General features: G+C 71.6%; 54 protein-coding genes and 1 pseudogene (1 of these 55 only partly in view). 27 read left to right on the top strand and 28 right to left on the bottom strand.

Annotation, left to right across the window (positions count from 1 at the left end):
- The 6 genes from ABZ919_RS38585 to ABZ919_RS38560 all read left to right on the top strand — a co-directional run.
- On the top strand, positions 1 to 645 hold the 3' portion of the coding sequence (locus ABZ919_RS38585; RefSeq protein ID WP_361258050.1) for an acetoin utilization protein AcuC. It extends 528 nt beyond the left edge of the window; 645 of the gene's 1,173 nt are visible here — the last part of the coding sequence; the start codon falls outside the window, past its left edge; it ends in the stop codon at positions 643 to 645.
- A gap of 132 nt (positions 646 to 777) precedes the next feature.
- Positions 778 to 1,593, top strand: coding sequence for a phosphatase (locus ABZ919_RS38580; RefSeq protein WP_361258048.1), 816 nt, complete (start codon positions 778 to 780; stop codon positions 1,591 to 1,593).
- 129 nt (positions 1,594 to 1,722) lie between these two features.
- Complete coding sequence (locus tag ABZ919_RS38575) at positions 1,723 to 1,935, top strand: helix-turn-helix domain-containing protein (RefSeq protein WP_121791081.1); 213 nt, start codon at positions 1,723 to 1,725, stop codon at positions 1,933 to 1,935.
- A gap of 136 nt (positions 1,936 to 2,071) precedes the next feature.
- Entirely contained in the window at positions 2,072 to 2,170 is a 99-nt protein-coding gene (locus ABZ919_RS38570; protein ID WP_003948845.1) for an AURKAIP1/COX24 domain-containing protein, read from the top strand.
- 227 nt (positions 2,171 to 2,397) lie between these two features.
- Complete coding sequence (locus ABZ919_RS38565; RefSeq protein WP_361258045.1) at positions 2,398 to 3,477, top strand: NAD-dependent epimerase/dehydratase family protein; 1,080 nt, start codon at positions 2,398 to 2,400, stop codon at positions 3,475 to 3,477.
- Positions 3,478 to 3,491: 14 nt separating this feature from the next.
- Positions 3,492 to 4,565 carry a lysophospholipid acyltransferase family protein gene (locus ABZ919_RS38560; protein WP_361258042.1) on the top strand — a complete coding sequence of 358 codons (1,074 nt, stop codon included), beginning with the start codon at positions 3,492 to 3,494 and terminating at the stop codon, positions 4,563 to 4,565.
- Positions 4,566 to 4,635: 70 nt separating this feature from the next.
- On the opposite strand, the gene ABZ919_RS38555 is transcribed toward ABZ919_RS38560, so the two are convergent.
- The 3 genes from ABZ919_RS38555 to ABZ919_RS38545 form a co-directional block, all read right to left on the bottom strand.
- On the bottom strand, positions 4,636 to 5,868 hold the full coding sequence (locus ABZ919_RS38555; RefSeq protein ID WP_361258039.1) for a DUF5667 domain-containing protein: 1,233 nt from the start codon (positions 5,866 to 5,868) through the stop codon (positions 4,636 to 4,638).
- 235 nt (positions 5,869 to 6,103) lie between these two features.
- Positions 6,104 to 6,883, bottom strand: a complete 780-nt coding sequence (locus ABZ919_RS38550) for an ECF subfamily RNA polymerase sigma factor, BldN family (protein WP_361258036.1) — start codon at positions 6,881 to 6,883, stop codon at positions 6,104 to 6,106.
- A 409-nt stretch (positions 6,884 to 7,292) separates the two neighbouring features.
- Positions 7,293 to 8,222 (bottom strand): HAD-IB family hydrolase, encoded by a 930-nt coding sequence (locus ABZ919_RS38545; protein WP_361258033.1) that lies wholly within the window; start codon positions 8,220 to 8,222, stop codon positions 7,293 to 7,295.
- 127 nt (positions 8,223 to 8,349) lie between these two features.
- Between ABZ919_RS38545 and ABZ919_RS38540 the strand changes: the two genes are divergently transcribed.
- From ABZ919_RS38540 to ABZ919_RS38520, 5 genes are all read left to right on the top strand, one after another.
- On the top strand, positions 8,350 to 8,631 hold the full coding sequence (locus ABZ919_RS38540; RefSeq protein WP_361258030.1) for a glutaredoxin family protein: 282 nt from the start codon (positions 8,350 to 8,352) through the stop codon (positions 8,629 to 8,631).
- A gap of 280 nt (positions 8,632 to 8,911) precedes the next feature.
- The gene (locus ABZ919_RS38535) at positions 8,912 to 9,673 is read left to right on the top strand and encodes a redox-sensing transcriptional repressor Rex (RefSeq protein WP_361258027.1); all 762 of its coding nucleotides are present in this window, start codon (positions 8,912 to 8,914) and stop codon (positions 9,671 to 9,673) included.
- Positions 9,670 to 11,352 carry a glutamyl-tRNA reductase gene (locus ABZ919_RS38530; RefSeq protein ID WP_361258024.1) on the top strand — a complete coding sequence of 561 codons (1,683 nt, stop codon included), beginning with the start codon at positions 9,670 to 9,672 and terminating at the stop codon, positions 11,350 to 11,352. Before ABZ919_RS38535 ends, ABZ919_RS38530 begins: the two co-directional genes overlap by 4 nt.
- Complete coding sequence (gene hemC, locus ABZ919_RS38525) at positions 11,349 to 12,344, top strand: hydroxymethylbilane synthase (RefSeq protein ID WP_361258021.1); 996 nt, start codon at positions 11,349 to 11,351, stop codon at positions 12,342 to 12,344. Before ABZ919_RS38530 ends, hemC begins: the two co-directional genes overlap by 4 nt.
- The gene (locus ABZ919_RS38520; RefSeq protein ID WP_361258018.1) at positions 12,341 to 14,053 is read left to right on the top strand and encodes a bifunctional uroporphyrinogen-III C-methyltransferase/uroporphyrinogen-III synthase; all 1,713 of its coding nucleotides are present in this window, start codon (positions 12,341 to 12,343) and stop codon (positions 14,051 to 14,053) included. Before hemC ends, ABZ919_RS38520 begins: the two co-directional genes overlap by 4 nt.
- Positions 14,054 to 14,261: 208 nt before the next feature.
- Here the strand turns inward: ABZ919_RS38520 and ABZ919_RS38515 are convergent, their stop codons facing one another.
- Positions 14,262 to 15,254 carry a phospholipase D-like domain-containing protein gene (locus ABZ919_RS38515; RefSeq protein ID WP_361258015.1) on the bottom strand — a complete coding sequence of 331 codons (993 nt, stop codon included), beginning with the start codon at positions 15,252 to 15,254 and terminating at the stop codon, positions 14,262 to 14,264.
- Positions 15,255 to 15,516: 262 nt separating this feature from the next.
- On the opposite strand from ABZ919_RS38515, the gene hemB reads away from it, so the two are divergent.
- Complete coding sequence (hemB, locus tag ABZ919_RS38510) at positions 15,517 to 16,518, top strand: porphobilinogen synthase (protein ID WP_361258012.1); 1,002 nt, start codon at positions 15,517 to 15,519, stop codon at positions 16,516 to 16,518.
- A 22-nt stretch (positions 16,519 to 16,540) separates the two neighbouring features.
- Here the strand turns inward: hemB and ABZ919_RS38505 are convergent, their stop codons facing one another.
- Positions 16,541 to 17,239, bottom strand: coding sequence for a DUF4232 domain-containing protein (locus tag ABZ919_RS38505; RefSeq protein ID WP_361258009.1), 699 nt, complete (start codon positions 17,237 to 17,239; stop codon positions 16,541 to 16,543).
- 195 nt (positions 17,240 to 17,434) lie between these two features.
- Between ABZ919_RS38505 and ABZ919_RS38500 the strand changes: the two genes are divergently transcribed.
- Complete coding sequence (locus tag ABZ919_RS38500) at positions 17,435 to 18,850, top strand: helix-turn-helix domain-containing protein (protein ID WP_361258070.1); 1,416 nt, start codon at positions 17,435 to 17,437, stop codon at positions 18,848 to 18,850.
- 22 nt (positions 18,851 to 18,872) lie between these two features.
- Here the strand turns inward: ABZ919_RS38500 and ABZ919_RS38495 are convergent, their stop codons facing one another.
- The gene (locus ABZ919_RS38495; RefSeq protein ID WP_361258006.1) at positions 18,873 to 19,691 is read right to left on the bottom strand and encodes a DUF4253 domain-containing protein; all 819 of its coding nucleotides are present in this window, start codon (positions 19,689 to 19,691) and stop codon (positions 18,873 to 18,875) included.
- A gap of 141 nt (positions 19,692 to 19,832) precedes the next feature.
- Here ABZ919_RS38495 and ABZ919_RS38490 point away from each other — a divergent pair, with 141 nt between their 5' ends.
- On the top strand, positions 19,833 to 20,987 hold the full coding sequence (locus ABZ919_RS38490) for a hypothetical protein (protein WP_361258003.1): 1,155 nt from the start codon (positions 19,833 to 19,835) through the stop codon (positions 20,985 to 20,987).
- Between the two features lie 24 nt (positions 20,988 to 21,011).
- Here ABZ919_RS38490 and ABZ919_RS38485 read toward each other — a convergent pair whose 3' ends face one another.
- Entirely contained in the window at positions 21,012 to 21,671 is a 660-nt protein-coding gene (locus ABZ919_RS38485) for a zinc ribbon domain-containing protein (RefSeq protein ID WP_361258000.1), read from the bottom strand.
- Between the two features lie 97 nt (positions 21,672 to 21,768).
- On the bottom strand, positions 21,769 to 22,167 hold the full coding sequence (locus tag ABZ919_RS38480; RefSeq protein WP_361257997.1) for a VOC family protein: 399 nt from the start codon (positions 22,165 to 22,167) through the stop codon (positions 21,769 to 21,771).
- A gap of 72 nt (positions 22,168 to 22,239) precedes the next feature.
- Between ABZ919_RS38480 and ABZ919_RS38475 the strand changes: the two genes are divergently transcribed.
- On the top strand, positions 22,240 to 23,214 hold the full coding sequence (locus ABZ919_RS38475) for a YafY family protein (RefSeq protein ID WP_361257994.1): 975 nt from the start codon (positions 22,240 to 22,242) through the stop codon (positions 23,212 to 23,214).
- Between the two features lie 57 nt (positions 23,215 to 23,271).
- On the opposite strand, the gene argS is transcribed toward ABZ919_RS38475, so the two are convergent.
- Entirely contained in the window at positions 23,272 to 25,038 is a 1,767-nt protein-coding gene (gene argS / locus ABZ919_RS38470; protein ID WP_361257991.1) for an arginine--tRNA ligase, read from the bottom strand.
- Positions 25,039 to 25,187: 149 nt separating this feature from the next.
- Between argS and lysS the strand changes: the two genes are divergently transcribed.
- Positions 25,188 to 26,927: a lysine--tRNA ligase gene (lysS, locus tag ABZ919_RS38465; protein ID WP_361257988.1), complete on the top strand. Its 1,740-nt coding sequence runs from the start codon at positions 25,188 to 25,190 to the stop codon at positions 26,925 to 26,927.
- A 51-nt stretch (positions 26,928 to 26,978) separates the two neighbouring features.
- Here lysS and ABZ919_RS38460 read toward each other — a convergent pair whose 3' ends face one another.
- The 3 genes from ABZ919_RS38460 to ABZ919_RS38450 all read right to left on the bottom strand — a co-directional run bounded on the left by ABZ919_RS38460 (position 26,979) and on the right by ABZ919_RS38450 (position 30,249).
- Entirely contained in the window at positions 26,979 to 28,247 is a 1,269-nt protein-coding gene (locus ABZ919_RS38460) for a DUF2637 domain-containing protein (protein WP_361257986.1), read from the bottom strand.
- 92 nt (positions 28,248 to 28,339) lie between these two features.
- On the bottom strand, positions 28,340 to 29,212 hold the full coding sequence (locus ABZ919_RS38455) for a DUF3558 domain-containing protein (RefSeq protein WP_361258067.1): 873 nt from the start codon (positions 29,210 to 29,212) through the stop codon (positions 28,340 to 28,342).
- A gap of 164 nt (positions 29,213 to 29,376) precedes the next feature.
- Positions 29,377 to 30,249 (bottom strand): DUF3558 domain-containing protein, encoded by an 873-nt coding sequence (locus tag ABZ919_RS38450; RefSeq protein ID WP_361257984.1) that lies wholly within the window; start codon positions 30,247 to 30,249, stop codon positions 29,377 to 29,379.
- 223 nt (positions 30,250 to 30,472) lie between these two features.
- Between ABZ919_RS38450 and ABZ919_RS38445 the strand changes: the two genes are divergently transcribed.
- The gene (locus tag ABZ919_RS38445) at positions 30,473 to 31,666 is read left to right on the top strand and encodes an RtcB family protein (RefSeq protein WP_361257981.1); all 1,194 of its coding nucleotides are present in this window, start codon (positions 30,473 to 30,475) and stop codon (positions 31,664 to 31,666) included.
- A 7-nt stretch (positions 31,667 to 31,673) separates the two neighbouring features.
- Here the strand turns inward: ABZ919_RS38445 and ABZ919_RS38440 are convergent, their stop codons facing one another.
- The 4 genes from ABZ919_RS38440 to ABZ919_RS38425 all read right to left on the bottom strand — a co-directional run bounded on the left by ABZ919_RS38440 (position 31,674) and on the right by ABZ919_RS38425 (position 33,495).
- Positions 31,674 to 31,856: a hypothetical protein gene (locus ABZ919_RS38440; protein WP_361257978.1), complete on the bottom strand. Its 183-nt coding sequence runs from the start codon at positions 31,854 to 31,856 to the stop codon at positions 31,674 to 31,676.
- On the bottom strand, positions 31,856 to 32,617 hold the full coding sequence (locus tag ABZ919_RS38435) for an SDR family NAD(P)-dependent oxidoreductase (RefSeq protein ID WP_361257975.1): 762 nt from the start codon (positions 32,615 to 32,617) through the stop codon (positions 31,856 to 31,858). The genes ABZ919_RS38440 and ABZ919_RS38435 overlap by 1 nt, the downstream gene beginning before the upstream one ends.
- A 53-nt stretch (positions 32,618 to 32,670) precedes the next feature.
- Entirely contained in the window at positions 32,671 to 33,009 is a 339-nt protein-coding gene (locus ABZ919_RS38430) for a YnfA family protein (protein ID WP_361257973.1), read from the bottom strand.
- A gap of 81 nt (positions 33,010 to 33,090) precedes the next feature.
- On the bottom strand, positions 33,091 to 33,495 hold the full coding sequence (locus tag ABZ919_RS38425) for a helix-turn-helix domain-containing protein (protein WP_361257970.1): 405 nt from the start codon (positions 33,493 to 33,495) through the stop codon (positions 33,091 to 33,093).
- A gap of 136 nt (positions 33,496 to 33,631) precedes the next feature.
- Here ABZ919_RS38425 and ABZ919_RS38420 point away from each other — a divergent pair, with 136 nt between their 5' ends.
- From ABZ919_RS38420 to ABZ919_RS38400, 5 genes are all read left to right on the top strand, one after another.
- Positions 33,632 to 34,522, top strand: coding sequence for a zinc-binding dehydrogenase (locus ABZ919_RS38420; protein ID WP_361257968.1), 891 nt, complete (start codon positions 33,632 to 33,634; stop codon positions 34,520 to 34,522).
- A gap of 89 nt (positions 34,523 to 34,611) precedes the next feature.
- Positions 34,612 to 35,736, top strand: a complete 1,125-nt coding sequence (locus tag ABZ919_RS38415) for an LLM class flavin-dependent oxidoreductase (RefSeq protein WP_361257965.1) — start codon at positions 34,612 to 34,614, stop codon at positions 35,734 to 35,736.
- A complete protein-coding gene (locus ABZ919_RS38410; protein WP_361257962.1) occupies positions 35,733 to 36,329 on the top strand; it encodes an FMN reductase in 597 nt (198 codons plus the stop codon). Before ABZ919_RS38415 ends, ABZ919_RS38410 begins: the two co-directional genes overlap by 4 nt.
- Positions 36,330 to 36,446: 117 nt before the next feature.
- The gene (locus ABZ919_RS38405) at positions 36,447 to 37,175 is read left to right on the top strand and encodes a response regulator transcription factor (RefSeq protein ID WP_361257959.1); all 729 of its coding nucleotides are present in this window, start codon (positions 36,447 to 36,449) and stop codon (positions 37,173 to 37,175) included.
- The gene (locus ABZ919_RS38400) at positions 37,176 to 38,585 is read left to right on the top strand and encodes a HAMP domain-containing sensor histidine kinase (protein WP_361257956.1); all 1,410 of its coding nucleotides are present in this window, start codon (positions 37,176 to 37,178) and stop codon (positions 38,583 to 38,585) included.
- A gap of 100 nt (positions 38,586 to 38,685) precedes the next feature.
- On the opposite strand, the gene ABZ919_RS38395 is transcribed toward ABZ919_RS38400, so the two are convergent.
- The 3 genes from ABZ919_RS38395 to ABZ919_RS38385 form a co-directional block, all read right to left on the bottom strand.
- A complete protein-coding gene (locus ABZ919_RS38395) occupies positions 38,686 to 40,515 on the bottom strand; it encodes a phosphatidylglycerol lysyltransferase domain-containing protein (protein ID WP_361257953.1) in 1,830 nt (609 codons plus the stop codon).
- A 149-nt stretch (positions 40,516 to 40,664) separates the two neighbouring features.
- Complete coding sequence (locus ABZ919_RS38390) at positions 40,665 to 40,940, bottom strand: hypothetical protein (RefSeq protein ID WP_361257950.1); 276 nt, start codon at positions 40,938 to 40,940, stop codon at positions 40,665 to 40,667.
- A 251-nt stretch (positions 40,941 to 41,191) separates the two neighbouring features.
- On the bottom strand, positions 41,192 to 41,806 hold the full coding sequence (locus ABZ919_RS38385; protein WP_361257947.1) for an ABATE domain-containing protein: 615 nt from the start codon (positions 41,804 to 41,806) through the stop codon (positions 41,192 to 41,194).
- Positions 41,807 to 41,897: 91 nt separating this feature from the next.
- Between ABZ919_RS38385 and ABZ919_RS38380 the strand changes: the two genes are divergently transcribed.
- Positions 41,898 to 42,671 carry an MBL fold metallo-hydrolase gene (locus tag ABZ919_RS38380; RefSeq protein ID WP_361257944.1) on the top strand — a complete coding sequence of 258 codons (774 nt, stop codon included), beginning with the start codon at positions 41,898 to 41,900 and terminating at the stop codon, positions 42,669 to 42,671.
- Positions 42,672 to 42,987: 316 nt separating this feature from the next.
- Here ABZ919_RS38380 and ABZ919_RS38375 read toward each other — a convergent pair whose 3' ends face one another.
- Positions 42,988 to 43,602, bottom strand: coding sequence for a TetR/AcrR family transcriptional regulator (locus ABZ919_RS38375; protein ID WP_361257941.1), 615 nt, complete (start codon positions 43,600 to 43,602; stop codon positions 42,988 to 42,990).
- An 81-nt stretch (positions 43,603 to 43,683) separates the two neighbouring features.
- On the opposite strand from ABZ919_RS38375, the gene ABZ919_RS38370 reads away from it, so the two are divergent.
- Positions 43,684 to 44,286 (top strand): peroxiredoxin-like family protein, encoded by a 603-nt coding sequence (locus tag ABZ919_RS38370; RefSeq protein ID WP_361257939.1) that lies wholly within the window; start codon positions 43,684 to 43,686, stop codon positions 44,284 to 44,286.
- A 725-nt stretch (positions 44,287 to 45,011) separates the two neighbouring features.
- Here the strand turns inward: ABZ919_RS38370 and ABZ919_RS38365 are convergent.
- From ABZ919_RS38365 to ABZ919_RS38355, 3 genes are all read right to left on the bottom strand, one after another.
- A complete protein-coding gene (locus ABZ919_RS38365; RefSeq protein ID WP_361257936.1) occupies positions 45,012 to 46,205 on the bottom strand; it encodes an SPFH domain-containing protein in 1,194 nt (397 codons plus the stop codon).
- 11 nt (positions 46,206 to 46,216) lie between these two features.
- Positions 46,217 to 46,468 (bottom strand): hypothetical protein, encoded by a 252-nt coding sequence (locus tag ABZ919_RS38360; RefSeq protein ID WP_361257933.1) that lies wholly within the window; start codon positions 46,466 to 46,468, stop codon positions 46,217 to 46,219.
- A 134-nt stretch (positions 46,469 to 46,602) separates the two neighbouring features.
- Complete coding sequence (locus tag ABZ919_RS38355) at positions 46,603 to 46,857, bottom strand: hypothetical protein (protein WP_361257930.1); 255 nt, start codon at positions 46,855 to 46,857, stop codon at positions 46,603 to 46,605.
- A 124-nt stretch (positions 46,858 to 46,981) separates the two neighbouring features.
- On the opposite strand from ABZ919_RS38355, the gene ABZ919_RS38350 reads away from it, so the two are divergent.
- Positions 46,982 to 47,299, top strand: coding sequence for a PadR family transcriptional regulator (locus ABZ919_RS38350; protein WP_361257927.1), 318 nt, complete (start codon positions 46,982 to 46,984; stop codon positions 47,297 to 47,299).
- Positions 47,300 to 47,409: 110 nt separating this feature from the next.
- Here the strand turns inward: ABZ919_RS38350 and ABZ919_RS38345 are convergent, their stop codons facing one another.
- The 4 genes from ABZ919_RS38345 to ABZ919_RS38330 form a co-directional block, all read right to left on the bottom strand.
- The gene (locus tag ABZ919_RS38345) at positions 47,410 to 48,687 is read right to left on the bottom strand and encodes an APC family permease (RefSeq protein ID WP_361257925.1); all 1,278 of its coding nucleotides are present in this window, start codon (positions 48,685 to 48,687) and stop codon (positions 47,410 to 47,412) included.
- Between the two features lie 110 nt (positions 48,688 to 48,797).
- Positions 48,798 to 50,081 carry an FAD-dependent oxidoreductase gene (locus ABZ919_RS38340; RefSeq protein WP_361257922.1) on the bottom strand — a complete coding sequence of 428 codons (1,284 nt, stop codon included), beginning with the start codon at positions 50,079 to 50,081 and terminating at the stop codon, positions 48,798 to 48,800.
- Between the two features lie 253 nt (positions 50,082 to 50,334).
- Positions 50,335 to 50,829 carry a PaaI family thioesterase gene (locus ABZ919_RS38335; protein WP_361258064.1) on the bottom strand — a complete coding sequence of 165 codons (495 nt, stop codon included), beginning with the start codon at positions 50,827 to 50,829 and terminating at the stop codon, positions 50,335 to 50,337.
- 305 nt (positions 50,830 to 51,134) lie between these two features.
- Complete coding sequence (locus tag ABZ919_RS38330) at positions 51,135 to 51,626, bottom strand: helix-turn-helix domain-containing protein (protein ID WP_361257920.1); 492 nt, start codon at positions 51,624 to 51,626, stop codon at positions 51,135 to 51,137.
- 105 nt (positions 51,627 to 51,731) lie between these two features.
- Here ABZ919_RS38330 and ABZ919_RS38325 point away from each other — a divergent pair.
- Together ABZ919_RS38325 and ABZ919_RS38320 are read left to right on the top strand one after the other, a co-directional pair.
- Positions 51,732 to 51,941, top strand: a pseudogene (locus ABZ919_RS38325) (SDR family NAD(P)-dependent oxidoreductase); the annotation flags it as partial.
- Positions 51,942 to 51,980: 39 nt separating this feature from the next.
- Positions 51,981 to 53,564 carry an MFS transporter gene (locus ABZ919_RS38320; protein WP_361257917.1) on the top strand — a complete coding sequence of 528 codons (1,584 nt, stop codon included), beginning with the start codon at positions 51,981 to 51,983 and terminating at the stop codon, positions 53,562 to 53,564.
- 74 nt (positions 53,565 to 53,638) lie between these two features.
- On the opposite strand, the gene ABZ919_RS38315 is transcribed toward ABZ919_RS38320, so the two are convergent.
- A complete protein-coding gene (locus tag ABZ919_RS38315) occupies positions 53,639 to 54,532 on the bottom strand; it encodes a phosphorothioated DNA-binding restriction endonuclease (RefSeq protein WP_361258061.1) in 894 nt (297 codons plus the stop codon).
- Positions 54,533 to 55,008: the final 476 nt, after the last annotated feature.

Raw genomic sequence — 55,008 nt, 5'->3', positions numbered from 1 at the left:
GCGGCGTTCTGGGAGGATCCGCGGGTTCTGACGATCTCGCTGCACGAGCATCCCCGTACCTTGTTCCCGCAGACCGGGTGGCCGCAGGAGACCGGGGCCGGTGCGGGGGAGGGCGCGGCGGTGAACGTGGCGCTGCCGGCGGGGACCGGGGACGCGGGGTGGCTGCGGGCGTTTCACGCGGTGGTGCCGGAGTTGCTCGCGGAGTTCCGGCCGCAGGTGCTGGTGACGCAGCACGGGGCCGACACGCACTTCGAGGATCCGCTCGCGCATCTCGCGGTGTCGCTGGACGCGCAGCGGGCCGTGCAGGTGGCGTGTCACGAGATGGCGCACGAGTACGCCGGGGGGAAGTGGGTCGCGCTCGGTGGGGGCGGCTATGCGGTGGTGGAGGTGGTGCCGCGGTCATGGACGCATCTGGTGGGGATCGCGGCGGGCCGGCCGGTGGCGCCGGAGACGATGATCCCCGAGGGCTGGCGGCAGGAGGTGTTCGCCCGGACCCGGCAGTCGGCGCCGCGGCGGATGACGGACGGGCGGTGGCCGGTGAGCTGGGCGTCGTGGGAGTCGGGGTACGACCCCGCGGACCGGCTTGATCAGGCGGTACTGGCCACGCGGCGCGCGGCGTTTCCGCTGCGGGGGCTTCTGCCCTGAGCCGACCAGGGGGCTCCGCGCCGCCCCCCCGTTTCCGCCCCTGTCGACCGGACCGGGTGCCGTTACGCCAACCGTGCGCACTTCCCCCTGTTCCCGTCCCGCCCCCGCCCACGATGAGCCACCATCGCACCCATGACGACCAGCAGGGCCCTGCGTGACCATCTGCTGGCTGCCGGGCTTGCCGGGAAGGTGGGGACCTCCCGGGAGGACAGTCTGCGGAGCTATCGGCTGTTCGCTGCCCGGGATCCGCGCGTACTGATCGGAATTGACCCCGAAGGGCCGTGGGGGCAGCGGGATCTACTGCTCCTGATGGCGGAGAAGTGCGGGGTTTCGGCCGATCCTCGGCACACTTCGGGGCCGGATGTGATCGATCCGGAGCGGACACTGTCCGCGCTGGACGCCTTCGCGGAGCGGATCCACGACGTCGCGCGACGCGGCGGGCCCGTGTTGTTCGGGACCGGGCATCCGCAGCGGCTGCTCGGGTTCTACGCAGGCTTGGCGGACGCGCTCTCGGCGGCGGGGTGTGACGTGCTCACTCCGGCGCAGGGTCGCTGTGTCGACATATTGACCCGGTTCGGCCTACGTACGTGCGCACTGGACTACGCACGAGGTGTCGGGTTGGTGCGGGAAACCGACGGTGGGCGCCCCGGTTGTGAGCCGGGCCTGCACTGTCATTCGCCGCTGCCGGTTCGGGTCGTGCTCGAGGCCGCCGCGGAGTGCGGCGGGCCGCTGCCCGAGCTGGTCGTCGGGGACCACGGCTGGGTCTGCGGCGCTGGTCAGCTGGGGTTGGAGGCCATCGGTCTGGCCGACACCGACGATCCGGCGCTGTTCGTGGGGGAGGCGGAGGGGCGCGTGTCCGTCGTCGTTCCGGTTGATGACGCGGTGCGGTCCGAGTACTACCGTCCGCTCACCCGCTACGTACTCAAACGAGCGTGTCTGTCACAGTAGGCCTGCGATGGGTGCACCTCTTCCCCACTTGCATCACCCGCCCCTACATTGGGGAGTGAGCACGCAACGACGAAGAGTCACCGGAAGGGGAAGCCGGTGGCCGTCGAGTGCGGAAGGTTCAGGTGTGTCATGGCTGCAGCTGGCGAGAGGCCTCTGAACGAGGTTCAGTTCCTTACCGTGGCGGAGGTCGCCTCGGTGATGCGAGTGTCGAAGATGACCGTGTACCGCCTGGTGCACAGCGGTCATCTGCCCGCGATCCGGGTGGGGCGGTCCTTCCGCGTCCCGGAGCAAGCGGTACACGAGTACCTCCGGGACAGCTATGTGGGGGTGGAGACGGCCTGACGGCAACCCCCCGGTGACCCCGGGGTACCCCCTCGATTACGACCTGGGCGCTCGGTTGGGTAGGCTAGCCCCTCGTAGGTCGTGTGGGCCCATGGCGCCCAAACAACCGAGTGATGAGAAGTGAGCGAGGGTAGTCGTGGGCTCTGTTATCAAGAAGCGGCGCAAGCGGATGGCCAAGAAGAAGCACCGCAAGCTGCTCAAGCGCACGCGCGTTCAGCGCCGCAACAAGAAGTAAGCGGCGCGGCTGGAGCGTGTCCCTGTGGCCCCCCATCAGCTACTGGTGGGGGGCCACAGGCATGTCCGGGGTACCCGCACGGTGGTACCCGGCGTATTCCGAACAGTGAATTTCCGTCACTTCGTGCATCGGGTGGTCATCACAGCGCAACATCAACCCGCTAAGTTGGCCGCACGGGGCGACGCGGGACACGGGTAACGCGAGACGCGAGAAGGAAGGCGCTGGTCTTGGGGAAGGTCGTGCTCGTCACCGGAGTGGCCCGGCAACTGGGCGGCCGGTTCGTACGGCGGATCCAGCGGGATCCGGAGGTCGACCGGGTGATCGCCGTGGACGCGCTGGCGCCGGCGCACCATCTGGGCGGGGCAGACTTCATCCAGGCCGACATCCGGCTGCCGACGATCGCCCGGGTGCTCGCCGAGACCGGCGCCGACACGGTCGTCCACATGGATGTGACGGGCACCGCGCTGGGCAGCGGGAACCGGGCCACGGTCAAGGAGACCAACGTCATCGGCACCATGCAGCTGCTCGGCGCCTGCCAGAAGTCGCCGACCGTGAAGCGGCTGGTGGTGAAGTCCAGCACCAACGTGTACGGCTCGGCGCCGCGCGATCCGGCCGTGTTCACCGAGACGACCCCGCCGAAGTCGCTGCCGAGCGGCGGGTTCGCCAAGGACGCCGTCGAGGTCGAGGGGTATGTGCGCGGGTTCGCCCGGCGCCGGCCGGACGTCGCCGTGTGCGTGCTGCGGTTCGCCAACATCCTCGGGCCGGGCGCGGAGACCCCGCTCGCCTCCTACTTCGCGCTGCCCGTGCTGCCCACCGTGTTCGGCTACGACCCGCGGCTGCAGTTCGTGCACGAGGACGACGTCGTCGAGGTGCTCAGGATCGCCTCGCACGAGCCGCGCCGGGGCACCCTCAACAGCGGCACGTTCAACATCGCCGGGGAGGGTGCGCTGCTGCTCTCGCAGTGCTCGCGGCGGCTCGGGCGGCCGACCGTACCCCTGCTGCTGCCCGCGGTCACGTGGGCGGGCTCGTTGGTGCGTACGCTCGGTATGACGGACTTCTCGCCGGAGCAGATCCGGCTGCTCACGCACGGACGGGTGGTGGACACCGTGCAGATGAGGGAGACGCTGGGCTTCACGCCCAGGTACACGACGGCGGAGACGTTCGCGGACTTCGCGCGCGGCCAGGGCCCCGGGCTCGTGCCGCCGGAGGCCCTCGCGGGGGCCGTGGACCGGATCGCCGCGCTGGCCGCGAGGAGCGGCGGCAGGCCCACGACCCACAGCGCCGACAGTGCCGACGGCGCCAACTGAGGAGCGCAGCAACGATGGCGGACGCCAAGGTCATTCCGTTCGACGACGACCGGTCCCGCGGGAGCTCCGCACAGCGCCCGGCGCGCCGCCGGGGCGCGGGCAGCCGGCGTGGCACCCTCGGCGAGGCCGGGGAGATGGGTGAGGTCCAGCCCCTGCCGGGGCGGGACCGGGCGCGGGAAGATGGGCCTGTGAGCCGCGAGGAGAAGCCGGAGGAGTCCCTGGAGCAGTCGGACGCCGGCGGGCAGGGCGGTGGCCTGGAGCGGCGTGTGGCGGCCGGGCTGGCCTTTCTGCGGCGCCGGCTGACCGGGGACTACGACGTCGACGACTTCGGCTTCGACGAGGAGCTGACCGACCAGGTCCTGATGTCGCTGCTGCGGCCGGTGTACGAGAAGTACTTCCGGGTCGAGGTGAAGGGCATCGAGAACATCCCGGCCGAGGGTGGGGCGCTGATCGTCGCCAACCACTCGGGGACGCTGCCGCTGGACGGGCTGATGATGCAGGTCGCCGTGCACGATAACCATCCGGCCGACCGTCATCTGAGGCTGCTGGCCGCGGACTTGGTCTTCGTGCTGCCGGTGGTCAACGAGCTGGCCCGCAAGCTGGGGCACACCCTGGCCTGTGCGGAGGACGCCGAGCGGCTGCTGGCCCAGGGCGAGCTGGTCGGTGTGATGCCGGAGGGCTTCAAGGGCATCGGGAAACCTTTCAGCGAGCGGTACAAGCTGCAGCGGTTCGGGCGGGGCGGCTTCGTGTCGACCGCGCTGCGCCAGGGCGCGCCGATCATTCCGTGCTCGATCGTCGGGGCGGAGGAGATCTACCCGATGATCGGCAACGCGAAGACGCTGGCCCGGGTGCTGGGATTTCCGTACTTCCCGCTGACGCCGACGTTTCCGTGGCTGGGGCCGCTGGGCGCGATTCCGCTGCCGACGAAGTGGACGATCCAGTTCGGGGAGCCGATTCCCACGGAGGGGTATCCGGCGGAGGCGGCCGAGGATCCGATGCTGATGTTCAATCTGACCGATCAGGTGCGGGAGCAGATCCAGCACACGCTGTACAAGCTGCTGGTGCAGCGGCGGTCGGTGTTCTTCTGATTCCCGGCCGTATGGCACCGGGGGCGTCCCGCTCGGGTGGGGCGCCCCCGGTGCCGCAGCAGTACCGGCGCTAGTGCGTGTCCTCGCCTTCGATGCCCAGGCCCGGGAGGAGGCCGGGCAGGAGCGGGGGCAGGGTGACGTCCGGGGCGGCCGTCGGGGGTTTGCTGCTGGACGGGGTGCTGCTGTTCGTGCCGGTCTTCGGCGGCTCCAGCAGGCCGCCCGTGTCGCCGCCGAGCAGACCCTCGCCGCTGCTGCCGGTGGCCGAGCTGCTCGGGCCGCCGGTGCTGGTGTGCCGGCCGGACGACGGGGTGTGGCCGGACGAGCTGGGCGCCGCCGACCGGTGGCCGCCGGTGGATCCGGTGGTTGCCGAGCCGGAGCCCTGCTGCTTGCCGTCGCCGCCCTGGGCGGGCGACTGCGGCAGCAGCGACTGCAGCGGCGCGACCTCCTGGTCTATGGCGTCGAAGACCGACGACACCTGCTCTTTGACGTCCCCGAGCTGGACCGGCAGTTTGTCGCTCAGCGCGGTCCAGGCCTCCCGGTGGGAGCGGGAGAAGGCGGACAGTGCCTGGATGGGGCCGAGGGAGCCGGGATCGGCCTCGTAGGCCTCGTGGAGCAGGCGGTGGCCCTCGGTGACGTCGCGCTGCATGCCGGAGAGCGTGCGGCGGATCTCGCCGATGGACTCGTGGTCGAGGTGGCCGCCGCGGCCGCGCTCCATCAGCCGGCGGGCCTCGTTGAGCCGGGTGGAGGCCTGGTCGAGATAGGTCTGGCCGCGCTGGTCGTCGCCGTCGGCCAGGTAGTTGAGCTTGAAGTCCTCGATGCTGCGTTTGAGGCCGTACAGCGAGTCGCCGGGCAGCGCGTCGGAGCTCGCGGCGGCGACTCCGCCGAAGGCCCCGGCGGCCACGCCGACGCTGAGCCCGCCCGCGGCGAGCCCCTTGGTCAGCCGGGACCGCGGGCGGAGCTTGCCCAGCGGACTCGCCCGGTGGGCGCCTTTGGCCCGGTGGGAGCGTTGTTCCGGTACGGGCGTGTCCGCCGCCCCGGTTCCCTCCTGGAGCATGGCCTCCATCGCGGCCACCAGCTGGGCGCGCTGGACGACCTTGACATCGGGGTCGAGCTGCGGCTTGGGCAGTGCGCCGAGGCCCGCGACGAGGACCAGCAGTTCGCCCTGCTCGCTCTGGTCCTCGACGGTCGGCGGGAAGCCCGCCGGGGGTACGGACTGCTCGGCCGCCGTGTCCCGGTCGGACTGCTCCTCCAGGGCCTGGGCGAAGGCGTTCGCCCGCCGGTGCGCCGATACGTTCGCGATCACTGGCGGCACCTCCTCTCGTCATGACGGTCGACTCCCCAGGGGGTCCTGAGGGTTGCACGCCCGCGACCGGTTCACACGATCGAGCGATCAAGGTCGGCCAGGACGTGACCACAGGGAGCCTGTATCCCGCACAACGACTGGCGCGGCACTTGGGTTACGGACGACCGATGACCGGATCGGAAAGGCAACCGGCTTTCACGGAACGTGAGTTGGGTGTTGCCGAGAGTTGCCGGTCTCAGCGGGCGTCGTCCGGCAGGAGGCGGGCGAGCGTGCGTACGGCGCGGTACTGGAGGGTCTTGATGGCGCCCTCGTTCTTGCCCATGACACGGGCGGTCTCGGCGACCGAGAGGCCCTGGAGGAAGCGCAGCGTCACGCACTCCTGCTGCTGCGGGTTGAGCCGGCGTACCGCCTCGAGGAGCGCGGCGTTGGAGAGCGACTCGAGGACGGAGTCCTCCGGGGAGCGCTCGACCTCGTTGGCGTCGAGCATCTCGCCGGTGGTGACCTCCAGGCGGAAGCGGCTGGACTTGAAGTGGTCGGCGACGAGGTTTCGGGCGATCGTCACCAGCCAGGCGCCGAAGTCGCGGCCCTGCCAGGTGAAGGTGCCGATCCGGCGCAGGGCCCGCAGGAAGGTCTCGCTCGTCAGGTCCTCGGCGGTCGCTCGGCCGCCGACGCGGTAGTAGATGTAGCGGTACACGGTGTCGCTGTACTGGTCGTACAGCCGGCCGAAGGCCTCGGCCTCGCCCGCCTGGGCCCGCTCGACCAGGTCCATCATCCGGGCGCTGTCGCTGTCGGCGGCCGGGCGGCGTGCGGTGGCGCCGCCGGTGGAGCGCCCTCGTCTGCCGACGGCGGCGCTGCCCTCGGCCAGGGCGTAGCACGGGCCGACGGGCGCGCCGGTGGCGAAGGCGGGGACGGCGTACGCGGTGGGGACGAGGCCGCGCAGCGTCTCTTTGACCGTTGCGACCGTTGCGCGCAGCGTAGCCAGGCCCGAGGCGTCAACCCCGACGTGTGGGTACACGGGACTCCCAGAGGCAGAGCTTCCATCACGTGCAGTGCGGGACCGTTCACCCGTCGTGGCGACGGAGGGGTACCGGTTTGCGTCTGAGGAGAATAACGCTTCGTGCAGGCACTGCTACACCGAGTTGCTCAAATCATCGGTTGCGTCGCTTCTGTTACCGATTGACGCCCTATCAAGTGCCGTAAGCTGATCGCTTGTTGACCGAAATCTGGCCGATTTCGGCGAGGTACGGCGCGTGTTGGCGTGGCCGCGGCATAATCCGGGCGCGGCGGGACGGCGCCCGGACAGGACACGGGCGGTATCGATGTGCGGCTCCGCCGCGTGGGCGCGAGCGACCGGGGCGGGATCGGCGCCGGGTGACGGTCCACGCCCCCGGCGATCAGCCCCTGGGTGCGTGGGCGGGCGGGTGCTATCGGCGACGCCGGCTCAGTGCGATCGCGGCCGCGGTGCCACCGGCGACCGCGCCGACGCCGGCCGCAGCCGGGATGCCGACCTTCGCCGCCTTGCGGCCCGTGCGGTAGTCCCGCAGCCGCCAGTCCTTCTCGCGGGCGTGTCTGCGGAGCTTGGCGTCGGGATTGATGGCGTAGGGGTGGCCGACGAGGGACAGCATCGGGATGTCGTTGTGGCTGTCGCTGTAGGCCGCGCAGCGGGACAGGTCCAGCCCCTCCGCGGAGGCCAGGGCGCGTACCGCTTCCGCCTTCGCCGGGCCGTGCAGCGGCTCGCCGACCAGCTTGCCGGTGTAGATGCCGTCCACCGACTCGGCCACCGTGCCGAGGGCGCCGGTGAGGCCGAGGCGGCGGGCGATCACCGTCGCGATCTCCACCGGGGCCGCCGTGACCAGCCACACCTTCTGGCCGGCGTCCAGGTGGGCCTGGGCCAGCGCGCGGGTGCCGGGCCAGATGCGGTCCGCCATGTACTCGTCGTAGATCTCCTCGCCGATCGATGCGAGTTCGGCGACGCGGTGGCCCTTCACGATCGACAGTGCCGAGTCGCGGGCGTCCTGCATGTGCTCCGGGTCCTCGACGCCGGCCAGCCGGAACCACGCCTGCTGCCAGGCGAACTTGGCGAGGTCGCGTGTCTCGAAGAACTTCCGCTTGTACAGGCCCCGGCCGAAGTGGAACAGCGCGGCGCCCTGCATGACGGTGTTGTCGAGGTCGAAGAAGGCAGCCGCCTTGTCGTCGCCGATCACCGGGAACTCCGGTTCCGCTTCGGTGACCTGCGGGGTTTCCTGCGCTTGTTGCGAGGACTTGCGGGCAGCCTCCGCCGAGGCCTCGCCTGCCAACACGCTGCGCGCCGTGGCGGAGCGCCTACGGGGAGTGAGCCATCCGAGAGCGGCCATGTCGTGAGCATAGCCAGTTTGTTCGGTGGTTCCGTCAGTCGCGAGGTTGGATGCGTGTGAACTCTCCACGACCGGGTCGTAAAGGAGCCGATCCGAAGCGGGCGCGCCGCGAGCGAGAATGGCCGGTATGAGTCCCCTTTTCCGGCGCAAGGCCGAGTCCGCCGCCTCTCGTGAGCGCCTCGTCACGCTGATCCGCAAGCCCGGCTGCCACCTGTGCGACGACGCGCAGACGGTGATCGAGAAGGTCTGCGCAGAACTCGGTGTGACCTGGGAGCCCAAGGACATCACCGAGGACCGGGCCCTCCACGACCAGTACTGGGAGCAGATCCCGGTCGTACTGATCGACGGTGAACAGCACACCTTCTGGCGCGTGGACGAGGAGCGGCTGCGCCGGGCACTGACCGACTAGTCCAAAGAGGTCGGAAAGTCGCTTAGGATCGTCGGCGGTCTGATCTCGGGGGCGGGATTCGTGAGGAGAGTGTGCGGTTTTGCCCCCAGTAACGAAGGAGCACCGGTGCGTATGCGCCGGTTCCCGTCGAGGGCGTGAAAGGTGCGTGACCCCGGTCACTTCTGCCGGGCAAATCGGACACCATCTTTGTGCACGCGTTCACAAAGACATAGCCTGCTGTCGACGGGGCGGTCTGGGGACGTATGACCGCCCACAGCCCCGCTCTACCCGCAGGAGCACCGTGGCAACTGGCCGAACACACCGACCGGCGACCCGTAGCCGAGGGATTCCCGAGGCCACCGTCGCCAGGCTTCCGCTGTACCTCCGAGCCCTGACCGCACTGTCGGAGCGCTCGGTGCCCACGGTCTCCTCCGAGGAGCTGGCGGCCGCGGCGGGGGTCAACTCCGCCAAGCTGCGCAAGGACTTCTCGTACCTGGGCTCCTACGGAACGCGCGGTGTCGGCTACGACGTGGAGTATCTCGTCTACCAGATCTCCCGTGAACTCGGCCTGACCCAGGACTGGCCGGTTGTGATCGTCGGTATCGGTAACCTCGGCGCCGCCCTGGCCAATTACGGCGGCTTCGCCTCCCGCGGCTTCCGGGTCGCGGCCCTCATCGACGCCGATCCGGCGATGGCCGGAAAGCCCGTCGCAGGGATTCCGGTGCAGCACACCGACGACCTGGAAAAGATCATCAAGGACAACGGGGTGTCCATCGGCGTCATCGCCACCCCGGCCGGTGCCGCCCAGCAGGTCTGCGACCGGCTCGTGGCCGCCGGAGTCACCTCCATCCTGAACTTCGCGCCGACCGTGCTGTCCGTCCCGGACGGCGTCGACGTGCGCAAGGTCGACCTCTCGATCGAACTCCAGATCCTCGCCTTCCACGAGCAGCGCAAGGCCGGCGAGGAGACCGCCGCGGGCGACGGCGCACTGCCCGCCACCACCCGCGACGCATCCGCCGACCAGGGGCCCGACGGGGACGTACCCGCCGTGATGCCGGCATGAGTCTCCTCGTCGTCGGGCTGAGCCACCGCAGCGCGCCGGTCAGCGTGCTGGAGCGGGCCGCGCTGAGCGCGGACGCCCAGACCAAGCTGCTGCAGGACACGGTCGCGGCCGAACCGGCCACCGAGGCCGCGGTGCTCGCCACCTGCAACCGCATCGAGCTGTACGCCGACGTGGACAAGTTCCACGCCGGTGTCGCCGAGCTGTCCACGCTGCTCGCCCAGCACAGCGGCGTCGGCCTGGAGGAACTGACCCCCTACCTGTACGTGCACTACGAGGACCGGGCCGTGCACCACCTGTTCTCGGTGGCCTGCGGCCTGGACTCGATGGTCGTCGGCGAGGGCCAGATCCTCGGGCAGATAAAGGACTCGCTGGCCAGGGCGCAGGATCTGCACACCGCCGGAAAACTGACGAACGACCTGTTCCAGCAGGGGCTGCGGGTCGGCAAGCGCGCCCACTCCGAGACCGGCATCGACCGCGCCGGCCAGTCCCTGGTCACCTTCGGCCTGGAGCAGCTGGCCGCCGGCGGTGACGTACAGGAATGGGCCTCCGGCCGGAAGGCGCTGGTCATCGGTGCCGGGTCGATGTCCTCGCTGGCCGCCGCGACGCTGGCGCGGGCCGGTGTCGGCGAGGTCGTCGTCGCCAACCGCACCTTCGAGCGCGCCGAGCGGCTCGCCCAGCTCCTCACCGAGGCCGACGACAACGCGGTGACCGCCCGCGCGGTACGGATGGACGCCGTGCCGGGCGAGCTGACACGTGCCGACGTCGTCGTCTCCTGTACCGGGGCGACGGGCCTGGTGCTCACGGCGGAGGCGGTCGCCCAGGCGGTCGAGGGCCGCACCGGGCAGCCGGCCGTCGCCGATGCCGCCGTTCCCGTGGCGAACCGCAAGGCACCGTCGCCGACCGCCGGCGTCGGTGCCGAGGAGAACTGCCCGCTGGACCTGGCCGCCGCACAGCCCGGCTTCTCCGTCATGGGCGAGGCCGCCGTCGCCGGCATGGACGCGGCCACCCTGGAGCAGCACGCGGCATGGGCCGCGGGCGGCACCATCGACCGCGCGGGCCGCCGTACCCCCGAGGCCGACGCCGAGCTGATCACCGCGCTCGCCGCGACGCTCGCCACCGTCGGCCGGATCCCCGAGCGGCGCAAGCCGGAGCCGGTGGCCGAGCGTCCGGCGCCCGTCTTCTTCCTCCTCGACCTCGCCATGCCCCGCGACATCGACGCGGCCGTGCACCGGCTGGCCGGGGTGCGGCTGGTCGACATCGAGTCGCTGGCGGAAGCTTCCGCCGACGCGCCGATGGCGGCCGATGTGGACCAGGTCCGGCGTATCGTCTCCGAAGAGGTCGCGGCCTTCGGCGCGGCACAGCGGGCGGCGCACATCACGCCCACCGTGGTCGCACTGCGCGCCATGGCCGCCGACGTCGTCGCCGGTGAGATCGCACGGCTCGACGGCCGCCTGCCCGACCTGGACGAACGCCAGCGCGGCGAGATCCGCCAGGCCGTGCACCGGGTCGTCGACAAGCTGCTGCACGCGCCGACCGTACGGGTCAAGCAGCTCGCGGCCGAGCCCGGCGGCGCCGGGTACGCGGACGCGCTGCGCACCCTGTTCGACCTCGACCCCGAGACGGTCGCCTCCGTCTCCCGGGCCGGGGACAGCACAGACAAGAAGGACCGACCGGCATGACTGAGAAAGCACTGAGGCTGGGGACCAGGCGCAGCAAGCTCGCCATGGCCCAGTCCGGGCAGGTGGCGGAGGCCGTCCACCGGGTGACCGGGCGGCCCGTCGAGCTGGTCGAGATCACCACGTACGGCGACACCTCCCGCGAGCACCTCGCGCAGATCGGCGGCACCGGTGTGTTCGTCACGGCGCTGCGCGACGCGCTGCTGCGGGGCGAGGTCGACTTCGCGGTTCATTCGCTCAAGGACCTGCCGACCACGCAGCCCGAGGAGCTGGTCCTGGCCGCCGTACCGGTGCGCGAGGACCCGCGTGACGTGATCATCGCGCGCGACTCCCTGAAGTTCACGGACCTGCCGCGGGGCGCCCGCATAGGCACCGGTTCGCCGCGCCGCATGGCGCAGCTGAACGCGTACGCCCGCGCGCACGCCCTGGACATAGCGACGGTCCCGATCCGGGGCAACGTCGACACCCGCATCGGGTACGTCCGTGACGGTGAGCTGGACGCGGTCGTGCTGGCCGCCGCCGGACTGAACCGGATCGGCCGGATCGACGAGGTGACCGACTTCCTGTCGGTCGACACGGTTTTGCCCGCCCCCGGCCAGGGGGCCCTGGCGATCGAGTGCGCCGCGGTGAACGCGGACCTGATCGCGGCACTCGGCGAACTCGACGACCCGTTCACACGGGCCGCCGTGACCGCCGAACGGTCACTGCTCGCCGCCCTGGAGGCCGGCTGCAGCGCCCCTGTGGGCGCGCTCGCCGACCTTCCCCCACTCTCGGCTCCGCTCGAGCGGGGGGACCCCCATGCCGACGAACAGATTGTCAAGGAAATGCGCCTGCGCGGCGTCGTCGGCACGACCGACGGCACCCGCATGGTGCAGCTGTCCACCACCGGTTCCGTGCCCCAGACGGAGAACCAAGCGTTGGCACTCGGTCGCGACCTCGCCACCGAGATGCTTGCCCAGGGCGCGGCCGGTCTGATGGGGGAGCGAGCACATTGAGCCCCACCGCCCTTCCTGCCGCCGGTCCGGAACACGGGCACGTCACCTTTCTCGGTGCCGGACCCGGAGATCCGGGACTGCTGACTCTGCGCGCCGTGGAGGCGCTGTCGAACGCGGACGTCCTGGTCGCCGAGCACGAGGTGCTCGACGTGATCCGGACGCACGCCCGACAGGGCGTCTGCGTCGTGCAGACGGACGCCGATCCCTCCTCGGTCTCGCCGCCGGGCACGGGCACGCCCCAGCTGACGGTCGTTGACGGCACGTCAACCACCGCCGCTGTCCCGGCTGTCGCCCGGGATGCCGCTCATCTTGTCATGGAGGCTGCGCGGGGCGGCAGGCGGGTCGTCCGTGCGGTGTCCGGGGACCCGGGACTCGATACGTACGCGGCCGAGGAAATGCTCGCCTGCGCCTCCGCCGGCGTGCCCTTCGAGGTGGTGCCGGGTGTCGCCGCGGCGGTCGGTGTGCCCGCGTACGCCGGTGTGCCGCTGCGCGACGCCGAGGGTGCGGACGTCCGGTTCGTGGACGCCCGTACGGCCTCGGACCGCTGCTGGACGGAGGTGGGCGCCTCCGACGGCACGGTGGTCGTCTCGACGACGCTGGACTCGGTGGCGGCCGCGGCGGGCGAGCTGGTCTCCGCGGGACGCAAGCCCGACACCCCCCTGACGGTGACGATCGCGGGTACGACGACCCGCCAGCGCACCTGGACGGCGACGCTCGGCACGATCGCCCAGACGCTGAAGCAGGCGAAGGTGCTGCCGTCCCCGGACGGCGGCCGACCGGTGATAGCCGTGGTCGGTGAGCGTTCCTCCGCCGCCCGGCGCGACCAGTTGTCGTGGTTCGAGTCCAAGCCGCTGTTCGGCTGGAAGGTGCTCGTGCCGCGCACGAAGGAGCAGGCGGCGTCGCTATCCGACCAGCTGCGGTCCTACGGCGCGGTGCCGCACGAGGTCCCGACGATCGCGGTTGAGCCGCCGCGCACGCCCCAGCAGATGGAACGTGCCGTCAAGGGCCTGGTCACCGGCCGCTACGAGTGGATCGCTTTCACGTCGGTCAACGCGGTGAAGGCCGTCCGGGAGAAGTTCGAGGAGTACGGCCTCGACGCGCGTGCCTTCGCGGGCATCAAGGTGGCCGCGGTGGGCGAGCAGACCGCGAAGGCGCTGGTCGCCTTCGGCGTGAAGCCGGACCTGGTGCCGAGCGGGGAGCAGTCGGCCGCCGGTCTGCTGGAGGACTGGCCGCCGTACGACCCGGTCTTCGACCCGATCGACCGCGTCTTCCTGCCGCGGGCCGACATCGCCACGGAGACCCTGGTCGCCGGTCTGATCGAGCTGGGCTGGGAGGTGGACGACGTGACCGCCTACCGGACGGTCCGCGCTTCGCCGCCCCCGGCCGAGACCCGCGAGGCGATCAAGGGCGGCGGCTTCGACGCGGTCCTGTTCACGTCCTCGTCGACGGTCCGGAACCTGGTCGGCATCGCGGGCAAGCCGCACAACGTGACGGTGATCGCGTGCATCGGCCCGGCCACGGCCAAGACGGCCGAGGAGCACGGTCTCCGGGTGGACGTCATGGCTCCGGAGCCGTCCGTCCACAAGCTGGCGGAGGCGCTGGCCGACTTCGGGATGAAGCGGCGCGCTGCCGCGCTGGAGGCGGGGGATCCGGTGACTCGGCCCAGTGAGCGGCGGCCGGGGGCGCGGAGGCGCCGCACGACAACCTGAGGTACCAGGGGGCTCCGCCCCCTGGACCCCGCCGGCCTGCCCACCCCCCACCGGAAACCGCCGGTTGGAGGGTGGGCTTCGGGCATCGCCCGGTCATCGCGGCGGTCTCGTCGTGGACGAGGTGCCACCGGTCCAGCGGGTGATCGTGGCGATGGCCTCCGCTCGGACGGAGTTCGGCGGAGGATGATCCGCCTGCCGCGCGTGCCGGTCAGGCCCCCGTACCGCCCGCATAGTCGCCGTTGAACGTCGTCTCGACCGTCTGGGCGACCGGCTGGGCCACGCCCGTGCCGGTCAGGATGATGCCCAGCTCGCGGTTGTTGCTGAGCGAGTTGCTGCTGATGTTCATGGAGCCGGCCTCGACCTCCTGGGTGGACAGGCCGTAGTCGGCGACCATCGCCTTGGCGTGGATGTAGAAGCCGTTGGGGTCGGAGTAGCCGACGACGGTGCCGCCGGCGGCCTTGACGGCGGAGACCTCGCTGGAGTAGCTGGAGGGGTTCTCCAGGACGACGCGGACCTTCACGCCGGCCTTGGCGCGGGCGACGATCGCGTTGACCACCGTGCTGTCGCTGAACTCCAGTTCCTCCACGTCCAACGTCTTGGTCGCGGAGTTGATGAAGGACACCAGGCGGTTGCGGGAGTCGGTGGGGGACCACAGCAGGTGGTCACCGTCGGTGGGGGTGACGGACGTCGCCGTGTAGTCGGCGTTGAAGACCTTCTCGATGGCGGCGACGTCGCGGGTGTCGTCGGTGAAGACGCCGTAGTCCCGGCTGGTCGTGTAGTACTGGGACGTCAGATTTCCCGTCATGACCAGGGACTTGACGCCGTCCACCGTGATCGTCTTCTGGTGGGTGTAGACGAAGGCCGAGGACGACCAGACCACGCCTATGCCCGCGTTCTTCAGGGACGTGTACGCCGGGTTGTTGGCGCTCTGGTGCTGGCGGTCGAGGATGACCCGGACCGTGACGCCCTTGTTCTTCAGGGCTATGAGGTCGTTGACGGCCGTGGTGTCCTCCAGCTCGTACATGGTCATGTCGAGCGTGCTGGTGGCCGAGTTGACGAAGTCGTAGATCGTGGGCTGGCTGCCGGTCTGGGAGAAGGCGAACGCCGAGTAGCTCGCGGCGTTCGCGGGTACGGCGGTGACGGCGACGGCGGTGCCGGCGGCGACGACGACGGCCGCACGGGTGAGGGCCTTCCGCAGCATGCGTGACTCCTGGGGTGAGCACCGGGAGGGGGTGGCGCGTGCATGACACCACGCGCGTAGAACGCTGGGGAGGACGGAGGATCCAGGGATGCCCAGGGGAGCGCAAAGACTTCGTATCCGCGCGCCGTTATGCCCGCGAATGGCGTGAATGGGCTGTCTGTGGGCCCCCTATGGGCCCGTCGCCGGGCTGACTGTGACTCCCGTCACCGGGCCGACAGGGCGTCGGCAAAGGAGGGGGCGCGGCGGGCGTAGCGTAGAACGCATGACGAAGTACGGATCCTTTCCCGGTACACGTCCCCGGCGGCTGCGCACCTCGCCCGTCATGCGCCGCATGGTCGCCGAGACGCGCCTGCACCCGGCCGACTTCATCCTCCCGGCGTTCGTCCGGGAGGGCGTGAGCGAGCCCGTGCCGATCGCCGCCATGCCCGGTGTCGTCCAGCACACCCGCGACAGCCTGAAGAAGGCCGCGCTGGAGGCCGTGGAGGCCGGAATTTCCGGGATCATGCTGTTCGGCGTGCCGGAGGAGGGCAAGAAGGACGCCCAGGGGACCGCCGGCACCGACCCGGACGGGATCCTGCAGGTCGCGCTCCGCGATGTGCGCGCCGAGGTCGGCGACGACCTGCTCGTCATGTCCGACCTGTGCCTGGACGAGTTCACCGACCACGGGCACTGCGGGGTGCTGGACGCCGAGGGGCGCGTGGACAACGACGCGACCCTGGAGCGGTACGCGGAGATGGCCCAGGTGCAGGCCGACGCCGGAGCGCACGTCGTCGGGCCCAGCGGGATGATGGACGGCCAGATCGGCGTCATCCGTGACGCGCTCGACCAGATCGGGCGCGAGGACGTGGCGATCCTCGCCTACACCGCCAAGTACTCCTCCGCTTTCTACGGCCCCTTCCGCGAGGCCGTCGGCTCCTCGCTGCAGGGCGACCGCAAGACCTACCAGCAGGACCCGGCCAACTGGCGCGAGTCCCTGCGGGAGCTGGAGCTGGACCTCGCCGAGGGTGCGGACATGGTCATGGTCAAGCCGGCCGGGCCCTACCTCGACATCCTCGCCCGCGTCGCGGACAGCGTGGACGTGCCCGTCGCCGCCTACCAGATCTCCGGCGAGTACTCGATGATCGAGGCCGCCGCGGAGAGGGGCTGGATCGACCGCGACCGGGCCATCTTCGAGACCCTGACCGGCATCAAGCGGGCCGGTGCACGCAACATCCTCACCTACTGGGCGACCGAGGTGGCCCAGAAGATGAGGCGGTCCGGCTGAATCCGGGACGCGTTCCCCGGGGTTACCAGGCGAGCGCGTCCGACTGCTCCCGCTGCCAGTAGGTCATCGCCAGTGTGGAGTCGTAGTACACGCCCTTCGCGGGCAGCGACGGGTGCGCGGAGGGGCCGCTGTCGCTGTTCGGCGTGCGGCCCTGGAAGAACACCTCCACCTTGTGGGCCGTGGTGCCGTGTTCCCCGCTGCCGTCCGCGGCCGACAGCCGCACGCCCGCGTACCCGGACTCACCCGGCCCCAGGGTCACCACGGCCTGCGGCCGGCTGTCCTCGATCACCTGCGGCGCCCACTGCGCGTCGTCGAAGCGCGGGGTCGGCCAGTACATCAGGTCGCACGCCTTGCCGCTGACGTTCTTCGCGGTGAGCAGCAGGTGGTTGAGCGGGCGGGACACCGGCGTGGCGGTCACCTTGGTGTTCGAGCCGTTGCAGGGGTGGATCGCGGCGGCGGGAGTGCGCGCGCCCGGCTTCGCGGCGGAGCCGCGCGCGGACACGGTGGTGGCGTTCGCCGCGGTGCCGGTGCCGGTGCCGGCGTGGGGCGCGGCGGCAGGGGGCGTGACGGTCCGGTCAGCCGTCGCCGTGGACGCCGGCGTGGGCCTGGGCTGGGCGGCGCCCTCGTCCTTCGTGCCCGTGCCGCCGCCGCACGCCGTGAGGGCGAGAGCGGTCAGAGCGGTACCGGTCGCTGCGTACAGACGGATGTGGCGCAAACGCATGGCAAGTCCTCTTCCGGGCTGGGCCCGTTGGCGTGCTTGGATGACCAACAGCCTGTGCGGCACTGCGTCCCGGCCGCCACCAGTCGCGGGAAATCCGGGACGCTGGAATGCCGGCATGGGTGGTGACCTGCGAAAACAATCCCTCCCTGGAACGCCGGGGTGGGACACGGGGCGGACGAACGGGGGCGGGAAACGGTGGCGGACGGCACCACGGAGAGCGGTTTCGCGGAACTGCTGCGGGAGCTGAAGAACCGCTCCGGGCACAGCTACGGCACGCTCGCCAAGCGGCTCCACATGAGTACGTCGACGCTCCACCGGTACTGCAACGGGGACGCCGTACCGACCGACTACGCCCCCGTGGAACGCCTGGCGCGGCTGTGCAAGGCCGGTCCCGAGGAACTCGTGGAGCTGCACCGCAGGTGGGTGCTGGCGGATGCGGGGCGCAGGCGGAAGGAGCCGACGGCGGCCGCCCCGGTGCCGGCCGGTCCCCCTTCGGCCCTTCCCGCACCGGAGGACCGACCGCCGGAGGACCGAGCGCCGCAGGACGGACCGCCGGAGGACGGATCGCCGGAGGACCGACAGCCGCAGGACGGACCGCCGGAGGCGGGGCGGCCGGGTGAGGGGCAGGGGGAGTCACAGGCGCCCGGTCCGGCGCAGGCGGCCGGCCCCCTCCAGGACGCGGTGCCGTACGCCCGTGCCCGCCGCCGTACCCGCACCGTCCTCCTCGCCGCCCTCACCGTCACCGCCCTTCTCGGCGGCGTGGCGCTCGCCCTGAACCTGCCCTCGGACCACCGGAGCGGCATCCCCACGGCCGCCGGTGGGCAGACACAACAGCAGGCGCCGACGGCAGGTGTGCCCCACCGGACACGCCCCACCCACTCGGCCGGACCCTCCCGCTCCTCGTCCCCGGCCACCAGCGCGCCGCCCGGAAACACGCCGAGCGCGCCGCGCACGGGGCGTACACCCGGCCGCGGCGACACCGGCACTTCGACCGCTCCGCCCCTCGCGATCACCACCCACCCCTACGCCTGGCCCAACCCCTGCCATCAGCACTACTTGATCGACCGTCCCCCGGGCGACGTCCACCCGCCCCCGCCGGAGCAGGACGCGCCCGCCTATGTGGCCGCGCACGAGGCGGTGTCGGCGGGGGGCCAGCTCGTCACGTTCACCGTGCAGGGGACCGGCTCGGACACCGTCGTGCTGGAACAGCTGTCCGTGCGCGTGGCGGGCCGGCGGACGCCGCTCGCCTGGAACGACTACGCCATGGGCTACCCGGGCGTGGGCTGCGGCGGAGGCGTACCGACCCGGAGTTTCTCCGTCGCCCTGGACGCCCTGCGGCCCGGGGCCGTGCCGCACGCCGGGCAGCCCGGCTTCCCGTTCAAGGTGAGCCGGTCGGACCCCGAGGAATTCCACGTCACGGCCGACGCCTCCGCGTACGACGTCAGCTGGTACCTGGAACTGGTGTGGTCCAGCGGAACGCGCCACGGCACACTGCGGATCGATGACAACGGCCGCCCGTTCCGCACCAGCGGCAACAACGGACGGCCCGCCTACGTCTTCCCGCTGGGCGGCCAGAAGTGGCAGCCGGCGTCGGCGGCGGACGCCGGCTGACCGTCCGGGGACGTGAAGGGGCTCAGTCCCACCAGAAGGTCCAGCTGGGGCTGCCGAGGAGATCCTTCGCGTACGCACGAAGGGGGTCGGGCCCCTCCTCCATGACGGTGTCCGGGCAGAACGCGAAGTGCTCCGCCGCCACCGCCTCGGCCGCCTCCTGCGTGGTCGGCGGAGCCGCGACGGACACGACGAGGGTCTCCGGGCCGAGGGCCACCACCCGTACGCCGAAGCGGTCCTCCCAGGAGCGCAGCACCGCGCACATCCGGGCCACGTCGCCCTCGTAGTTCACCGGACCGGTCCAGCCGATCGCCGCCGGGATGTCGGCGGAGCGGCGGGCCGGGACCAGGGCGAGGTGCGCCTCCTCGATCTCCGACTCCGGGTCCCGGACCAGCGCGTCGGCGACCTGGGCGGCGCGGGTGTCCGGGTCGGCGGAGAGCGGCGCGGCGGGCGCGAGACCGGGCCACTCGGCCCCGAACGGCTCGATCTCCTCCGCGATCTCGCCGTCCTCCGTCTCCTCCTCCCAGTACTCCGCCAGGACGTCCTCGGCGTCGTGATCGCCCGGATACGACGTCTCGCCGGGCAGCAGCACCCAGTCCTCGAGGCCGTCGCAGGAGCCGCCGGCATCCACGAGCACCGGCAGCAGACCGGCGCGGGCCGCCGGCGCCCCCAGCGCCTTCCATGTGCCCGGCGCGGCCGGCTTCTCCGCGTGCCACAGCAGAGGTTCGTGCCAGGGCCCGTCGTCCGTCAGGTCCACGAGCTTGCCAGGAGGGAGCTGCAGCCCCAGGGAACGGCCGCTCGGGTCGGTGGCCAGTCTGGGCAGCGGGTTGGGAAGAGTCGCCATGCCTGTGACTCTAAGCGCCGCCGCTGACAACGACGTTGGCCCGCCCCGCCGAGGAACCCGCGGCCCCCGCTTCCGCTCTTACCGGGGGGTGTTGTGATGGCCGGGGACACGGTGACCCGCGTAAGGGAAGGGCGGAGGAACGTGCGGATCGGGCGTTACCCGGTGCGATGGCACATCGTGCTGCTCACCCTGTGGACGGCCGCGTGGTTCATCGTGGCCGAACGCCACGCCGCGATCTCCTGGCACTACCTGAGAACCGGCGAGCAACTGCTCTTCAACCAGACCTCCGGCGGCGGACTCGCCCTCTACGCCAATCACCCCGAGCTGCAGATCGGTCCCGTCAGCTTCCTGGTCGCCGGACTCTTCGCGCCGTTCCGGCCCGACATCGGCGAGAAACTGGCCGACGCGTTCATGTCCGGCCTCGGCCTGTACATGCTCGTCCTGGTCGGCCGCGCCGCCGCCGACCACTACCTGGGCACCGGCCTCAACCACAGACGCCTCCAACAGCGCGTCCTGGTCGCCGGTGCGGCCTTCATCCCCATGTGGGTCGAGGTCTCGGTCCGCTTCGCCCACCTCGACGACGTCCTGGCCCTGTTCTTCACCACGCTCGCCGTCCGCGCGCTGGTCCGGGGGAAGGCCACGGCGGTGGGCGTCTTCCTGGCCCTGGCGATCGACTCCAAGCCCTGGGCGGTGGGTTTCCTGCCCCTGCTGCTGGCCCTGCCCCGCCCGGCCCGCCTGCGCGCGGCCGCCGGCACCTGCGGTCTGGTGGCGGTGGCCTGGCTCCCCTTCTACCTGACCCACCTGGAAACCCTGCACGCGGCCCGCTTCGCGATCCCCAACCAACGGGCGTCCTCGCTGCGCTGGTTCGGCGTGAACGACCCCGCGACACCCTGGTGGGACCGGCCCGCCCAGATGGCCCTCGGCATGGTCCTCGGCGCACTGGCGGTACGACGGGGCCGCTGGCCGGCGGTCGTGTTCCTCGCCGCCGACGCGCGCATCCTGCTGGACCCGAGCGTGTACACCTACTACAACGCCTCCGTTCTCCTGGGCACGCTGATATGGGACTCGATAGGCCAACGCCGCCTGGTCCCCTGGGTCAGCTGGATCGCGCTCATAGCCCTCTACGGCGGCGCACTGCTGATCCCGTCCGACTCCACACGGGGTCTGATACGCCTGGCGTTCTGCGTGGGCTCGGCGGCGTACGTGCTGTTCTGGCCGCAGCGGGCGCCGCGGGGCGGTGCCCGGGGCCGGGGCCGGCGTTCCGTGCCGGCCCAGCCGTCACTCGAATCTCTGTGAAAACCCTCTGCCGTGGTCCCGGCGTCAGCACCTCGCGCCGCAGGACGGGCAGAAGGCCGCGCCGGAGGGGAGTTCGCTCCGGCAGGACGAGCAGCTCGTGGTCTGCGCGAGCCGGTGCCCGCAGCCGTGACAGAAGGCGCCGCCCCGGGTCTCGGTACGGCAGTTCGGGCAGACCAGCTGGCGCGGCGCGTTGACGTCGTAACCGGCGCCCTGCTGCTGGCCGGCGTCGTAGGCGCGCTGGGCGACCATGTCGTTCAGGCCTCGCTGCTGGGCCGCCTGCGCCTCCGCCGCGGTGTCCGGGGAGCAGTTCAGGCACAGGCCCTGCCCCGGGTTCCAGCAACGGGCGCAGACATAGCTGGTGCAGCGCGGGCAGCGGTTGAAGTGGCCCTGCGCGTTCTCGATGGCACGGGAGAAGGCCGCGTCCCGCTGGCTGCCGAAACTCGCCCCCGCCAGACCGTCCGCCGCGTTGCTCACGCCCTGCCCGGCGCCGCCGACGACCGACCAGGCGGCGTTCACGCCCCGGGACAGCCAGCCGGCCATCTGCCCGGCCCGGAAGGGCTCGAACGGTGAACGCCAGGTGTCCCAGCAGCGCGAGCAGGAGAACTCGAACTGGAAACCGGCTCCCGTGCCGTGCTGGACGCACAGGTCGCGGTAGTTGTTGCTGAAGTAGATCTCGGCGCTCATGGCGACCGCTCCCCCCAGAGAAGTTGACCCCCGGGGGGAGTGTATAGCCGTGGCCGAAAGCGATCGAGGTCCGACTGCGCGGGGTGCGGCAGACGCCTCAGACGAGGGTCGTGATGCAGAACGGGTGCCCGGCCGGATCCAGCAGGACCCGCCAGCGGTCCTCGCCCGACTGGAACCCGGGCTTGGTGGCGCCCAGTTCGAGGAGCCGCTTCTCGGCGGCGTCCAGGTCGTCCACGCCCAGCTCGATGTGCGCCTGCTTCTCCTGTTCCGGGTCCGGCCAGGTGGGCCGGCGGTAGTCGGCGAGGCGGTTGAAGCCGAGGCCGGTCGAGCCCTCCTTGCCGAGGAAGACGAAGTCGTCGTCGGAGAAGAGGACGGACATGCCGAGCAACTCGCCGTAGAAGTCGGCCATTTCCTTGGGGTCGGCGCAGTCGAAGGTGATGGCGGCGAAACGGAAGGCGGGTGCGGACGAGGATGAGGAGGAGGTCTGAGTGGTCATGCGGAGGAGGCTAGAACGCGACCAGGACAGTTCCGGTCCTGGTTACCCGCGCGCTGTGCCACACTTCCCGCCGTGCTCAGCTCCTCCGCCCGTCTGCTCCGCCTGCTCTCCCTGCTGTCCTCGCGCCCCTCCTGGACCTGCGCCGAACTGGCCGAGCGCATGGAGGTCACGGACCGTACGGTCCGCAGGGACGTCGCCCGGCTGCGGGACCTCGGCTACTGCGTCGACTCCGAGGCCGGCCCCTGGGGCGGTTACCGCCTGCGGGCCGGCTCCCGGGTGCCGCCGCTGATCCTCGACGACGAGGAGGCGCTCGCCGTGGCCGTCGGGCTGCGGGAGGCCGCGCTGAGCGACGCGCTGGGCGGCGACCAGGCGGCCCTGTCGGCACTGCTGAAGCTGCGGCAGGTCCTGCCCCGGCACACCGCCGAGCGGTTGGTCGACCTGGACGACGCGTTCGTCAGCCTTCCCGGCTCCGAAAGACCGCAGGTCAGGCCCGGCCTGCTGCTGGAACTGGCGATCGCTTGCCGCGAAGGCCGGCGGGCCCGGCTGTCGTACACCGACGGGGAGGGCAGGACCACGGTCCGGGACATCGACCCGTACCGTCTGGTCCATGCCGCCCGGCGCTGGTACGTCGTGGCCCGCGACGTGGACCGCGACCAGTGGCGCACCTTCCGCGCCGACCGGATCGACCGCTTCCAGCCCACCGGTCACCCCGCCGACCTCACCGATCCACCGGACCCGGCCCAGCTGGTCTCCCACAACATCGCGAACGGCCCCTATCCCCTGTCCGCGACCGTCCGCCTCCCCCTCCCCCTGAGCGAGGCACTGAGGCTGATCCCGCCCACGATCGGCACCCACCGCCCCGACGGCGAGCACGCGACGGTGGTCGACATCGGCGGCCCCGACCCGGACGGCCTCGCCCGCTACCTCCTCGGCCTGGGCACACCGCTGCGCGTCCTCGCACCGGATCCGGTACGCGAGGCTCTGTCACGCCGGGCCCGGGAACTGGCCGAGGCGAACGCGTGCGCCACGGAGGCGTCCGCCGGTTAGCCGCCGTCGGACGGTGTGAGGGCCCACGGGGATCCGCAGACCCCCGTGGGCCGTCCGTCAGAGCTTCTCCGGCGTCCTGATCCCCAGCAGGGCCATCCCCTGGTGCAGGGTGCGGGCCGTCACGTCGCACAGGAAGAGGCGGTTCTCCACCTGGGCCGGCGTCTCGGCCTTCAGGACCGGGCACTTGTCGTAGAAGGAGGTGTACAGGGACGCCAACTGGTAGAGGTACGCCGCCAGCTTGTGCGGGGCGTACTCGCCGGCCGCCTCCGCGACCGCCGCCGCGAACGCGTCGACGTGCAGGCCCAGGGCGCGCTCCGCCTCGGCCAGCTCGAGCTCCGGGTGCGCGGCCGGGCGGGTCTCGCCGGCCTTGCGGAGGATGGACCGGATACGGGCGTACGCGTACTGGAGGTACACGCTCGTGTCGCCGTTCAGCGAGACCATCTGGTCCAGGTCGAACTTGTAGTCCCGGTTCGCCGACGTCGACAGGTCCGCGTACTTCACCGCACCGATGCCCACCTGGGCGCCCCGCTCGGCGATCTCCTCCTCGGAGAGGTCCTGTGCCTTCTCCCGCACGACCGTCGAGGCCCGGTCGATCGCCTCGTCGAGCAGGTCGACCAGGCGGACCGTCTCGCCCTCACGCGTCTTGAAGGGCTTGCCGTCCTTGCCGAGGACCGTGCCGAAGGCCAGCTGCGTCGCCGTGACGTCCTCGTTCAGCCAGCCGGCCCGGCGAGCGGTCTCGAACACCATCCTGAAGTGCAGGGCCTGACGGGCGTCCACCACGTACAGGAGGGTGCTGGCCTTCAGGTTGAAGACACGGTCACGGATCGCGGAGAGGTCGGTGGCCGCGTAGCCGTAGCCGCCGTCCGACTTCTGCACGATCAGCGGGACCGGGTTGCCGTCCGGGCCCTTGACGTCGTCGAAGAAGACGCAGAGGGCGCCCTCGCTGCGGACCGCCACGCCCGACTCCTCCAGCAGGCGGCAGGTCTCGGCCAGCATGTCGTTGTAACCGGACTCGCCGACGATGTCGGGGTCGCGGATCTCCATGTCCAGCTTCTCGAAGACGGAGAAGAAGTAGATCTTCGACTCGTCCACGAACTTCTGCCACGCGGCGAGGGTGTGCGGGTCGCCCGCCTGGAGGTCCACCACCCGGCGGCGGGCACGCGTCTTGAACTCCTCGTCCGAGTCGAACTTCCTGCGCGCGGCCTTGTAGAGGCGGTCGAGGTTCGACATCGCCTCCTCACCCGTCACCTGGGCGTCCTTGTGGTCCAACTCGTGCGGGTGCTCGTCCAGGTACTGGATGAGCATGCCGAACTGGGTGCCCCAGTCGCCGATGTGGTGCCGGCGGACCACCTTCTCACCGGTGAACTCCAGGAGCTGGACCAGCGAGTCGCCGATCACGGCCGAGCGGAGGTGGCCGACGTGCATCTCCTTCGCCACGTTCGGCTGCGCGTAGTCGATCACCGTCGTGCCCGGCTGCGCGGCGGTCGGCACGCCGAGGCGGCCCGTGTCGTCCGCGTACCGCGCGGCCAGGTTCGCGGTGATCGCCCGGTCCGCGACCGTGATGTTCAGGAAGCCGGGGCCCGAGACCTCGACGTCCTTGATCAGCTCCTCGCCGGTCACCACGTGGGAGACGACCTGGGCCGCCAGCTCCCGCGGGTTCGCCTTCGACTTCTTGGCCAGCGCCAGGATCCCGTTGGCCTGGAAGTCGGCCCGGTCGCTTCGTCGCAGCAGCGGGTCCGCGCCGGCGGCCTCCGGCAGAGTGGCCGAGAGGGCGGACGCGAGGTGCTGCTCGACGGAATCGCTGAGGGACGTGACCGAGGCCATAGGAATGGGTGCCGTTCTCCTCGTGGGGATGGATAGTCCCAGCCAGTATCCCATGGCAGGTAAAGCCGTTTTCGCGGGCGCGAGCCGGTCTGTGAGAATGGGGTGTCACCCCGATCAGACGGAGTGCCGCCCCGTTCAGAAAGAAGGACGTGCCGATCGTGGCTCAGAGCACCGAGACCACCGACTGGGTCTCCCGTTTCGCGGATGAGGTCATCGAGGAATCGGAGCGCCGGGCCCCGGGCAAACCGGTCGTCGTCGCGTCCGGGCTCTCCCCCTCCGGCCCCATTCACCTGGGCAACCTCCGCGAGGTCATGACCCCGCACCTGGTCGCGGACGAGATCCGCCGCCGCGGCCACCAGGTCCGGCACCTGATCTCCTGGGACGACTACGACCGCTACCGCAAGGTGCCGGCGGGCATCGAGGGGATCGACGAGTCCTGGGCCGAGCACATCGGCAAGCCGCTGACCTCGGTCCCGGCGCCGCGCGGATCGGCGTACCCGAACTGGGCCGAGCACTTCAAGGCCGCGATGATCGCCTCGCTGGCCGAGCTGGGCGTCGAGTTCGACGGGATCAGCCAGACCGCGCAGTACACCTCCGGCGTCTACCGCGAGCAGATCCTGCACGCCATGAAGCACCGCGGTGACATCGACGCGATCCTCGCCCAGTACCGCACGAAGAAGGCTCCGAAGAAGCAGCAGCAGAAGGCCGTCGACGAGGCCGAGCTGGAGGCCGAGGAGGGCTCCGGCGCCGCGTCCGAGGACGACGGCAGCTCCGGCTCCGCCGGGTACTTCCCGTACAAGCCGTACTGCGGCAACTGCGAGAAGGACCTGACGACCGTCACCTCCTACGACGACGACACCACCGAGCTGGCGTACACCTGCAACGACTGCGGCTTCACGGAGACCGTCCGGCTCGGCGAGTTCAACCGCGGCAAGCTGGTCTGGAAGGTCGACTGGCCCATGCGCTGGGCCTTCGAGGGCGTGATCTTCGAGCCGAGCGGCGTGGACCACTCCTCGCCGGGATCGTCGTTCCAGGTCGGCGGGCAGATCGTCGGCATCTTCGGCGGCAAGCAGCCCATCGGGCCCATGTACGCCTTCGTGGGCATCTCGGGCATGGCGAAGATGTCCTCGTCCCGCGGTGGCGTACCCACCCCGGCCGACGCGCTGAAGATCATGGAGCCGCAGATCCTGCGCTGGCTCTACGCCCGCCGCAAGCCCAACCAGTCCTTCAAGATCGCCTTCGACCAGGAGATCCAGCGGCTCTACGACGAGTGGGACAAGCTGGCCGGGAAGGTCGCCGACGGGTCCGCGCTGCCGGGCGACGTCGCCGCCTACACCCGGGCGGTCGGCACCGCCGCCGGCGAGCTGCCGAAGACGCCCCGCCCGCTGCCGTACCGCACCCTCGCGTCCGTCGCCGACATCACCGCCGGACACGAGGACCAGGCCCTGCGGATCCTCTCCGAACTGGATCCCGACCAGCCGCTCGCCTCCCTGGACGAGGTCCGGCCGCGGTACGACAAGGCCGAGGCGTGGATCAACACCCACGTGCCCGCCGACCAGCGCACCATCGTGCGCGACGAACCCGACGCCGACCTGCTGAAGTCCCTCGACGAGGCCTCCCAGCAGTCCGTACGGCTCCTGCTCGACGGGCTCGCCGAGCACTGGTCGCTCGACGGACTGACCCACCTCGTCTACGGCGTGCCGAAGGTGCAGGCCGGATTCTCCGCCGACGCCACCCCGAAGGAACTGCCGCCGGAGATCAAGACGGCCCAGCGGTCGTTCTTCGCGCTGCTGTACCACCTGCTCGTCGGCCGGGACACCGGGCCGCGGCTGCCCACCCTGCTGCTCGCCGTGGGGCAGGAGCGGGTGCGGGCGCTGCTCGGGGAGTAAGCGACAACCGAAAAGGGGGCCCTCTTCGGAGGGCCCCCTTTTTTCATGCCGTCATGCGATGTGCTCTTCCTGGAGTTCCCGGGAGTGGCGCTCGGTGAAGACCTTGACCATGCGGTCGGCTTCCCGCGGGGACAGCGCCACGCCGAAGGTCGCCTCCACGTCGTCCCTCAGCTGGGCGGCTGTGGGGTAACTGCCGTCGATCGACTTGCGGAAGACCTGGTAGTAGTCGTACTCCGTCGGGTCGGGCTCCGCGGTGCCACCGCCCTCGCCCAGCTCGCGAGTGCGGTTCGGGCCCACCGGGATGGGGAAGCTGCCGGTGTCCTCCGGGGAAGGCGGCTGGAAGTCCTGCGGCTCCTGCTCCTCGTACCATCCCTCGTACTGCTCCTCGGGAGCGTACTGGGGTTCCTGCATCATCGGGTCGTAGGCGGGGTCGTAGCCGCCGTGGTACTCCACCTCGCGCGGGGTCTGGAACCAGGGGCTCTGCTCGTCGACCGGGGGTCGCCCGAAACCCTGCTCGCCGGGAGGTGCCGGCTGCTGCGGGACGGGCACCGCCCCGGCGGCACGACCGCCCGCAGCAACCGCGGCGTTCGCCGTGAGCTGCGGCTGCTGCCGCGCCGGAAGCAGAACCGGCTCGATGCCCGCCGCCGCGAGCCCCTCCGGAGCCGTCTCCGCCAGCGGGACCCCGTAACGGGCCAGACGCAGAGGCATCAGGGACTCCACCGGGGCCTTCCTGCGCCACGCGCGCCCGAAGCGGCTGCGGAGCCTGGCCTGGTAGACGAGACGTTCCTGCTCCAGCTTGATGACCTGGTCGTAGGAGCGCAGCTCCCACAGCTTCATCCGACGCCAGAGCAGAAACGTGGGGACCGGGGAGAGGAGCCAGCGGGTGAGCCGGACCCCCTCCATGTGCTTGTCCGCCGTGATGTCGGCGATGCGGCCGATCGCGTGCCGGGCCGCCTCCACCGCGACCACGAACAGCACCGGGATCACCGCGTGCATGCCCACACCCAGCGGGTCCGGCCAGGCGGCGGCACCGTTGAACGCGATCGTCGCCGCCGTCAGCAGCCATGCCGTCTGGCGCAGCAGCGGGAAGGGGATGCGGATCCAGGTCAGCAGCAGATCCAGGGCCAGCAGGACACAGATGCCCGCGTCGATGCCGACCGGAAACACATAGGAGAAGTTCCCGAAGCCCTTCTTGATGGCCAGTTCACGGACGGCCGCGTACGAGCCGGCGAAACCGATGCCGGCGATGATCAAGGCGCCGGTCACGACCACGCCGACGAGTACGCGGTGCATCCGAGTCAGCTGCAGTGGCGCGGCCACTCGTACTCCCCTCCCCTTGCCTGTTGTTGCGCGCAACAGGGTGGCACACGCGAACGACGAACGCGCTACCGGTCGGGGGTTCCGGTCTCAGCTCAGCCCTTCCCGGCGGCCGACTTGGACGGAGAAGCGCTGGAAGAGGCCGACTTGGACGGAGACTTCGACGGGGACGCGGAGGACGACGACTTCGGCGCCGACTGCGACGGCGAAGCCGGAGCCTTCGCCCCCGAACCCGCCGAAGAACCACCATTGGCGGACGACACCGCCGCCACCGCCTCCTTGATCGCCTTCTCCGCCGACTTCGTCAGGTCGTCGGCGTCCGGCGTCTTCTCACCGGCCAGACCCGCGCCGTTGAAGTCGAGCGTCACCACCACGTTCTCGACCCGCGCGACCACCGTCTGCTGCTTGAAGAGACCCTCCTTCTTCTTCAGGTCGTACCGCACGGCCGTCGCCTCCGCGCCCGTACCCGACAGCGGGATCTCCTTGGTGTTCTTCGCGCCGTCCACCGACCCGGCGTCCTTGACCTGCCGGCCGAAGAAGGTGTGCGCCTGCGCGTCACCGGAGCCGCGCGTGGTGTCCGAGTCGAACCGCAGCAGAGACACGTTCAGCCAGCGGAACTGCGAGCCCTTCACCCCGTTGTTGTCCAGGCTGCTCCAGGAGCACGAGGCACGCGACGCCGGATCGTCCGAACTGCCCTTCTTGCCCGACGTGCCCTTCGGTACCAGATCCGACAGGGTGCCCTTCGACAGCACCGCACAGGCATCGGGAAGCTTCGTGTACGCGGCCGCCTGCACCGTCGCAGACGCACTCCCCGAGGGCTGTGTGCTCCCCGCCGCGGACTGCTGCGCGCTGCTGTCGGCGCCCTTGCCCTTGGAATCGCCAGAGCCCGACGAACAGCCGGCCGTGATCAACACTGCCGGCACGGCTGCCGCGCAGACAAGAACACGGCTCAGGCGCTTGCCACGCATCTCTCGACGGGCACGGTCGTCTCGCTGGGCTGCTCGCTGCATGGTTCCTTCACTCGTGACGCTCGGTGGTCGGGTTCCTGCGGGGCCACGGTACGCGGTGAAGGAGCTGTGCGGTTTCCGTTCGAGAGCTTTGCGCGCGGCGGCGCCGGTGCCTCCGGACGCCGTCAACCGCCCAGTGTGTCGTCCAGTTGAGAGGCCAGATCACGGGCCCTGTCCTGCATTTCCTTGCTGTCGGGGACCGTTCCCATGGCCGTCGGCTGCTCCTCGTACTCGATGGTGACGACGACGTTGGACGTGCGGAACACCACAGTCACCGTCCGCTGCTCGGCCGTCGAACCCGACGAACCGAGCTGGTCGTCCAGATACGCCTCGTCACCGAGACCGGACAGCACTCGCGGCTGCAGATCCGCCGCGGTGGAGTCGGAGGACGGGGAAGCCGAGCCCGAGAGTGACCCCGCGCCACTGCTCGAGGCGGCAGGCGCGCCACTGCTCGCGGACGCGGACGCGGACGCGGACGAGGGCGACGACGAGGGCGACGACGTGGGCGTCGGCACCGTCGTCCCGCTCGACACCGGGGAACTGCTCGGCTGCGGAAGGTCGGCGGCCGCCTCCTTGCCCTGGAACAGCTTCTCCGCCTGGTCGTCGTCGCTGACCGTGTTGTCGTACGACACCACCCGCTCGAAGTCCACCGAGAGACGGTCGGTGGCATCCGTGGACTCCACCTTCCAGTGGCAGCCGACCTTGCGATCGGTGTCGTAAGTGAGCGCCGCCTGGCCCTGATAGGCCTTGTCCCGCTGGCCGGGGTCGGTGATCTGCTTGATGCCGGGCAGCATCGAGTCGAGGGTGTCGTGCCCGAGCGCGCGACAGGGTTCGGGAAGTGTGCGGTACTTGCCCGGCTGAGCGACGGCGGTGGCCGTGCCGGCGGCCCCGGGATTGGCGTCGTCCGTCGAACTGTCGCTCCCCGAGCCGCTCGTGCAGCCGGCCAGCAGCGCCGCGAGAAGGGCTGCGGTGCCGGTTACGTACGCCTTCCGCTGCACGGTCGGGCTCCTTCCGGGTGTGCGCTCGCTTGGTTGCTCCAGTGTCCCCGCTGGTTATTCGCTTGCCGCAGCGGGGCGCCCCCTGGACACAATGTGTATCGCACGCGCTGCTGTGGCCGCCGGTCCCTTGTCCGTTTGTATCAACCCTGGCGCCTCTTTTCCGTGTTGCCGTTTATAAGCCTCTTGTATGCCTTCTTGTTGTTTTCGGGGGATTGGGGAAATCATGTCGTACGTGGAGATGCCGGGCGCGAAGGTCCCGATCCGGATGTGGACCGACCCCGCGGCGGTCGAGGACGTGGCTTTGCGTCAGCTCCAGAACGTGGCGACCCTGCCGTGGATCAAGGGCCTGGCCGTGATGCCGGACGTGCACTACGGCAAGGGCGCGACGGTCGGCTCGGTGATCGCCATGCGGGGCGCGGTGTGCCCGGCGGCGGTCGGGGTGGACATCGGGTGCGGCATGTCGGCGGTGCGGACCTCGCTGACGGCGAACGACCTGCCGGGAGATCTGTCGCGGCTGCGGTCGCGGATCGAGCAGGCGATTCCGGTGGGGCGGGGGATGCATGATCATCCCGTGGGGCCCGGGGACTTCCACGGGCTGGCGACCGCCGGGTGGGACGACTTCTGGGGGCGGTTCGACGGAGTGGCCGAATCGGTCAAATTCCGCCAGGAGCGCGCCTCGAAGCAGATGGGAACACTCGGAAGCGGTAATCACTTTGTCGAGGTCTGCACGGATACGACCGGTTCCGTGTGGCTCATGCTGCACTCCGGTTCCCGCAACATCGGCAAGGAACTCGCCGAGCACCACATCGGCGTGGCCCAGAAGCTCCCGCACAACCAGGGCCTGGTCGACCGTGATCTCGCGGTGTTCGTCGCGGACACCCCGCAGATGGCCGCCTACCGCAACGACCTGTTCTGGGCGCAGGAGTACGCCAAGCACAACCGCACGCTCATGATGGCGCTCCTGAAGGACGTGATCCGCAAGGAGTTCAAGAAGGCCAAGCCGACCTTCGAGCCGGAGATCTCCTGTCACCACAACTATGTCGCCGAGGAGCGGTACGAGGGCATGGACCTGCTCGTCACCCGGAAGGGAGCGATCCGGGCCGGCTCCGGCGAGTACGGGATCATCCCGGGTTCCATGGGTACGGGGTCGTACATCGTGAAGGGTCTCGGGAACGAGAAGGCCTTCAACTCGGCCTCGCACGGCGCGGGTCGGCGGATGAGCCGGAACGCGGCCAAGCGCCGGTTCTCCACCAAGGACCTGGAGGAACAGACCCGGGGCGTGGAGTGCCGCAAGGACTCCGGCGTCGTGGACGAGATCCCGGGCGCCTACAAGTCCATCGACCAGGTCATCGACCAGCAGCGGGATCTGGTCGAGGTCGTGGCGAAGCTGAAGCAGGTCGTCTGTGTGAAGGGCTGACCCACGGTCAGTGGCCGTGTCGCACGGCGTAGATCATCACGAACGCCACGATGTGGATGCCGAAGAGGAAGTAGCCCAGGAAGTACCAGACCTTGCGTTCGTCCTTGGCTTCCTGGGCCAGGCGGCGTTGTTCCAGGGATTTTTCGAGGGAGTCGAGGGAATCGGCGCTCTCGGGGGACGGCTCCGGCATCACGGCTCCCGGTGGACCTTGGTGTTGGAGGCCTGGGCGCGGGGGCGGAGGACCAGGAGGTCCACGTTGACGTGGCTGGGGCGGGTGACCGCCCAGGTGATCGTCTCGGCCACGTCGTCCGCGGTGAGGGGTTCGGCCACGCCCTCGTAGACCTTCGCCGCCCTGGCCTCGTCGCCGGCGAAGCGGGTCAGGGCGAACTCCTCCGTCTTCACCATGCCGGGGGCGATCTCGATGACGCGGACCGGCCGGCCGACGATCTCCAGGCGGAGTGTCTCGGCGAGGACGTGCGCGCCGTGCTTGGCGGCGGCATAACCCGCGCCGCCTTCGTACGTGCCGTGGCCCGCGGTGGAGGAGACGACGACCACCACGCCGTCGCCGCTCGCGACCAGCTGGGGCAGCAGGGCCTGCGTGAGGTTGAGGGTGCCGATGACGTTCGTCTCGTACATCGTGCGCCAGTCCGCCGGGTCGCCGGTGGCCACCGGGTCCGCGCCGAGGGCGCCGCCCGCGTTGTTGACCAGGACACCGATGGTCTGGAAGGCCGTGGCGAACTCGTCGACCGCCGCGCGGTCGGTCACGTCCAGCTGGTAGGCCACCGCCGAGTGGCCCGCCCGGGTCAGCTCCTGCGCGAGTGCCTCGATGCGGTCCTTGCGGCGGGCGGTGAGGACGACGCGGTAGCCGGCCTCCGCGAGCTGCCGTGCCGTGGCGGCGCCGATGCCGCTGCTCGCACCGGTGACGACGGCGATCCGGGAGGCGGGGGCCATGGGTTGCTCCTCACGGGCTGGTGGTGACGGTCCGCGTCCAGCCTAAGTGAGGCTCATGCGCCGTTCCTCGGCGCCCACATGATCACGGCCATTCCGGCGAGGCAGATCAGCGCCCCGGTGATGTCCCAGCGGTCGGGGCGGTAGCCGTCGGCGATCGCACCCCACAGCAGGGAGCCGGCCACGAAGATCCCGCCGTAGGCGGCGAGGATGCGGCCGAAGTGGGCGTCCGGCTGGAAGGTGGCGACGAAGCCGTACGCGCCGAGCGCCAGGACTCCGCCGGCGATCCACAGCCAGCCGCGGTGCTCGCGCACGCCCTGCCAGATCAGCCAGGCGCCGCCGATCTCGAAGACGGCGGCGACGACGAACAGGGCTGCGGAGCGGAGGATCGTCATGGGCAGCAGCTTGTCACCTGTCGGGGGGCGCCCCGGTCCGAGGCCGTCCCGGCCTTCGAGCCGGCGCCGAGTGGCGGACGGTCAGTCCGGGTTCTTCGAGTCGTAGCGCTCGCGGGCCGCGCGTACCTCTTCGAAGTGGGTCTCGGCCCAGTCCTTCACGGCGGTCAGCAGGCCGGCGAGGCTGGTGCCGAGCGGGGTGAGCGCGTAGTCGACGCGGACCGGGACGGAGGGGGTGACGGTGCGGCTGACGATGCCGTCGCGTTCGAGGGTGCGCAGCGTCTGGGTGAGCATCTTGGGGCTGACACCTGCGACCTTGCGGCCGAGGTCGCTGTAGCGCTTGGGGCCGGCCGCCAGGGCGGCGACGACGAGGCTGACCCATTTGTCGCTGAGCCTGCCGAGGAGCTGGTTGGTGGGGCACGCGCGCAGGAAGGCGTCGTAGTCGGCGCGGGCCTGTTCGCGGCGCTGGGCGGCGGTCGTGGTCGCCATGGGCCCTCTCCTCGGGGTCAGCTACGCACTCTCAGGTAACTACTTACCATTGGATAGTAGCTCTCCTACGGTTGGTGGTGCGGCCGGACAGGTGCCGCGAAAGCCATCAAATGCCGTGCTTTTCAGGGGAGTTGTCATGCGTGCTGTGGTCGTGAAGTCGTTCGGCGGTCCGGAGGTCGTGGAGATCGCCGAGGTTCCGGTGCCGGAGCCCGGGGCGCGACAGGTGCGGATCAAGGTGGCCGCGGGTGCGCTGAACCCGGTGGACGTGGGCGTGCGCGTCGGTGTCTTCGGCGGGGCCGGCAGGACTCTGGGGCTCGGCTGGGACGTGGCGGGGACCGTGGACGCGGTGGGCGCGCCCGCCGCCTGGCGGGTCGGGGATCCGGTGGTGGCGCTGGTGCCGGGTGTGGCGGATCCGTTGGGCGCGCACGCCGAGTACGTCGTGGTGGACGCGGATGCGGTGGCGGCGGCGCCCGTCTCGGTGGACGCCGTGCACGCCGGGACCCTGCCGCTGAACGGGCTGACCGCGCTGCAGGCCCTGGACCTGCTGGACCTCGCGCCCGGCGGCAGGCTGCTGGTGACCGGGGCCGCGGGTGCGGTCGGCGGGTTCGCGGTGCAGCTGGCGGCGCACCGGGGGATCGAGGTGACCGGGCACGCCCGGGCGGGTGACGAGGAGCTGGTGCGCTCCCTGGGCGCCGCGCACTTCACGGCCGAGGGGGTCGGGGCGGGGAGCGTGGACGCGGTGCTGGATGCCGCGGTGCTCGGGGCGCCGGCGCTGGGCTGGGTGCGGGACGGGGGAGTGTTCGCCGCGGTCCGCGACGGGGTGCTGCCGCAGGGGGACCGGGGGGTGCGCATGGAGAACGTGTGGGTGCGGGCCGACGGCGGGCAGCTGGCGGAGCTGGTCCGGCTGGTGGACGAGGGGGTGCTGACGCTGCGGGTGGCGGAGGCGTACGCGCTGGAGGAGGCGGTCGAGGCCCATGCGCGGTTCGCGGAGGGCGGGGTGCGCGGGCGGCTGGTGCTGGTGCCCTGAGGGGCAGCCGCGTGCTCCGGAATATCCAGGGGCGGGGAACCGTTCGACGGCTATAGTTGAATGATAAACAACCTGGAGGGTGAGTGACCATGCAGTTCGGGATCTTCACGGTCGGCGACGTCACGCCGGACCCCACCACGGGGCGTACGCCGGCCGAGCGCGAGCGGATCAAGGCCATGGTCGCCATCGCGCTCAAGGCCGAGGAGGTCGGCCTCGACGTCTTCGCCACCGGCGAGCACCACAACCCGCCGTTCGTGCCGTCGTCCCCGACGACCATGCTCGGCTATGTGGCGGCCAGGACGGAGAAGCTGATCCTCTCCACCTCCACCACGCTGATCACCACCAACGACCCGGTGAAGATCGCGGAGGACTTCGCGATGCTGCAGCACCTGGCCGACGGGCGCGTCGACCTGATGATGGGCCGCGGCAACACCGGACCGGTCTACCCCTGGTTCGGCCAGGACATCCGGCAGGGCATCAACCTCGCCATCGAGAACTACGCCCTGCTGCGCCGGCTGTGGCGCGAGGACGTCGTCGACTGGGAGGGCAGGTTCCGCACCGCGCTGCAGGGCTTCACCTCCACCCCGCGCCCGCTGGACGGCGTCCCGCCGTTCGTCTGGCACGGCTCCATCCGCTCGCCCGAGATCGCCGAGCAGGCGGCCTACTACGGCGACGGCTTCTTCCACAACAACATCTTCTGGCCGGCCGACCACACCAAGCGGATGGTCGAGCTGTACCGGAGCCGGTATGCCCACTACGGGCACGGCACGCCCGAGCAGGCGATCGTCGGCCTGGGCGGCCAGGTGTTCATGCGGAAGAACTCGCAGGACGCGGTGCGCGAGTTCCGGCCGTACTTCGACAACGCGCCGGTCTACGGCCACGGACCCTCCCTGGAGGACTTCACCGACCAGACGCCGCTGACCGTGGGCACTCCGGAGCAGGTCATCGAGAAGACGCTGACCTTCCGCGAGTACGCCGGCGACTACCAGCGGCAGCTGTTCCTGGTGGACCACGCCGGGCTGCCGCTGAAGACCGTGCTGGAGCAGATCGACATGCTCGGCGAGGAAGTCGTACCCGTGCTGCGCAAGGAGTTCGCGAACGGGCGTCCCGCCGACGTGCCGGAGGCGCCGACCCACCGGTCCCTGCTCGCCGCAGCGCGGAAGGCCACTCAGCAGGACGTACAGCAGGACGTGGAGAAGGAGACCGCGGCATGAAGCTCGTCGTCGTCTCGGCGGGACTGAGCGTCCCGTCGTCCACCCGGCTGCTGGCCGACCGGCTGGCCGCGGCGGTGGACCGGCGGACACCCGTCGACCTCCAGGTGGTCGAGCTGCGGGAGCTCGCCGTGGAGATCGCGCACAACTTCACCAACGGGTTCCCCGGCAAGGGCCTCGCCGCCGCCCAGGACGCGGTGGCGGGGGCCGAGGGGCTGATCGTCGTGACACCCGTGTTCAGCGCGTCGTACAGCGGGCTGTTCAAGTCGTTCTTCGACGTGCTCGACAAGGACGCGCTGGTGGGCAAGCCGGTGCTGATCGCGGCCACCGGCGGTACGGCCCGGCACTCGCTGGTGCTGGAGCACGCCCTGCGGCCGCTCTTCGTCCATCTGCGGGCCGTGGTCGTGCCGACGGGCGTGTACGCCGCGTCGGAGGACTGGGGCGAGGAAGGGCTGCCCGGGCGGATCGAGCGGGCGGCGGGGGAGCTGGCCGGGCTGATGACGGGGCTGCGCGCGGTAAGCCCTGGTCAGGGGGCCACGCTGTCGGTCGTACCGTTCGAGGAACAGCTCGCCGGGCTCGGCACCGAGGCAAGGTGAAAAGACGGTAGGGCCCGGCCTCCGGTTGCCCGTGTGACGGTGAGAGGGCGGTAAAAAGGGTGATCGTAGGTCCGATCGCCCAGGCCGAACCGCCCGAGGCCTTGGCAAACTGGGTTCGTGCCCCAGACTGTGCTGCTCGCTGAAGACGATCGCGCCATCCGTCATGCCCTGGAGCGTGCCCTGACGCTGGAAGGGTACGACGTGACGGCGGTGGCCGACGGCGTCGAGGCGCTGGCACAGGCCCACAAGACGCCGCCGGACGTCCTCCTGCTCGACGTGATGATGCCGGGGATCGACGGGCTCCAGGTCTGCCGGGTGCTGCGCGCCGAAGGCGACCGCACGCCGATCCTCATGCTCACCGCCCTCGTGGAGACCGCGGACCGCATCGCCGGGCTGGACGCCGGCGCCGACGACTACGTGGTCAAGCCGTTCGACGTCGAGGAGGTCTTCGCCCGGCTGCGCGCCCTGCTCCGCCGCACCAGCCCGGTGCCCGCCGGCGCCGGCGCGGGCGGCGACAACGGCGGCCGGGACATCCAGCTCTCCGACCGGCAGGTCGAGGCCGCCGGTATCCGCATGGACCTGCAGGCCCGCCGGGCCTGGCGCGGCAAGCGCGAGCTGGAGCTGACCCGCACCGAGTTCGAGCTGCTGGAACTGCTCGTGCGCAACGCGGGCATCGTGCTGGACCACTCGACGATCTACGACCGGATCTGGGGCTACGACTTCGGGCCCGGATCGAAGAACCTCGCCGTGTACGTCGGCTACCTGCGCCGCAAGCTCGACGAGCCCGGCGCCCCCCAACTGATCCACACCGTGCGTGGCGTGGGTTACGTGCTCAGGGAGGACTAGGTGGGCCGCCTGCGGCGGCTGCTGGCCCCGGGCCGGCCCAAGCTGGTCTCCCTCCGCACCACCTTCGCGGTCTCCTTCGCGGCGGTCACGGCCGCCGTCACCATCCTCGTCGGCATCGTGTCGTACGGCAGCGCGGCGCGGCTGGTCCGCGTCGACCAGCAGTCGGTGTTCACGCAGGTCGTACAGGATGTCCAGGGCGAGGTACGGCAGCACGAGATGGTCCCCGAGGACTTCTCCTCCTCCCGCCCCGGGCACGACCTGGTCCGGCCGGCCCGCACCGATGTGCAGGTGCTGGGCGCCCAGGGCCAGATCGTGGACCACGGCAACCCGAGCCTGCCCGTCACCTCCCGTGACAAGGCCATGGCGCTCGCGGTGACGGCCGGGAGGGTCGTCGAGCACAAGGACGTACTGGTGGACACGGACCTGTTCCGCATCGCCACCGTCTCGCTCGGCGACGGGCGGGGCGCGGTCCAGGTCGCGCAGGAGTTCAGCGACACCGAGGACCTGCTGCGGACGCTGCAGCAGCGCACGCTGATCCTGATGGCGGCCGTCGTGGTGGCGGCCGGGCTGTTCGGATGGTGGCTGGCCCGCCGGATCACCCGGCGCCTGGTCGTCCTGACCTCCGCCGCGGAGGACGTGGCCCGCACCCGCCGGCTGGGCATCGAGGTGCCGGTGGCCGGGCTGGACGAGGTGGGGCGCCTCGGCCGTGCCTTCGACCGGATGCTGGGCCGGCTCGCGCAGTCCGAGGAGGACCAGCGGCGGCTGGTGCAGGACGCCGGGCACGAACTGCGTACGCCGCTGACCTCGCTGCGCACGAACATCTCGCTGCTGCGGCGGATCGACGAACTGCCCCCCGCCACGCGGGACGAGCTGGTCGCCGACCTCACCCAGGAGGCGCGGGAGCTCACCGACCTCGTCAACGAGCTGGTCGACCTCGCCGCGGGGCAGTCCGACACCGAGCCGCCGCAGCGGGTCGACCTCGCCGACATCGCCGAGGAGGTCGTGGGGCTCGCCAAGCGCCGCAGCGGACGCGAGATCGTCTTGCGCTGCAGCGGTGACACGACGACCGACGGGCGGCCCGGGATGCTGCAGCGGGCCATGTCCAACCTGGTGGAGAACGCGGTCAAGTTCGACCGGGGCGGGAAGGCGCCGATCGAGGTCGGCATCACCGGACCCGCACGGACGGGACCCGTGCGGGTGGAGGTGCTGGACCGGGGGCCCGGTATCGCCGAGGGCGACCTCATCCGCATCTTCGACCGCTTCTACCGGGCGGCGGACGCGCGGTCCCTGCCGGGATCGGGCCTCGGGCTGTCCATCGTCCGGGAGGTCGCCATGGCACACGGCGGAGCGCCGTTCGCCTCCCGGCGCGAGGGCGGCGGAGCGGTGATCGGTTTCACCGTGGGCGGCTGAGCGCCGCGGGCGAGTGAGAGCCGTACCGGGGCCGCCTCCGCCGCGGGCGGGTGGGCAGCCGTACCGGGGCCGCCTCCGCCGTGGGCCGTGGGCGACGTTCCTACGACTGCCGGTCGCCCATGCCCGGCAGCGTGAGGAAGCCCTCCGCCCGGGCGCTGGCCAGCCCGATCCTCGGGATGTCGCTGCTCTTGGCGAAGAGCAGGAAACGCGGTTCCCAGACGGGGCGGTACTTGGCGTTGGCCCGGTAGAGGGACTCGATCTGCCACCAACGTGAGAAGAAGGTGAGGGTGGAGCGCCAGAGGCGCAGGACGGGGCCCGCGCCCAGGCGGGCGCCGCGCTCGAAGACCGAGCGGAACATCGCGAAGTTCAGCGACACCCGCCGGATGTCCAGCTCCTTCCCGCGCAGGAGGAGTTCCACGACCATGTACTCCATCAGGCCGTTCTCGCAGTCGCGGTCGCGGCGCATCAGGTCCAGGGAGAGCCCGTGCTCGCCCCAGGGGACGAAGCTGAGCAGGGCGCGCGGCTCGTCGTTCGCGTCGCGGCATTCCAGCATCACGCAGCGGCCGTCCGCCGGGTCGCCGAGGCGGCCGAGGGCCATCGAGAAGCCGCGTTCGGTGGCGCCGTCGCGCCAGTGGTCGGCGCGCTCCATCAGGAGCGCCATCTCGTCGGCGGGGATGTCCTCGTGGCGGCGGATGCGGACGGTGTAACCGGCCCGCTTGACCCGGTTGTGGGCCTGGCGGACCACGCGCATGGCGCGGCCCTCGAGGGTGAAGTCGGCGATGTCGACGATCGCCTCGTCGCCGAGTTCCAGGGCGTCCAGGCCGTGCCGGGCGTAGATCGTGCCGGCCTCCTCGCTCGCGCCCATGACGGCCGGGGTCCAGGCGTGCCGGCGGGCCTCGGTGAGCCAGGCGTCGATGGCGCCGGGCCAGGCCTCGGGGTCGCCGATCGGGTCGCCGGAGGCGAGGGAGACGGCGCCGACGACGCGGTAGGTGACGGCCGCCTTGCCGGTGGGGGAGAAGATGGCGGCCTTGTCGCGGCGCAGCGCGAAGTAGCCGAGGGAGTCCCGGGCGCCGTGCTTGGCGAGCAGCGCGCGCAGCTGCTCCTCGTCCTCGGTGGTCAGCAGCCGGCGGCCGCGCGGGGAGCGGAAGCAGGCGTACAGGACCAGGCAGAACGCGGCGGCGAGCAGCACGTTGATGATGATGTCGACCCAGCGGGGGGCGTGCACGGAGTCGACCCGGTCGGCGAGCGGGCCGACGCTGATGCCGCGCAGCAGGGTGTAGGCGAGCTCTTCGGCCAGCGGCGCGTGGGTCAGCTTGTTGGTGGCGTGCACCAGCAGCGTGCCGAGGCCGCCGGTCACCAGGACGCCGCCGACGCCGACGGCCAGCGCCAGCTTCGGGTTGGAGGGGTCGCCGATGGCGTTGAACTCCCGGCGGCCGACCAGCAGCGCGACCACGAAGAGGCCGGTGAGGGCGGTGGAGACCCAGTTGAAGGCGTGGTCGCGGAACGGGTGCTGGGTCAGGGCGAGGACGTAGAGCGCGAACAGGGGGCCGGCGAGGAGCATGTTCACCACCCACGCGGCCCGCTTCCCGCGCCGCATCACCAGCGCCAGGAAGATCGCCGCCGCGGCCGAGACCAGGCCCGCGGTGGCCAGGTACGGGGTGAAGAACTGGCCGGCGTGGTGCGTGTGCGCGTGCACGTGGCGGGCGGTGAACAGCTTGCCGTCGTTGTGTTCCTGCACCTCTTTGCGGAACGGCAGCGACATGACCGCGATGATGTTGAAGACGGCGATCAGCCGCAGGTACCACACGGTGGCCGATGCCGCCCGCGCGCGTAGGCGGGGGCCGGGCTGGAGCAGGCGCGACGCGCGGCGCGGGCCGCGCTGTGCGGGGACCGCGGCGGAGGTCAGGGTCTGCTGCTGCTGAGCGGGCATGGTGACTGGTCACCTTGGGAGAGGGGGACGGTATTGCCCCGGTCGGAGCAACCCTGACCCTACAGGCTGTAGGGTGCGCGGCCGGGTGCGCTTCGGGAGAGGAGAGTACCGCTATCGGCTCTTACCCGGTCCTTCCCGTGCCCGGCCTCTTACCCGGCCCTTCCTCTGTCACGCCGGGCCGTCACCAGATGCCACGCCAGGTTACCCACGGCCGCGCCGGCCGCGACCACGGCGACGATCACGCCGCCGGTGGCCAGGCCGTCGCTGAACAGGTGCGGGCGCCGGTCGAGGCTGTGCAGCCCGAACCCGCACAGCTCGTACACGCCGACGGCGGCGATGAACAGACTGACGAACAGCAGGGTCAGCGTGGGCGCCAGACTGCGCACACAGATCTCCCCGCCGGCCTCCGCTTCCGTTTCGTGCATGGGTCCCCCGATGAGCAGACGAATGAACAGCCGTACGGCCGCTGGCGGTTGGGAACCTACAGTACGTAGGGTCGGCCGGGGGGCGGCGTGCGCGCTCCATGATGGCCGAGGACCTGAACGCAGCCGTGCGCGGCGCGCGGGCGGCCGGCCGGTGCGTAGAGGGTCCGACGGGAGAGTGTGACACCCCGCGCCGAGCGGCGACGCACACGCAGGCCGCGGTGTCCTGGCCGGGGCCGGCCGGAGTGCCGTGCTCAGGCCTGCTCGCCCCGCCCCGTGCGGCGGGCGTAGGCGCGGGCCGCGCGGGCCCGGTCGCCGCAGCGGGTGGAGCACCAGTGACGGCGGCCGTGCCGGAGCAGATAGCGGTTGCAGGGGGCCGAGCCGCAGGCGGTGAGGCGGTCGGCGTCGGGGCCGGTGAGCAGGTCGGCGGCGTCGGCGGCGAGGGCGGCCAGGGCGTGCTCGACGATCTGGGTGGTGGGGTGCGCCGTCGAGCGGTACAGGCCCCGCTCGGGCGACCAGTGCAGCAGGGACGCCGCCGGGGCGAGGGTGAGGGCCTCGTTGACGGCGGCCAGCGCGTCGGCGGGGGCGGGGGCGCCCTGGACGCGGGATGCGAAGAGGGGGCGGATCCGCTCGCGCAGCGACCGCAGCCGGCTCGCGCACGTCTCCCGCAGGTCGGCGCCGGCCGGAGCGAGCCCGCGTTCCACCAGCCAGCGCTGGGCGGCGGCGGGCGTGCCGAGCAGGTCCTCCCGCTGTCCGCCGGGCAGGACGATCGCGCTGTTGGCGAGGTCGAGGGCGAGGTGCTGCGCGGTGCCGGGCGCGGGCGGCAGGGCCGGCTCGGCGTTCTGCTCGACGGGGCTCACCGGGTTCACGGTTCTCATGGTACGGCTTGCCGGCATCCGTGAGGGCGGGCTACGTTTCTCACGGATGACCGTTCTCCTGTCCGTGAGGTGAGGTAGCGCCATGGCCGACCGTTCCGCCGATTCCGGTGAGCTGATCCCCGTCCGCGTCCTCGGCGGCCCCACCGTCCTCGTCGAGTACGGCGGACTCCGCTTTCTCACCGACCCCACCTTCGACGGCCCCGGTGACTACCCGTCGCCCAGCGGACGCACGCTCACCAAGACGGCCCCACCCCGCACGAGCGCCGCCGAACTGGGACCCGTGGATGTCGTCCTGCTCTCGCACGACCAGCACGCCGACAACCTCGACCACTCCGGCCGGGCCCTGCTCGCCGCCACCCCCCGCACCCTCACCACGCCGGCAGCGGCCGCCCGGCTCGGCGGCACCACCGAGCCCCTCACCCCCTGGCAGTCGGTCGATCTGTCGCGCCCCGACGGCGGCACCGTCACCGTGACCGCTGCGCCGGCCCTGCACGGCCCCGAGGGCTCCGAGCCGCTCGTCGGCGAGGTCACGGGCTTCCTGCTGACCTCCGCCGACCTGCCCTGCGTCTACATCAGCGGCGACAACGCCTCGCTGGACCTGGTCCAGGAGATCGCCGACCGGTACGCCCCCGTCGACACCGCCGTCCTCTTCGCGGGCGCGCCCCGGATGCCCGTCCTCGACGACGCCCTCCTCGTCCTCGACGGCGAGGGGGCGGCCACCGCCGCCCGGCTCCTCGCCGCCCGCCGGGTGGTCCCGGCCCACTGCGACAGTTGGGCCCACTTCACCGAGACCCGCGACGACGTGGTGAAGGCGTTCGAGGCGGCCGGCCTGGCGGACCGGCTCCAACGGGACTGACCGCCCCCGCACGGACCGCCCGGCCGCCGTCCCCCCCCTTGCCCGAGCCGCGGCGTCGCGACCCAGCCCGCCGTGACGCCGGCGGGCTGGGTGCAGTGGCGCCGCCGGGCCGGCCCGCCGTGGCACCTCGGGGCTGCGTGTCGTGGTGTGCCCCCCGAGTGTCGTGACGCCGCAGGAGTGGTCGTCGTGAAGCTGGTGACCCCTCCGTCGTGGCGCCGCGGGGCTGGTCGCCGTGACCTCGCGGGACGGCTGCCGTGGCGGTGCTCCGGTGACTGGCGTCGACGCCGGTGGGCCGGGTGCGTGGTCTTGGCGGGCGTCAGGTGTCCAGGCCGTGCAGCAGTGCCGTGAGGCCGTCGAAGAACTCCCGGTCCACCTCTACGCCTTGGGCGTGCCGTGCGGTCTCCGCCATGAGTGGGAACTCCTCGGGGGCCAGCGCGGAGATGGCCTGCGTGCCCGTGCCCGAGAGGGAGCCGAGGTGCTCCAGTTGCAGGGCGCCGTTGACGTACGCGACCAGTGCGCGCAGGGCCACGACGCGGCGCTCGCCCTCGAACCCCGCGCCCGTGAGGACGCCGAGCACCGTCTCCGACCAGCGCAGCACGGCGCGCGAGTGGTGCCGGTGGGCGACCGACAGCGGGATCACGGACGGATGCGCACCCAGGGTGTCCCGCAGCCGCCGCACCATGATCTCGACGCGCTCGCGCCACGGCAGGTCCGCCGGCGGGGTCCCCGTGTCGATCGTTCCGAGCGCGAATTCCACGATCAGCAGCTCGAGTTCCTCGCGGTCGGCCACGTACCGGTAGAGCGCCATCGTGCTCATGCCGAGTTCCTTGGCGACCGTACGCATGGACAGCCCGGCGAGACCGTCGCGGTCGAGGACGGCGAGCGCGGCCGAGGCGAGCCGGTCCGAGGTGAGGGAGCGGGGTCGGGGCATGGCGCTTGACAGCGTACGGCATACGCTTACCCTCGTAGGTGTACGACGTACGCCTACGTCCTTCGCCCACGAGGAAGGCAGATGTCGATGTCCCCGCACACACCCCGGCGACCCCTCGCCCCCGGCTCACAGGTCGGCCCCCGCGAACTCACCCCCGTCCTCGGCCCGCCGGTCCCCGTGCCCGACCCGGGCCGGCTGGTCCATCTGCAGTTCCGCCGCTTCGCGGGCTGCCCGGTCTGCAACCTGCATCTGCGGTCGGTCGTACTGCGGCACACGGAGATCGAGGCGGCCGGCATCCGCGAGGTCGTCGTCTTCCACTCGCCCGCCGAGGAGCTGCGCCGGCACGTGACGGACCTGCCCTTCGCCGTCGTGGCCGATCCGGACAAGCGGCTGTACGCCGAGTTCGGCGTGGAGGCCGCACCCCGGGCGCTGCTGGACCCCCGCGTGTGGGGGCCGATCGTCCGGGCGGTGCTGCGCAGCAGCTGGGCGATGCTGTGCGGGCGGGAACACGGACCCGCCACCCGGCCGCACGGCGGACGCACCGGCCTGCCCGCCGATTTCCTGATCGCCGCGGACGGCAGCGTGCTCGCCGCGAAGTACGGCGAGCACGCGTACGACCAGTGGCCGGTCGAGGAGTTGCTGCAGCTGGCGAACGCCGCACGGCGGACGACCCCCCTGCGCTGACGCCCGCTCCGCCCACCCTGCGCCGCGGGAACGTCCGGGTGGTGCGCGAGGCGAGCACGCGCAAAGACCGCGTGCCGGCGCTGTCCCGCAGCCTCGCGAGTGAGGATCCCGGCGTGACGCCGGTCGCCGTGGACGCGGCCGATCCGGCCGCCGTGCGCGCGGCACTCGCCGGCTTCCTCGCGTACGGCCCCGCGGACGCCGTCGCCCCTGGCCGTACGCACCCTGCCCGTAGACGAGGGCTCCTGCTCGGAGCCACGCGTGCCGTGCTGGACGTCGCCTCGGGGCTCGGCAGCCGCGTCCTCGTGGTCGGCGGCGCCGGCGCCCCGCGCAGCCCCGGCGACCCGGAACTGCCGGTCGCGACGACCCCGCGCACGTCCCCGCCGAGTGGCGGGCCGTGGCGGCCGCGGCCTCGTCCAGCCGCGGACCTGCCGGGCCCACGCCGGTGCCGACCGGGTCTGCCTGAGCCCGCCGGCCCGGCCGGAAGCCGGCGCACGCACCGGCCCCTACCGGCGCGGCACCGGCATCCTGCTCCTCGACGCCGACGGGCGGTCCCGCATCAGCGCCGGGGAGCCTCGCGGCCGCCGTACTGGACGAGCTGGAAAGCCCAGGCAGCGACCGGCACTTCACGAGCGTCCACGCCGACGGCCGCGGGACGGGCCGCCGCTAGTGCTGCGACCAGCAATGGCCGGTCACCGGCGCGGCGGCAAACCTTCCAGGTCACAGCACTAGTCGACGTCCACCGGACCGTCGTCCGACTTGCGGTTCTTGCCCGAGCGCAGCTGGAGCAGGGCGTTGCCGTTGCCCCTGTCGCCCTGACCACCCTGGTGGGCGTCCTTGTCCTGGCCGCCCAGGTTCTGCCGGACCGAGTCGAGGATGGTCAGACCCTGGGACACCAGGCCGGCGGCGATCTCGCCGAGGCCGTCCGCGCCGTTCAGGACGTTGACGTTGGCGCCGGACAGGCCGCCGGCGGCCTCCTTCACGATCTGCGGGAGCTGGTCGATCAGCATCCGGTCCAGCGCGACCCGGTCGTACGACGCCGCGGCCTCCGCCTGGATCTTCATGCGCTGGGCCTCCGCGGCGGCGAGGATCCTGACCCGCTCGGCCTCGGCCTCGGCGGGCCTGACGACTTCGGCCACCAGCTGCTGCTGGCGCAAGCGGGCCTGGCGCTCGGCCAGCTCGGTCTGGGCGGCCAGCACCTCCTGCTGGGCGTGGGCCTGCGCCAGCGGTCCGGCCTGTGCGGCCTGCGCCTGGGCCCGGTCCACCTCGGCCGAGTACTCGGCCTTGACGACGGCGGTCTGCCGGGCGTACTCGGCCTGCTTGCGGGCCGCCTCCTGCTCCGCCTCGACCGCGGCCTGGGTGGCCTGTGCCTGGGCGATCTGGGCCTGCCGCTGGATGGCCGCCTTGTGCGGGGCGGACATCGCGTCGATGTAGCCGGTGTCGCCGTCGTCGATGGACTGGATCTGCAGCGAGTCGACGATCAGGCCGATCTTCGCCATCTCCATCTTGGAGGTGTCCAGCACCTCGGCGGCGAGCTTCTGCCGCTCGGTGACGATCTCCTCGACCGTCATCGAGCCGATGATGGCCCGCAGGTGGCCGGCGAAGATGCGGCCGGTGAGCACCGACATCTGGTCCTGGTCGGAGAGGAACCGCTGGCCCGCGTTGATGATGCTCTCGTGATCGTTGCCGACCTTGAAGGCGATGACCGCGCGGACGTGCAGGGCGATGCCCTGCTTGGTCACACAGGTCTCGGTGACCTCGGACTCGCACATCGCGAGCGAGAGGAAGCGGGTCTTGCGGAAGAACGGCACCACGAACTTGCCGTGGCCCGTCACCACTCGGAACGGCGCGCCCCCCAGTCCCCGCCTGCCCCCCGAGATCAACATCGCCTCGTCGGGAGCGGGAACGCGGTATCCGAACATGCTTGTACTCCTCAGCCTGCGCCGGCGGCCTCTCCGCCGAGCGCGTCCAATGGATCCACCCACTCGATGACGCCGACCTCGCGGCATCCCCGTGATTCGATCACGAGGACCGTGACGCCCGCGGGCAGGGGATCCTCGGACCACGCCAGGAAGGTCTCGGACCCGCCCCTGACCCGCACCAGGACCTCACCGGGGCCCGCGGATCCCCGCGTCCCGATGAGCACCTTGCCCATGCAGCCGACCACGGCCTCGTCCTGCGGCATCACCGGCCGTCCTCCTCGTCCTGACCTGAGAATTCCGACGATAGACCGCCCACGGCCGGTTCCCAACGGGTAGGAGCGCCTGGGACCCCCGGACGTTCCGTGCGCCCGGGAGCCACCCGGTGCTGGGAGGGGTGTCAGGAGCAGCGCAACAGGATCATGAACCCGTAGTCCATGTGGTGCTGCTGGTGGCAGTGGAACAGGGACAGCCCCGGGCTGGGCGGCGGTGAAGCCGTCGTGGTGGAGACGATCGTGTCCGGCGCCGGCTCGACGCGACCGGTCGCGATCCGCAGCGTGTGGTCGGCCTTGCCCGAGGGAACGGCCGCGCTCACCGCCGCCCTGGAGCCGCAGCCGGTCACCGCACCGGCACCCGCTCCGGCCGGCAGGGACACGCCCCCAGGCGGCGCGGCAGCGGGCCGCATCGCCGCGGTCGCACGCCGGCTTTCCCGAGGCGCGTAAAATCGAACGCCGATATCGGTCTCGTCACTGCCGGTCAAGGGCGCGTGGAGGTGGACGGTGCGTGAGTTCCAGCGCGGTGCGGTACGGCTGCACATCCTGCACCACGCCGCCGAGCGGGAGATCCACGGCGCGTGGATGACGGAGGAACTGGCGCACCACGGCTACCGGATCAGCCCCGGCACGCTGTATCCGACCCTGCACCGGCTGGAGGCCGACGGCCTGCTGGTCTCCGAACAGCGAGTCGTCGACGGCCGTGCCCGTCGCGTCTACACGGCCACGCAAGCCGGCCGCGAGGCGCTGGCCGAGGACCGCAGGGCACTGGCCGAACTGGCCCGTGAGGTGCTCGGCGTCAACGTCCCGCAGAGGGCGGACTGACGCAGCCGCGGCGCCACCCCGGTGTCCCGGCCGGTGAACCTGCGGGCCGGGGCGCCGACGCGGTCCGCGAGATGCCCAGGGAGACGTGACGTGCGGTCAGCGTGAGGGGACTACGGAGCCTGACGGGCCGTCACCGCATGCCGTACTCCGTACGCGGCGGCCCCCAGCACCAGTACGGCCGCGCCCCATGCCACGGACGCCGCGGGCAGGGCGAAGGCCAGCAGCAGGCAGCCGACCAGGCCGACGGCAGGGACGACGCGGGGCGGCCGGTTCTCCTGCGGCGTCAGCGTCCAGGCGGAGGCGTTGGCCACGGCGTAGTAGACCAGCACCCCGAAGGACGAGAAGCCGATCGCGCCGCGCACGTCCACCGTTGCCGCCAGCACCGCGACGACCGCGCCGACCAGGAGCTCCGCGCGGTGCGGCACCTTGAAGCGGGGATGAACGGCGGACAGGACGTACGGCAGGTGCCGGTCGCGGGCCATGGCCAGCGTGGTGCGGGAGACCCCCAGGATCAGCGCGAGCAGCGAGCCGAGAGCCGCCACCGCCGCCCCCACCCGCACGACGGGCGCCAGCCCGCCCAGCCCCGCGGCCCGGACCAGGTCGGACAGCGGTGCGGTGGCGTCGGCCAGCCCGTGCGGACCCAGCACCATCAAGGCGGAGACGGCCACCACCGCGTACACGACCAGGGTGATGCCCAGGGCGAGCGGAACGGCCCGTGGGATGGTCCGCGCGGGGTCGCGCACCTCCTCGCCCAGGGTGGCGATGCGCGCGTATCCGGCGAACGCGAAGAACAGCAGGCCGGCGGCCTGCAGCACCCCGCTGAAGGAGGTGTCCGCACCGACGTCCAGCCGGGACGCGTCCGCCGCCGGGGAGGTGAGGGCGGCGACGACCACGGCGGCGAGCACGGCGAGCACCACGGCGACGATCACACGGGTCAGCCGGGCCGCCTTCTGCACACCGGCGTAGTTCACCGCGGTCAGTGCCACGACGGCCGCGACCGCCACCGCGTGGGCCTGGCCGGGCCAGACGTACGCGCCGACGGTGAGCGCCATCGCCGCGCAGGAGGCGGTCTTGCCCACGACGAACCCCCACCCGGCGAGGTAGCCCCAGAACGCGCCGAGGCGCTCGCGGCCGTAGACGTAGGTGCCGCCGGAGGCCGGGTAGCGGGCCGCGAGCCGCGCCGAGGACGTCGCGTTGCAGTACGCCACCACGGCCGCCACCGCGAGACCGACCAGAAGGCCGGAGCCGGCCGCGTGCGCGGCGGGAGCGAGCGCGGCGAAGATCCCCGCGCCGATCATCGACCCCAGCCCGATCACCACGGCGTCCGGCACGCCCAGCCGCCGTTCCAGCTCGTCCGGGACCGTGGCCGGCTCCGGCGGTCTGCTCATCGCGCGCGCTCCCTGAGGATGATCGGAACTCCACACCATCCTACGGAAGCCGATATCGGCATTCGATATGCAGGGATATGCCAAGGGGGCCGTGAGTGGGTCTCGGCTGCTCAGAGGGTTGCCGGGGTCCGTGACACCTCCCGGGCGATGCGCCTGGCGGCGAACTCCGTTCCTGCCACGAACCGCATCATCGGGCCGAACATGGGCGCGGCGAGCGAGCCGGTGAAGTACAGGCCGGGCACCGATGACTCCAGCGATGCGGACAGGTGGGGTGCCCTCGAGCCGGAGACGCAGGCCAGGGCGGAGCGCACCGCGCCGGACAGGAACGGGACCGCGTCCAGGTCGAGCCGGTAGCCGGTGGCCGCGAGCACGTGATCGACGGCGAGCGTCGTCCCGGACCCGCCGGGCCCGGCGAGGACCAGGCGTACCCCGGCTCCCTCCGCTTCGGCTCGGGTGAGCCGTACGGACGTACGCACCGGCACGATGCCCTCGACCCGGTCCCGCAGCCACCATCCGCCCGACGGCCCCAGGGCGCGGCGGAACAGCAGCATGCGGGCGGCCGCGGGGCACCGGCGCACCGCTTGCGGGGCCTTGCAGACCGCGGCCAGGACCCAGCCCGCGCCCAGCGGGGAGGCCGGCCTGGCCAGGCGCTGCGTCCAGGGCCGCGCCAGATCCGGCTTCATGCCCCACAGCACGCGGGGTTCCCGGACCAGGACCTGGACCTCGGCCCCGGCCTCGTGCAGCAACGCGGCGCTCTCCAGCGCGGACTGGCCACCGCCGATCACGGCGACACGCCGACCGGCGTACGGCGACAGGTCGGTGTGGTGGCTGGAGTGCGACACCAGGGAAGCCGGGCCGGGCCCCTCGGGTGCGAGTCGCCGCAGTTCTCCGGGTATGTGGGCCAGTCCGTTCAGGCCGGTGGCCACCACGACGGCAGCGGCCGGCAGTTCCTGCCCGCCCTCCAGCCGGACGAGGAAACCCCGCCCTGCCGGGACCCGGTCGACGGCCACCACCCGGCTCGGGTCCACCTCGCCGACGTAGCGCTTCTGGAACCACATCCCGTACCGCACGAACACGTCGCACGGGATCGGCGTCAGCTCGGTCAGTTCCGGCTCACCGTGCACACGGCGGAAGTCCGCGAGCCGGCCGCCGGGCTCCGGAGCGGAGAGGTCGGTCGCGTCCGGGGTCGATTTCAGGAACATGCCGGTCGCCATGGCGTGCCGCCAACTCCCCATGACCTCACCGAAGATGCGCACCGGTGTCCCGGCCGCCCGTAGATGTGCGGCCACCGACAGGCCGTACGGGCCCGCCCCGACCACGACGACCGGAAGCCCCGCGCGCCCGGTCGACGCCCGCTCGTGCGCAGGGCGTTGTCCCGGAAGCGACTGCGTCATGCGTCCCCCTGCTGATCCCGACACCGCCTTCCCCAAGGCGGTGCGTACTTCGGGATGGCACGCCGGCGCACGGCCGCCGCACCTGTCCCCCCTCCGCGGCTCAGTGTGGCTTATCGGCCGGTATCGGTCGACGATATCGACACACGTTGGCCAAAAGGTGGGAGAACGGTAGGGCGGTCATTGCCTCAGGGCTCCGCGCCGGCCCGCGAGGGCTCCCGGCCGGTCGACGGCCCGGCGCGCCCGCGCACGGTGGTCAGCGGGCCGGGACCGGGAAGAGCATGCAGCTGCTGGTGGCGTGGGCCAGCAGCCGGTCGTCGGAGTCGCGGAGCTCTGCCTGGGCGAGGGCGGTGCGGCGGCCGCTGTTGAGGACGGTGCCGATGGCGCGGACCTTGCCGGTGTCGACGGTGATCGGGCGCAGGAATTTCAAGGTCAGGTCGAGCGAGGTGTAGCCCATGCCCCGGGGCAGCACGGACTGCACCGCGCAGCCGGCGGCCGAGTCGAGGAGCGTGGCGTAGACGCCGCCGTGGACGCTGCCGATCGGGTTGTAGTGCTCCTCGCCCGGCACCAGTACGAAGACCGCCCGGCCGTGCTCGGCCTCCTCCAGGGTGAAGCCCAGGGTGGCGGCGATCGGCGGGGCGGGCAGGCGCCCGGCCAGGATCTCGCGGAGGAAGTCGAGACCGCTGTGGCGAGGGACGGCGCCGGCGGTGATGGCGAGGTCCTCCCAGCCGAATACGCGTGACCTGGGCATCTCCGCTCCAGTCGCGTCGGCGCCTCCAGCCGCGCCGGCTCCAGCCACGCCGACGGCTCCAGCCGCGGCGGTCGCTTCGGTGGTCCCGGACTTCTCGGGTATTTCGAACATATGGGCGGCTCCTCGGAGGCCTGGTGTGGGGCGGTGCGCAGTGCGGTGTGCGGGTCGGTGCGGTGTGCGGGTCGGTGAGGGCGGAGGCGGGCGGCCGGCACCCTGCCGGAGGGTGCCTCGCCGGAGAGCGGTGCAGCGGCCGGCGGTCGTACCCGGTGGAGTCGTCCTGCCGGGTGCTTCGGCCGCCGTCGGGTTCAGGGGCTGTCCGGCCCGACGCGGATGAGACCCGGGCCGGCGTCGATGAACGAGTCCCCGGGCCGCACGTCGTGGCCGTCGTCGCAGCGGAGCACCGCGTGCACCGCGGCGCTGCAGCCGATGTGGCGTCCGACCACGGGGGGTCCCTGTTCGTCCGAGGCCCAGGTGTCGCCCCACTGCCGCAGCGCCACGAGGACGGGCAGGAAGTCCCGTCCCTTCTCGGTCAGCTGGTAGGCGTGCCGGGTGCGCTGGCCGGGCTCCTGGTAGGGGACGCGCTCCAGGAGTCCGGCGGCGGTCAGTTCCTTCAGGCGCGCCGAGGCGGCGGGTTCGCCGATGCCGACGCGCTTGGCGAAGTCGTCGAACCGGCGCGTGCCGAAGAACGCCTCGCGCAGGATCAGCAGCGCTGTCCTGGTGCCCGCGATCTCCAGGGTGCGGGCGATGGAGCAGTTGGCCATGGACCAGGCGTCCCGTTCCGTCAGCAGATCATTCATCCCTCAACCCTCCTGACTTGCCTCATGCGTAGTCAGGTTATAACGTCCTAGCTAACTTCTGCAAACGTAAGTCAGCTGGGATGGGTGCATCCTGAGAGAGGAATCATGGACATCAGCACAGCAACCGTCCTGGTCACCGGGGCCAACCGCGGGCTGGGCAGGGCACTGGCCCAGGAACTGGTCGCGCGCGGCGCCACGGTGTACGGGGCGGCCCGCCGACCGGACCGGATCGATCTGCCCGGCGTGAAGGCGATACGTCTCGACATCACCGACCCCGCCTCCGTCGCCGCGGCCGCCGAGGAGGCCCGCGACGTCGCCGCCCTCTACCCGCAGCTCGGCTGAGACGAGGACACCATGACTTCCATTCCTTCCGCTGCCCCGGGCCGGCTCAGGCCGACCGACCCGCAAACCGGTGTCCGGCTCTCGCCGGACCAGCCCTCCCGGCGCGCCGCCGCCATCACGCTCGTCGCGATGTGCCTGGGCGCCATGACGACCTTCCTGCTGATCACCGCCTCGGTGTCGGCGCTGTCGGCCATCCAGGACGACCTGCACGTCTCCCCGACCGGCCTGGTCTGGATCCCCTCGGCGTACACCCTGCTCGTGGCCAGTCTGGTGATGTCCGCCGGCACCATCGGCAACCTCTACGGCCGCAGGCGCACCTTCCTCGTCGGTGCCGCGGTCATGATCATCGGGTCGCTCACCGTCTACGCCGCGGATTCGACCGGAGGCGTCATCGCCGGCCAGCTCGTCTCCGGGCTCGGCGGCGCTCTCATCCTGCCCAACAGCCTGGCCATCCTGGGAGCGGCTTTCCCCGACCCCCACCGGCGCACCGAAGTCGTCACCGCCTGGGCGGCCGCCTCCGGCATCGGACTCGCCGCCGGCCCTCTGATCGCGGGCACGCTGCTGGGCCACTTCCACTGGAACACGGTCTTCCTGTCGACCGCCGTCCTCGCCGTGGTCACCATGGCCGCCGGTGTCTTCGTCGCCGAATCGCGCGGCTCCGGCGGCAAGCTCGACGTCCCCGGCCAGATCCTGGCCGTCCTGGGCATCGCGGCCCTGGTCTACGCCCTCATCGAGGGCGGACACGACGGCTACACCAGCACCCGGATCCTCATCGTCTGGTTCGTCGCGGCCGCGGCCCTGACCGGTTTCGTCCTCGTCGAGCGCGCCGGGCGCACGCCCATGCTGGACATGACCCTGTTCCGGTCGGCGTCGTTCAGCGCTGTCCTGTTCGCCGCGGCCGTTTCCCTGTTCGGCTTCACCGGCGTGGCCATCCTGTCGGTGCTCTTCTACGAGCGTGTCCAGCATCTGTCCGCCCTGGACGTGGGATGGCGGCTGCTGGCCTTCTTCGGCGTCTACGTCATCGCCGCCTACGCGACCGGACGCCTGATCCGCCGCACCGGCTTCAAGCTCCCGCTGACCCTGGGCTTCCTCGTCGGAGCCGCGGCCACCGCCGGATTCACCACCCTGGATCCGACCACCCCCTATGCCCGGGTGTGGTGGCTGTACGTGCTCTTCGGCGCCGCGTCCGGGATGGTGGCCGCGCCGAGCACCGCCGCCGCCCTGGTCAGCGTCTCCCACGAACGCGCCGGCATGGCCTCCGGAGCCGTCAACGCCTTCCGCCAGATCGGATCCGTCACCGGCTCCGCCCTGCTCGGCGCACTGCTCGCCGGCCGGCTCCAGTCCCAACTGCCGGCCCGGCTCGGCGCTCACCACGTTCCCCGAGCGGCCTGGGCCGCCGTGGAGCACGCCGTCTCCACGGGCAGCGCAGGTCACCGGGCAGCCCCACCGAGCGTGACGGCCGCGGTGGGGGACGCCTTCACCTCCGGCGTCCACGTCGGCATGACCGTCGTCACCGCCGTGTTCCTGTGCGCGGCCCTCGCCTCGGCCCTTCTGATACACAACCGGCCGCACCACACCACCGCCACGACGAACTGACGCGTGGTTTCCGGGGGCGACGCCGAGAACCCCCCGGGTTCGTCTGCGCGGCGATGCCGTCCGGGCAGGCTCGGTCAGGCTGCCGTGGCGGGGCGGGGCTCGCCGTGGAAGACCTGGCGGGCGTGCCAGTCGCGGTGAGCGGCCGCGACCGGGCGCGCGCCGGGCTGGGGTCCGACGAGTGGACGGCCCGCGAGAGCTGTGACGTGCTCGCGGGCGGCGGGGCTGTGGCCGACGAAGCGCTGTGAGACGAGGACGCGGTGATCGTCCCCGACCCCGAGGACGCCCTTGTCGAAGAGCTTGTGGTGCAGCGAGCACAGGCACAGCCCGTTCTCGGTCTCGTCGGGACCGCCGAACGCCCACCAGCGCACGTGCGCGGCCTCCAGCCCGACCGGCACGGAGCCGATCCTGCCGTCGTAACCGCAGAAGGCGCACTGGTACTCGTAGGCCGTCAGCACCAGCTCCCGCATCCGCGGGTCCCGCCGCCTGCGTGCCGCCGAGAGCCGCACCGCATCCGCCGGCTCCAGCTCCAGTCCGACCGCTTCGCACAGCTCACCGTGGAGGGAGGGCGGGAAGTGCAGGTCGAGCAGGAGCCGAGCCATCCTGCCGAGGAGTCGGGGCTCGCGGCGCAGGGCCGCTCTCAAGTCCGGCGCGAGCATCCCGGTTGCGCCCGTCTCCCTAAGATCCCGCACTCCGCTTCCCGGGCTGCCGGGCCCGCGATCGGTGCGTACTTCCCACACCCCGTCGCTGACCAGGTGGTGGAAGGGGTAGGCGGGCGTCGTCTTGTGCGGCGGGCCGTACTCGGTCAGCAGGAGCTGCAGGTCCTGCTCCACCGTGCTGTACCGCAGACCGCCCTCCGCGTCCTCCTGGAACCGGCCGAGGGCGTACAGGAGCAGCAGCGGTTTGTGCGGAGCGCGGGTCCCGCTCCTGGTCCACTGTCTCAGCTTCCCGATCCGCTCCAGCCAGTCCATGGCGGTGATCGTAGACGGGCGCTTCAGGCGTGAGACCTGGGCGGGGACCGAGGCCCTCGGCAGCGCCGCCGGGAGCAGCCCGCCGGGCTGCAGATCCGGCACGGTGACGTCGTACCCGCCCGATCCGGCGCAGTTGTGCAGGGCGAACAGCAGGATCGGCGCACTGCCGTACGCCGCCGTACCCACCAGTCCCGCCACGACCGGCCACCCGGTCCGCCCGGCCGGTCGCGCGAGGCGCCCCGGCCGGTCCCGCGCCTGCGCCGCCCTGAAGGCCGGCACGTGCTGTTTTTCTACGTCTCGTAGTAGCTTGAGCGGCCGGAGAGGGCCTGGCCGAGGGAGTGTGGGAGGTGCCTGGTGGCGGGCGGTGAGGGCGGCCGGGGAGAGGCTCGGCGGCGTGCGCGGGGTGAGCTGGAGGGTGAGGTGCTGGCCGCGTTGTGGGCGGCCGGTGGGCCGGTGCCGGCGGTGGTGGTGCAGGA

Origin of the sequence: Streptomyces sp. NPDC046759 (assembly GCF_040645475.1) — a bacterium.
Lineage (GTDB): Bacteria > Actinomycetota > Actinomycetes > Streptomycetales > Streptomycetaceae > Streptomyces.
Note: the sequence above shows the minus strand (reverse complement) of the source record. Positions and strands in the feature narration are given on the sequence as shown.

Coding starts and splice junctions, on each gene's coding strand:
- ABZ919_RS38345 (WP_361257925.1), bottom strand. CDS start 48,687: ATGAGCAGACCGCCGGAGCCGGCCACGGTCCCGGACGAGCTGGAACGG.
- ABZ919_RS38540 (WP_361258030.1), top strand. CDS start 8,350: ATGAGTCCCCTTTTCCGGCGCAAGGCCGAGTCCGCCGCCTCTCGTGAG.
- ABZ919_RS38335 (WP_361258064.1), bottom strand. CDS start 50,829: ATGCCCAGGTCACGCGTATTCGGCTGGGAGGACCTCGCCATCACCGCC.
- ABZ919_RS38380 (WP_361257944.1), top strand. CDS start 41,898: ATGGCCGACCGTTCCGCCGATTCCGGTGAGCTGATCCCCGTCCGCGTC.
- ABZ919_RS38435 (WP_361257975.1), bottom strand. CDS start 32,617: ATGGCCCCCGCCTCCCGGATCGCCGTCGTCACCGGTGCGAGCAGCGGC.
- ABZ919_RS38360 (WP_361257933.1), bottom strand. CDS start 46,468: ATGCCGCAGGACGAGGCCGTGGTCGGCTGCATGGGCAAGGTGCTCATC.
- ABZ919_RS38430 (WP_361257973.1), bottom strand. CDS start 33,009: ATGACGATCCTCCGCTCCGCAGCCCTGTTCGTCGTCGCCGCCGTCTTC.
- ABZ919_RS38580 (WP_361258048.1), top strand. CDS start 778: ATGACGACCAGCAGGGCCCTGCGTGACCATCTGCTGGCTGCCGGGCTT.
- ABZ919_RS38575 (WP_121791081.1), top strand. CDS start 1,723: ATGGCTGCAGCTGGCGAGAGGCCTCTGAACGAGGTTCAGTTCCTTACC.
- ABZ919_RS38395 (WP_361257953.1), bottom strand. CDS start 40,515: ATGCCCGCTCAGCAGCAGCAGACCCTGACCTCCGCCGCGGTCCCCGCA.
- ABZ919_RS38420 (WP_361257968.1), top strand. CDS start 33,632: ATGCGTGCTGTGGTCGTGAAGTCGTTCGGCGGTCCGGAGGTCGTGGAG.
- hemC (WP_361258021.1), top strand. CDS start 11,349: ATGACTGAGAAAGCACTGAGGCTGGGGACCAGGCGCAGCAAGCTCGCC.
- ABZ919_RS38515 (WP_361258015.1), bottom strand. CDS start 15,254: ATGCTGCGGAAGGCCCTCACCCGTGCGGCCGTCGTCGTCGCCGCCGGC.
- hemB (WP_361258012.1), top strand. CDS start 15,517: ATGACGAAGTACGGATCCTTTCCCGGTACACGTCCCCGGCGGCTGCGC.
- ABZ919_RS38485 (WP_361258000.1), bottom strand. CDS start 21,671: ATGAGCGCCGAGATCTACTTCAGCAACAACTACCGCGACCTGTGCGTC.
- ABZ919_RS38415 (WP_361257965.1), top strand. CDS start 34,612: ATGCAGTTCGGGATCTTCACGGTCGGCGACGTCACGCCGGACCCCACC.
- ABZ919_RS38495 (WP_361258006.1), bottom strand. CDS start 19,691: ATGGCGACTCTTCCCAACCCGCTGCCCAGACTGGCCACCGACCCGAGC.
- ABZ919_RS38375 (WP_361257941.1), bottom strand. CDS start 43,602: ATGCCCCGACCCCGCTCCCTCACCTCGGACCGGCTCGCCTCGGCCGCG.
- ABZ919_RS38425 (WP_361257970.1), bottom strand. CDS start 33,495: ATGGCGACCACGACCGCCGCCCAGCGCCGCGAACAGGCCCGCGCCGAC.
- ABZ919_RS38330 (WP_361257920.1), bottom strand. CDS start 51,626: ATGAATGATCTGCTGACGGAACGGGACGCCTGGTCCATGGCCAACTGC.
- ABZ919_RS38410 (WP_361257962.1), top strand. CDS start 35,733: ATGAAGCTCGTCGTCGTCTCGGCGGGACTGAGCGTCCCGTCGTCCACC.
- ABZ919_RS38390 (WP_361257950.1), bottom strand. CDS start 40,940: ATGCACGAAACGGAAGCGGAGGCCGGCGGGGAGATCTGTGTGCGCAGT.
- ABZ919_RS38340 (WP_361257922.1), bottom strand. CDS start 50,081: ATGACGCAGTCGCTTCCGGGACAACGCCCTGCGCACGAGCGGGCGTCG.
- ABZ919_RS38505 (WP_361258009.1), bottom strand. CDS start 17,239: ATGCGTTTGCGCCACATCCGTCTGTACGCAGCGACCGGTACCGCTCTG.
- ABZ919_RS38365 (WP_361257936.1), bottom strand. CDS start 46,205: ATGTTCGGATACCGCGTTCCCGCTCCCGACGAGGCGATGTTGATCTCG.
- ABZ919_RS38315 (WP_361258061.1), bottom strand. CDS start 54,532: ATGGACTGGCTGGAGCGGATCGGGAAGCTGAGACAGTGGACCAGGAGC.
- ABZ919_RS38320 (WP_361257917.1), top strand. CDS start 51,981: ATGACTTCCATTCCTTCCGCTGCCCCGGGCCGGCTCAGGCCGACCGAC.
- ABZ919_RS38440 (WP_361257978.1), bottom strand. CDS start 31,856: ATGCCGGAGCCGTCCCCCGAGAGCGCCGATTCCCTCGACTCCCTCGAA.
- ABZ919_RS38480 (WP_361257997.1), bottom strand. CDS start 22,167: ATGACCACTCAGACCTCCTCCTCATCCTCGTCCGCACCCGCCTTCCGT.
- argS (WP_361257991.1), bottom strand. CDS start 25,038: ATGGCCTCGGTCACGTCCCTCAGCGATTCCGTCGAGCAGCACCTCGCG.
- ABZ919_RS38560 (WP_361258042.1), top strand. CDS start 3,492: ATGGCGGACGCCAAGGTCATTCCGTTCGACGACGACCGGTCCCGCGGG.
- ABZ919_RS38545 (WP_361258033.1), bottom strand. CDS start 8,222: ATGGCCGCTCTCGGATGGCTCACTCCCCGTAGGCGCTCCGCCACGGCG.
- ABZ919_RS38445 (WP_361257981.1), top strand. CDS start 30,473: ATGTCGTACGTGGAGATGCCGGGCGCGAAGGTCCCGATCCGGATGTGG.
- ABZ919_RS38455 (WP_361258067.1), bottom strand. CDS start 29,212: ATGCGTGGCAAGCGCCTGAGCCGTGTTCTTGTCTGCGCGGCAGCCGTG.
- ABZ919_RS38530 (WP_361258024.1), top strand. CDS start 9,670: ATGAGTCTCCTCGTCGTCGGGCTGAGCCACCGCAGCGCGCCGGTCAGC.
- ABZ919_RS38370 (WP_361257939.1), top strand. CDS start 43,684: ATGTCGATGTCCCCGCACACACCCCGGCGACCCCTCGCCCCCGGCTCA.